At 60.8% G+C, this 56611-nt stretch carries 56 protein-coding genes (1 of these 56 cut by a window edge); 36 read left to right on the forward strand and 20 right to left on the reverse strand.

Translation table 11 applies throughout. From position 1 onward, the window contains the following. The 8 genes from I3J13_RS23260 to I3J13_RS23295 all read right to left on the reverse strand — a co-directional run. On the reverse strand, positions 1-992 hold a 992-nt coding region (locus tag I3J13_RS23260; RefSeq protein WP_196380396.1), incomplete at its 3' end, for a Gfo/Idh/MocA family protein. 9 nt (positions 993-1001) lie between these two features. After that, positions 1002-1898 (reverse strand): sugar phosphate isomerase/epimerase family protein, encoded by an 897-nt coding sequence (locus tag I3J13_RS23265; protein WP_003519788.1) that lies wholly within the window; start codon positions 1896-1898, stop codon positions 1002-1004. Between the two features lie 47 nt (positions 1899-1945). Next, the gene (locus I3J13_RS23270) at positions 1946-2854 is read right to left on the reverse strand and encodes a sugar ABC transporter substrate-binding protein (protein WP_196380432.1); all 909 of its coding nucleotides are present in this window, start codon (positions 2852-2854) and stop codon (positions 1946-1948) included. 135 nt (positions 2855-2989) lie between these two features. Beyond that, complete coding sequence (locus I3J13_RS23275; RefSeq protein ID WP_080857939.1) at positions 2990-3931, reverse strand: sugar ABC transporter substrate-binding protein; 942 nt, start codon at positions 3929-3931, stop codon at positions 2990-2992. A gap of 278 nt (positions 3932-4209) precedes the next feature. Next, complete coding sequence (locus I3J13_RS23280; RefSeq protein ID WP_196380397.1) at positions 4210-5238, reverse strand: LacI family DNA-binding transcriptional regulator; 1029 nt, start codon at positions 5236-5238, stop codon at positions 4210-4212. A 400-nt stretch (positions 5239-5638) separates the two neighbouring features. Beyond that, the gene (pcaF, locus tag I3J13_RS23285) at positions 5639-6844 is read right to left on the reverse strand and encodes a 3-oxoadipyl-CoA thiolase (RefSeq protein WP_196380398.1); all 1206 of its coding nucleotides are present in this window, start codon (positions 6842-6844) and stop codon (positions 5639-5641) included. 10 nt (positions 6845-6854) lie between these two features. Next, positions 6855-7550 carry a CoA transferase subunit B gene (locus I3J13_RS23290; protein ID WP_196380399.1) on the reverse strand — a complete coding sequence of 232 codons (696 nt, stop codon included), beginning with the start codon at positions 7548-7550 and terminating at the stop codon, positions 6855-6857. Beyond that, positions 7547-8254: a 3-oxoacid CoA-transferase subunit A gene (locus I3J13_RS23295; RefSeq protein WP_196380400.1), complete on the reverse strand. Its 708-nt coding sequence runs from the start codon at positions 8252-8254 to the stop codon at positions 7547-7549. The genes I3J13_RS23290 and I3J13_RS23295 overlap by 4 nt, the downstream gene beginning before the upstream one ends. Positions 8255-8390: 136 nt before the next feature. On the opposite strand from I3J13_RS23295, the gene I3J13_RS23300 reads away from it, so the two are divergent. Beyond that, a complete protein-coding gene (locus I3J13_RS23300) occupies positions 8391-9152 on the forward strand; it encodes an IclR family transcriptional regulator (RefSeq protein ID WP_196380401.1) in 762 nt (253 codons plus the stop codon). Here the strand turns inward: I3J13_RS23300 and I3J13_RS23305 are convergent. Beyond that, entirely contained in the window at positions 9122-10045 is a 924-nt protein-coding gene (locus I3J13_RS23305; RefSeq protein ID WP_196380402.1) for a helix-turn-helix domain-containing protein, read from the reverse strand. The genes I3J13_RS23300 and I3J13_RS23305 overlap by 31 nt on opposite strands. Before the next feature lie 117 nt (positions 10046-10162). Between I3J13_RS23305 and pobA the strand changes: the two genes are divergently transcribed. Beyond that, entirely contained in the window at positions 10163-11335 is a 1173-nt protein-coding gene (gene pobA, locus I3J13_RS23310; protein ID WP_196380403.1) for a 4-hydroxybenzoate 3-monooxygenase, read from the forward strand. On the opposite strand, the gene pcaQ is transcribed toward pobA, so the two are convergent. Then, positions 11329-12273 carry a pca operon transcription factor PcaQ gene (pcaQ, locus tag I3J13_RS23315; RefSeq protein WP_196380404.1) on the reverse strand — a complete coding sequence of 315 codons (945 nt, stop codon included), beginning with the start codon at positions 12271-12273 and terminating at the stop codon, positions 11329-11331. The genes pobA and pcaQ overlap by 7 nt on opposite strands. 94 nt (positions 12274-12367) lie before the next feature. On the opposite strand from pcaQ, the gene pcaD reads away from it, so the two are divergent. The 12 genes from pcaD to aroQ all read left to right on the forward strand — a co-directional run bounded on the left by pcaD (position 12368) and on the right by aroQ (position 21736). Further along, on the forward strand, positions 12368-13165 hold the full coding sequence (pcaD, locus tag I3J13_RS23320) for a 3-oxoadipate enol-lactonase (RefSeq protein ID WP_196380405.1): 798 nt from the start codon (positions 12368-12370) through the stop codon (positions 13163-13165). A 3-nt stretch (positions 13166-13168) separates the two neighbouring features. Beyond that, complete coding sequence (pcaC, locus tag I3J13_RS23325; RefSeq protein WP_020811506.1) at positions 13169-13618, forward strand: 4-carboxymuconolactone decarboxylase; 450 nt, start codon at positions 13169-13171, stop codon at positions 13616-13618. Beyond that, entirely contained in the window at positions 13615-14355 is a 741-nt protein-coding gene (gene pcaH, locus I3J13_RS23330) for a protocatechuate 3,4-dioxygenase subunit beta (RefSeq protein WP_003505508.1), read from the forward strand. The genes pcaC and pcaH overlap by 4 nt, the downstream gene beginning before the upstream one ends. Positions 14356-14357: 2 nt before the next feature. Next, positions 14358-14978 carry a protocatechuate 3,4-dioxygenase subunit alpha gene (pcaG, locus tag I3J13_RS23335; RefSeq protein ID WP_196380406.1) on the forward strand — a complete coding sequence of 207 codons (621 nt, stop codon included), beginning with the start codon at positions 14358-14360 and terminating at the stop codon, positions 14976-14978. A 68-nt stretch (positions 14979-15046) separates the two neighbouring features. Further along, positions 15047-16108, forward strand: a complete 1062-nt coding sequence (locus tag I3J13_RS23340; protein ID WP_196380407.1) for a 3-carboxy-cis,cis-muconate cycloisomerase — start codon at positions 15047-15049, stop codon at positions 16106-16108. Between the two features lie 370 nt (positions 16109-16478). Further along, positions 16479-17147 (forward strand): amino acid ABC transporter permease, encoded by a 669-nt coding sequence (locus I3J13_RS23345; protein ID WP_020811502.1) that lies wholly within the window; start codon positions 16479-16481, stop codon positions 17145-17147. A gap of 10 nt (positions 17148-17157) precedes the next feature. Further along, on the forward strand, positions 17158-17808 hold the full coding sequence (locus I3J13_RS23350; RefSeq protein ID WP_035262651.1) for an amino acid ABC transporter permease: 651 nt from the start codon (positions 17158-17160) through the stop codon (positions 17806-17808). A gap of 41 nt (positions 17809-17849) precedes the next feature. Continuing rightward, positions 17850-18689, forward strand: a complete 840-nt coding sequence (locus I3J13_RS23355; protein WP_020810443.1) for a transporter substrate-binding domain-containing protein — start codon at positions 17850-17852, stop codon at positions 18687-18689. A 36-nt stretch (positions 18690-18725) separates the two neighbouring features. Further along, a complete protein-coding gene (locus I3J13_RS23360) occupies positions 18726-19565 on the forward strand; it encodes a transporter substrate-binding domain-containing protein (protein ID WP_196380408.1) in 840 nt (279 codons plus the stop codon). Positions 19566-19595: 30 nt separating this feature from the next. Next, a complete protein-coding gene (locus I3J13_RS23365; protein WP_003505500.1) occupies positions 19596-20354 on the forward strand; it encodes an amino acid ABC transporter ATP-binding protein in 759 nt (252 codons plus the stop codon). A 72-nt stretch (positions 20355-20426) separates the two neighbouring features. Next, complete coding sequence (locus I3J13_RS23370) at positions 20427-21296, forward strand: shikimate dehydrogenase (protein WP_196380409.1); 870 nt, start codon at positions 20427-20429, stop codon at positions 21294-21296. Beyond that, complete coding sequence (gene aroQ / locus I3J13_RS23375; RefSeq protein WP_196380410.1) at positions 21293-21736, forward strand: type II 3-dehydroquinate dehydratase; 444 nt, start codon at positions 21293-21295, stop codon at positions 21734-21736. Before I3J13_RS23370 ends, aroQ begins: the two co-directional genes overlap by 4 nt. On the opposite strand, the gene I3J13_RS23380 is transcribed toward aroQ, so the two are convergent. Further along, on the reverse strand, positions 21711-22403 hold the full coding sequence (locus I3J13_RS23380) for a TetR/AcrR family transcriptional regulator (RefSeq protein WP_020810447.1): 693 nt from the start codon (positions 22401-22403) through the stop codon (positions 21711-21713). The two genes, aroQ and I3J13_RS23380, sit on opposite strands and share 26 nt — an antisense overlap. A 119-nt stretch (positions 22404-22522) precedes the next feature. Here I3J13_RS23380 and I3J13_RS23385 point away from each other — a divergent pair, with 119 nt between their 5' ends. Continuing rightward, positions 22523-24424 (forward strand): bifunctional sugar phosphate isomerase/epimerase/4-hydroxyphenylpyruvate dioxygenase family protein, encoded by a 1902-nt coding sequence (locus I3J13_RS23385; RefSeq protein ID WP_196380433.1) that lies wholly within the window; start codon positions 22523-22525, stop codon positions 24422-24424. 77 nt (positions 24425-24501) lie between these two features. Here the strand turns inward: I3J13_RS23385 and I3J13_RS23390 are convergent, their stop codons facing one another. Then, the gene (locus I3J13_RS23390; protein WP_168208228.1) at positions 24502-24810 is read right to left on the reverse strand and encodes a putative quinol monooxygenase; all 309 of its coding nucleotides are present in this window, start codon (positions 24808-24810) and stop codon (positions 24502-24504) included. A 313-nt stretch (positions 24811-25123) separates the two neighbouring features. On the opposite strand from I3J13_RS23390, the gene I3J13_RS23395 reads away from it, so the two are divergent. The 6 genes from I3J13_RS23395 to I3J13_RS23420 all read left to right on the forward strand — a co-directional run bounded on the left by I3J13_RS23395 (position 25124) and on the right by I3J13_RS23420 (position 32281). Then, a complete protein-coding gene (locus tag I3J13_RS23395) occupies positions 25124-25294 on the forward strand; it encodes a hypothetical protein (protein ID WP_196380411.1) in 171 nt (56 codons plus the stop codon). Continuing rightward, positions 25291-27111, forward strand: coding sequence for an ABC transporter ATP-binding protein (locus I3J13_RS23400; protein ID WP_196380412.1), 1821 nt, complete (start codon positions 25291-25293; stop codon positions 27109-27111). Before I3J13_RS23395 ends, I3J13_RS23400 begins: the two co-directional genes overlap by 4 nt. A 41-nt stretch (positions 27112-27152) precedes the next feature. Further along, on the forward strand, positions 27153-28688 hold the full coding sequence (locus I3J13_RS23405; RefSeq protein WP_196380413.1) for an ABC transporter substrate-binding protein: 1536 nt from the start codon (positions 27153-27155) through the stop codon (positions 28686-28688). A 76-nt stretch (positions 28689-28764) separates the two neighbouring features. After that, entirely contained in the window at positions 28765-29688 is a 924-nt protein-coding gene (locus I3J13_RS23410) for an ABC transporter permease (RefSeq protein WP_003519820.1), read from the forward strand. A gap of 6 nt (positions 29689-29694) precedes the next feature. Continuing rightward, a complete protein-coding gene (locus I3J13_RS23415; RefSeq protein WP_196380414.1) occupies positions 29695-30543 on the forward strand; it encodes an ABC transporter permease in 849 nt (282 codons plus the stop codon). 4 nt (positions 30544-30547) lie between these two features. Continuing rightward, on the forward strand, positions 30548-32281 hold the full coding sequence (locus tag I3J13_RS23420; protein ID WP_196380415.1) for a M14 family metallopeptidase: 1734 nt from the start codon (positions 30548-30550) through the stop codon (positions 32279-32281). A gap of 26 nt (positions 32282-32307) precedes the next feature. Here I3J13_RS23420 and I3J13_RS23425 read toward each other — a convergent pair whose 3' ends face one another. Next, positions 32308-32679 (reverse strand): hypothetical protein, encoded by a 372-nt coding sequence (locus I3J13_RS23425; protein ID WP_035263262.1) that lies wholly within the window; start codon positions 32677-32679, stop codon positions 32308-32310. A 377-nt stretch (positions 32680-33056) separates the two neighbouring features. Between I3J13_RS23425 and I3J13_RS23430 the strand changes: the two genes are divergently transcribed. From I3J13_RS23430 to I3J13_RS23450, 5 genes are all read left to right on the forward strand, one after another. Next, positions 33057-34229, forward strand: coding sequence for an ABC transporter substrate-binding protein (locus tag I3J13_RS23430; RefSeq protein WP_080853545.1), 1173 nt, complete (start codon positions 33057-33059; stop codon positions 34227-34229). A gap of 87 nt (positions 34230-34316) precedes the next feature. Then, positions 34317-35180, forward strand: coding sequence for a branched-chain amino acid ABC transporter permease (locus I3J13_RS23435; protein ID WP_077984042.1), 864 nt, complete (start codon positions 34317-34319; stop codon positions 35178-35180). A gap of 1 nt (position 35181) precedes the next feature. Further along, positions 35182-36189: a branched-chain amino acid ABC transporter permease gene (locus I3J13_RS23440; RefSeq protein WP_196380416.1), complete on the forward strand. Its 1008-nt coding sequence runs from the start codon at positions 35182-35184 to the stop codon at positions 36187-36189. Further along, positions 36186-36950, forward strand: a complete 765-nt coding sequence (locus tag I3J13_RS23445; RefSeq protein WP_020809643.1) for an ABC transporter ATP-binding protein — start codon at positions 36186-36188, stop codon at positions 36948-36950. The genes I3J13_RS23440 and I3J13_RS23445 overlap by 4 nt, the downstream gene beginning before the upstream one ends. Continuing rightward, positions 36931-37647, forward strand: coding sequence for an ABC transporter ATP-binding protein (locus I3J13_RS23450; RefSeq protein ID WP_020809642.1), 717 nt, complete (start codon positions 36931-36933; stop codon positions 37645-37647). Before I3J13_RS23445 ends, I3J13_RS23450 begins: the two co-directional genes overlap by 20 nt. A gap of 173 nt (positions 37648-37820) precedes the next feature. Here I3J13_RS23450 and I3J13_RS23455 read toward each other — a convergent pair whose 3' ends face one another. Next, positions 37821-38111 carry a GIY-YIG nuclease family protein gene (locus tag I3J13_RS23455; RefSeq protein ID WP_035226125.1) on the reverse strand — a complete coding sequence of 97 codons (291 nt, stop codon included), beginning with the start codon at positions 38109-38111 and terminating at the stop codon, positions 37821-37823. A 304-nt stretch (positions 38112-38415) separates the two neighbouring features. On the opposite strand from I3J13_RS23455, the gene I3J13_RS23460 reads away from it, so the two are divergent. From I3J13_RS23460 to I3J13_RS23485, 6 genes are all read left to right on the forward strand, one after another. Next, positions 38416-39231, forward strand: a complete 816-nt coding sequence (locus I3J13_RS23460) for a MurR/RpiR family transcriptional regulator (RefSeq protein WP_003519830.1) — start codon at positions 38416-38418, stop codon at positions 39229-39231. A 208-nt stretch (positions 39232-39439) separates the two neighbouring features. Next, positions 39440-41356, forward strand: a complete 1917-nt coding sequence (locus I3J13_RS23465) for a bifunctional 5-dehydro-2-deoxygluconokinase/5-dehydro-2-deoxyphosphogluconate aldolase (RefSeq protein ID WP_196380417.1) — start codon at positions 39440-39442, stop codon at positions 41354-41356. Next, the gene (gene iolD, locus I3J13_RS23470) at positions 41353-43179 is read left to right on the forward strand and encodes a 3D-(3,5/4)-trihydroxycyclohexane-1,2-dione acylhydrolase (decyclizing) (protein ID WP_196380418.1); all 1827 of its coding nucleotides are present in this window, start codon (positions 41353-41355) and stop codon (positions 43177-43179) included. Before I3J13_RS23465 ends, iolD begins: the two co-directional genes overlap by 4 nt. A gap of 1 nt (position 43180) precedes the next feature. Then, on the forward strand, positions 43181-44089 hold the full coding sequence (gene iolE / locus I3J13_RS23475) for a myo-inosose-2 dehydratase (RefSeq protein ID WP_065116994.1): 909 nt from the start codon (positions 43181-43183) through the stop codon (positions 44087-44089). 190 nt (positions 44090-44279) lie between these two features. Continuing rightward, a complete protein-coding gene (iolB, locus tag I3J13_RS23480) occupies positions 44280-45092 on the forward strand; it encodes a 5-deoxy-glucuronate isomerase (RefSeq protein ID WP_196380419.1) in 813 nt (270 codons plus the stop codon). A gap of 215 nt (positions 45093-45307) precedes the next feature. Next, on the forward strand, positions 45308-46435 hold the full coding sequence (locus I3J13_RS23485; protein ID WP_196380420.1) for a Gfo/Idh/MocA family protein: 1128 nt from the start codon (positions 45308-45310) through the stop codon (positions 46433-46435). 162 nt (positions 46436-46597) lie between these two features. Here I3J13_RS23485 and I3J13_RS23490 read toward each other — a convergent pair whose 3' ends face one another. The 3 genes from I3J13_RS23490 to I3J13_RS23500 form a co-directional block, all read right to left on the reverse strand. Beyond that, positions 46598-47560 (reverse strand): 2-hydroxyacid dehydrogenase, encoded by a 963-nt coding sequence (locus tag I3J13_RS23490; protein ID WP_196380421.1) that lies wholly within the window; start codon positions 47558-47560, stop codon positions 46598-46600. Between the two features lie 501 nt (positions 47561-48061). Continuing rightward, a complete protein-coding gene (locus I3J13_RS23495) occupies positions 48062-49084 on the reverse strand; it encodes a LacI family DNA-binding transcriptional regulator (RefSeq protein WP_003505469.1) in 1023 nt (340 codons plus the stop codon). A 134-nt stretch (positions 49085-49218) separates the two neighbouring features. Further along, the gene (locus I3J13_RS23500; RefSeq protein ID WP_035263256.1) at positions 49219-49728 is read right to left on the reverse strand and encodes a MarR family winged helix-turn-helix transcriptional regulator; all 510 of its coding nucleotides are present in this window, start codon (positions 49726-49728) and stop codon (positions 49219-49221) included. Between the two features lie 79 nt (positions 49729-49807). Here I3J13_RS23500 and I3J13_RS23505 point away from each other — a divergent pair, with 79 nt between their 5' ends. From I3J13_RS23505 to I3J13_RS23515, 3 genes are all read left to right on the forward strand, one after another. Beyond that, the gene (locus tag I3J13_RS23505; RefSeq protein WP_196380422.1) at positions 49808-50608 is read left to right on the forward strand and encodes a creatininase family protein; all 801 of its coding nucleotides are present in this window, start codon (positions 49808-49810) and stop codon (positions 50606-50608) included. A gap of 113 nt (positions 50609-50721) precedes the next feature. Next, the gene (locus tag I3J13_RS23510) at positions 50722-51819 is read left to right on the forward strand and encodes a CobW family GTP-binding protein (RefSeq protein ID WP_196380423.1); all 1098 of its coding nucleotides are present in this window, start codon (positions 50722-50724) and stop codon (positions 51817-51819) included. 280 nt (positions 51820-52099) lie between these two features. Next, positions 52100-53092 carry a WD40 repeat domain-containing protein gene (locus I3J13_RS23515; RefSeq protein WP_196380424.1) on the forward strand — a complete coding sequence of 331 codons (993 nt, stop codon included), beginning with the start codon at positions 52100-52102 and terminating at the stop codon, positions 53090-53092. A gap of 107 nt (positions 53093-53199) precedes the next feature. On the opposite strand, the gene I3J13_RS23520 is transcribed toward I3J13_RS23515, so the two are convergent. The 3 genes from I3J13_RS23520 to I3J13_RS23530 all read right to left on the reverse strand — a co-directional run bounded on the left by I3J13_RS23520 (position 53200) and on the right by I3J13_RS23530 (position 56174). Next, positions 53200-54381: an MFS transporter gene (locus I3J13_RS23520; protein ID WP_196380425.1), complete on the reverse strand. Its 1182-nt coding sequence runs from the start codon at positions 54379-54381 to the stop codon at positions 53200-53202. 327 nt (positions 54382-54708) lie between these two features. Beyond that, on the reverse strand, positions 54709-55356 hold the full coding sequence (locus I3J13_RS23525; protein ID WP_196380426.1) for an outer membrane protein: 648 nt from the start codon (positions 55354-55356) through the stop codon (positions 54709-54711). A gap of 530 nt (positions 55357-55886) precedes the next feature. Then, positions 55887-56174 carry a hypothetical protein gene (locus tag I3J13_RS23530; protein WP_004433441.1) on the reverse strand — a complete coding sequence of 96 codons (288 nt, stop codon included), beginning with the start codon at positions 56172-56174 and terminating at the stop codon, positions 55887-55889. Positions 56175-56444: 270 nt separating this feature from the next. Between I3J13_RS23530 and I3J13_RS23535 the strand changes: the two genes are divergently transcribed. After that, positions 56445-56611, forward strand: the 5' portion of a protein-coding gene (locus I3J13_RS23535; protein WP_196380427.1) for a hypothetical protein. Its footprint extends 1012 nt past the window's final position; only the first 167 of its 1179 coding nucleotides appear in the window; the start codon lies at positions 56445-56447; its stop codon lies off the right edge, out of view.

Raw genomic sequence — 56611 nt, forward strand, 5'->3', positions numbered from 1 at the left:
CGGGTGGGAAGCTTGATTTCAACGGCTGCCCCGTCCGTTTCCTGCGCGGCCACGCAGGCGTCGGAGGTGATGGCGGCCACGTAGCCGTCCCAGGCGTTGGGTCCCGATGCCGTGCCCTTCGCCGCCGCATGGATGAAGTCCTGCAATTCCACATCGTAGCTGGCGATGAAGCGGTCTTTCCAGTCGGTGAGGATATCGTTCTGCAGCTTGGCGCCGAGGCGGGTCTGCACCGACATCGGCTCCGGCAGGCTGGCAATGCCGTCCTCGCCCACCACCTGGCACTGGATATCATAGCCATAATGGCAATTGACGAAGATTTCGACGTCGATGATCGTGCCCTTCGCCGTCTCCAGAATGACGATCTGCGGGTCCTTCAGCCGCGCATGGCTTCTGGCCGCCGAACGGGGAAAGAGAACCCGCGCCGAAACATAGTCATCGTCGAGCAGCCAGCGCAGCACGTCGATCTCATGGATCATCGTGTCATGGATCGCCATCGGGGTGACATATTGCTCCGGAACCGCCGGGTTGCGGTGGGCGGCGTGCACCATGATCGGCGCGCCGATCCTGCTGTCGACGGCCTGTTTCAGCGCCACGTAACCGGCGTCATATCGGCGCATGAAGCCCACCTGAACCAGCCGCCTGCCATGCGCCACCTCGGCATCGACGATGCGTCTTGCGCCTTCCGCCGTTGTCGCCAGCGGTTTTTCGCAAAAGCATGGCTTGCCGGCTTCGATTGCTGCCAGCACATATTGCTCATGCGTGGCACCCCATGAGGTGACGAGCACGGCATCCACATCCGGCGATGCGATCAGCTCTTCGCCGGTGGCGAAAACGACGGCATCAGGGGCGATGTCGTTTTTGACCGCCTCTGCGGAGGCGCGATTGACATCGCTCAGCGCAACGATCTTCGCGCCGCCCAGAACCTTGTTGATACGGCGGGCGTGATCACGCCCGATTGCGCCGGTGCCGACGACACCAATTCTGACAGTCATTTGAAAACCTCATTTCCAGTATTTGGCGACGTATCGCCGGGTTTCGCTGAGCATGAACCGCGCGCTTTCATCGACGCGGTCTTCCCAGGCAAACACGCAGTTCGACAGCACGCCGTCGAATTTCATGTCGGCGAGCGTCGCAAAGAAGGTCTCCCAGTCGATCTCGCCCTGGCCGAAATCGGTGTGCTGGTGCACCCTGACCTTCGAGCCGGGGGGATTGACGATGTAACGCAGCTGCGACGACTTGTTGTGGTCATAGGTATCGGCAAGGCGCACATGCACCAGATGGCCCTCGGTCGCACGCAGGTTAGCCACCATGTCCGGCCCGTAAAAGAACGTGTGCGGCGCGATGAAGGAGGCCTTTACCGCCTTGGAATTGATGGTCTTGATGATGTCGATGGCCGGCGCGATCTCCTCGATCCAGTCTTCGGGATGGGCCTCCAGCGACAGCACCAGCCCTTCCCGCTCGAGGATCGGCACCAGAATATCCATGGCGCGGAAGAACTGCGCTTCGCAGGTTTCCGGGCGATGCAGGCCGGAACGGTCGTTGAGGCTGCGATCCGGCGAGCCGCCGCGGCCGAATTCCGAAACGAACATCGGGCATTCCATCTCGACGGCAATCTCGATGGCGCGTTTCCAGTTGTCGATCGCCACTTCCCATTCGTCCGGATAGGGGCTTGCCCAGCGATACATGGGTTGCAGCGTCGCAAGGCCGACACCATGGTCCTTCAGCGCCTTTTTGAATTCGGCGACGCGTTCGGGATAGACCTTCGGCCGGGTCCACCAGGAGAGGAAATCCGGACGGGGTGAAAGTTCGACGTAATCATAGCCGAGTTCGGCAACCTTGCGGCAGGTCTCGGCCAGCGAAAGGTGTCGGAACATGTGGGGGTCGAGCGTATGTTTCATGGCTGTTTCCAGTGGAGTGATAGACGGACCGGGGCCGAAGCCGCCGCTTATTTGGCGTAGGCGGACATGTTTTCCGGTGTGACGAGTTCAAAGGGCACCCAAAGCGTCTTCTCAGTGCTTTGCCCGGCAGCGGCCTTCACCGCCGTCTGAACCGAGACCTCGCCCTGCTTCGTCGCATTCTGGTAGACGATAATGTCGAGATCGCCGGCCTGCATGGCGGCAAGGCCGTCCGGCGTGGCGTCGATGCCGGCGATGACGATATCCTTCATGGAAACGCCCGCCGCCTTCAGCGCCTGCGCGGCGCCAATCGCCATTTCATCATTGTTGGCGATAACGGCATCGAACTGGATGCCCGCCGTCAGCCAGGATGAAACGAGGTCCTGCGCCTGCGTCCGGCTCCAGTTCGCCGTCTGCTTTTCGAGGATTTCGATCTTGCAGTCCGGCCGGGCAAACACCGTTTCCACATCCTTGGTGCGCACCAGCGCCGCATGGTTTTCCAAAGGTCCCATCAAGACCACGGCCTTGCCCTTGCCGCCCATCAGCTTGCAGGCGGCTTCCGCCTCCATGGTGCCGGAATCGAGTTCGTTGGAACCGACGAAGGCCGTGCCGTCAGGCAGGCCGGTTTCCAGCTCGGCGGGCGGATGATTGACATAAACGAGCGGGATTTTTGCGGCGGATGCGGCCTTGGTGATCGCCGAGGTGGCATCGCCATCCACGGCATTGACGATGATCGCATCGACACCGTTGGCGATAAAATTCTGCACCTGATTGAGCTGTTTCGAAGGATCGAGCTGGGCGTCCTCCACCAGAAGCTCGATGTTCTTCTCACGCCCGGCCTCAGCCCTGATACCGTTCAGCAAAATCGTCAGGAACGGATTGTCGAACGATGTCATGGAGACCGCAACACGGGTCTCGGCAAGGGCAGGCGTTGCGAAAATGCAGAGCGCAGTCGCCATCAACAGGTTTTTCAAAGTCTTTCCTCCCGCGGAAAACCTCCGCTGGTTCAATCGCACTGATATCGCTGAAGCCGGATATCCTCCCCCCGCCTCCAGCGTCTTCGGTCTGTTACATCTTGTCGGGCCCAAACGGTCTCAGTTCTTGGCCTGATAGTCCTTGAGGTTTGCCGGTGTGACCAGTTCGAAGGGTACGAAAACCTTCTTGTCCACCGCATCCCCCTTTGCCAGTTTCAGCGCCGTATCAACCGCGCCCTTGCCCTGACCGGCGGCATTCTGGAAAACGCTCACATCCAGCTCGCCCGCCGCCATGGCGGCAAGCGCGTCCTGCGTGGCATCGATGCCGGCGATGATGACGTCATCCATCGACCGGCCGGCCGCCTTCAGCGACTGTATCGCGCCGATGGCCATTTCGTCATTGTTGGAAATCACCGCATCGAACTGCACTCCGGCCGAGAGCCAGTTGGTCATCAGGTCCGAGCCTTGAGTGCGCGACCAGTTGGCGGATTGCTCCTCGACAAGCTTGATGAAGCTGCAATCGGGCGTCGCCACCACGTCCTTGATATCCTGCGTGCGCATGCGGGCCGCCTGGTTGGAAAGCTCGCCCATCATCACCACCGCCTTCGCTTCCGCCTTGCCGGCCGCCTTCAGCAGGCGGCAGACTTCCTGCGTCTGCAGGGTGCCGGACTGCTTTTCATCGGAGGCAACGAAGGCCTGTTTTTCCGGCAGGCTGTCGAGGTTTACCGGCTGGCGGTTGACATAAACGAGCGGAATGCCGGCGGCAGCGGCAGCCTGCGAAAGCGCCACGGTCGCATCCGTATCCACCGGGTTGACAATGATGGCGTCGACGCCGGCGGCGACGAAGTTCTGCACCTGGCTCAACTGCTTGCCGACATCGTTCTGCGCATCCTCGATCTGCAGCGAAACGCCGCTCATGCCCTTTGAATAGTCGATCATGCCGTTGCGCAGCACGGTCAGGAAATTATCGTCGAACAGGGCCATCGAAACGCCGATGGTTTCCGCCGAGGCGGTCGTCGCCAGCATGGTGGCGAGCGCTGCAATCGCGAAATGTCTTTTCATGTCGTTTTCCTCCAAAACCCTTGAAAAGAACCGGCTGCACGGTTCAGCGCCCATCGCGCCGCCACCGTTTTCCGGCAAAAAATACCCGTCGCCGCGAAGACAAGTCCGCAGCCTGAAGCAATCCGAAACGTCGTTATTATCGTGGATCGGCCTCCTGCCCGCTCCACACGCAGGCAAGATTTCCCAGTCCCGGCCCGGCGTCAACGGGTCAGCGGCAACCGAAACCATCAAGGCTGATAGAAAGAGACGCGGAATTTATGATAGAATCTATCAAACCATCAAAGGCTTTCAGGAACCCACAGATGGGCGGGCACGAACCGCTGTCCCGGCGTTTCCGCCATGCCATGTTCAATGCTGTGAACCATGGTGGCGATGAGGTCCGCGCATAATTCACGGAGCGGCGTCTGGAATATGCCGCTGATACGCTTTTCCAGCAGCGCCTGACGGGATTCGGGCGTCAGTTCATTCACAAGACAGACGATGGCCTCCTGCCGGTTTTCCTGCTGCAGGGCCTCGATGACGCCTTCCATGCCGCCGCCGATGCAATAGATGCCGATCAGATCCTTGTGCTTGGCGATGGTGTCCATCACCAGCTCATAGGTCAGCCGCCGCGTTTCCAGCGTGATCAGCGCATCCATCACCTCGAATTCCGGCGCATATTCCCGCATATAGCTGCGAAAGCCGGTTTCGCGCAGCGAATGACCGTGAAAACGGTGACCGCCGAGCAGCAAAAGCACCTTGCCCCTGCTGCGCGCCAGCCGCGAGATCATCCAGGCCGCAGTGCGCCCGACTTTCATGTTGTTGGCGCCGAGATAAGCTTCCCGCACCCCCTGCGCGAAATCCGAAAGCAGCGAAAATGTGGGGATGCCCTTCGCCTTCAGGGCCTCGACGGCGGCGGTGACATCGTGATGGTCCGGCCCGGTGGCCGCCACGGCCTGCACGCGGCCCTTCATGCCCGTCAGAAGGGCCGCAAGCTCGCTCGGCTCGCCCGACTGGGCAAATTCGATGCGCAGATTGAGATGACGATCCCGGACGTTGCGCGCCGCAAGCTCCAGCTCGTCGGCAAAGGTCTGGTAGAAGGCGTGCCGCTCCTTGCGCAGGATGATGCCGAGACTATAGGACGGCAGATCGGCCAGCATGCGCTGGCGAATGATGTTGGTGGCGTGAAAACCGATCTTCTCCGCCGCCTCGAACACCCGCCGCGCGGTTTCCTCCCGCACCGGCAGGCGACCGTTCAGCACCCGGTCGACGGTGGCGACGCTGACACCGGCGGCTGTCGCAACATCTGTGATGGTCGGACGTTTCATGCTGGCACCCCGTAGACGGAAAGATTCCTGTCATATCTCGCAAAACATGTCACGGATCATGATGGAATCCAACGCATGCCGGAGGATTTCGTCAGGGAGGGCCATGGAGGTGAATGTCAGGCAGGTGCCGAATTTGCGAGATCGGCATTTTAAAATGCCGTTGTCTCCCTCATCTCTGTGCTTGTCACAGAGATCCAGCCAGCCCAAGTCCTTGGGCTGAAAAGACTCCCTGCGCCGCGCAGACGCGCGCCAGCTGGATTCCTGTGACAAGCACAGGAATGAAGGAGGTACCAAGGCGAGAGAATCGCCAACCGAGTGCCGGACGAGCAGAAGTCACTCAAGAAGAAATCGAGGCAGCGGCATTCGCACCGTTTTGACGAGGCCGAATGCCGCCAGACAATCAGACCCTTTCCAGCGCCACGGCAATACCCTGCCCGACGCCGATGCACATGGTGGCGAGCGCAAGACGTTTGCCGGTCAGCGAAAGTTCGAGCGCCGCCGTGCCGGCAATGCGCGCACCGGACATGCCGAGCGGATGGCCGAGCGCGATGGCGCCGCCATTGGCATTCACCCGCACATCGTCATCCGCAATGCCGAGCTGCCTCAGCGTCGCAAGGCCCTGGCTGGCGAACGCCTCGTTCAGCTCGATCACGTCCAGCTGCTCCTGCTTCAGCCCGAGCCGGGCCAGCAGCTTTGCGGAGGCCGGGGCCGGGCCGATACCCATGACGCGCGGCGGCACGCCGGCGGCGGCACCGCCGAGAATGCGGGCAATCGGCGTCAGCCCGTATTTTTTCGCGGCTTCCGCCGATGCGACGATGAGTGCGGCCGCGCCGTCATTGACGCCGGACGCATTGCCCGCCGTCACCGTCGCGCCCTCGCGCCTGTTGACAGGCTTCAGCTTCGCCAGCGCTTCAAGGCTGGTCGCGCGCGGATGCTCATCCTTCGAGACCACCAGCGGATCGCCCTTGCGCTGCGGGATGGTCACGGACACGATTTCCCTGTCGAGGCGACCATTGGCCTGCGCGTCAGCCGCCTTCTGCTGGCTGCGAACGGCGAAGGCGTCCTGATCCTCACGGGAGACCTGATAGTCAATGGCGACGTTATCGCCGGTCTCCGGCATGGAATCGACGCCATATTGCGCCTTCATCAGCGGGTTGACGAAACGCCAGCCGATGGTGGTGTCGTAGATTTCGGCATTGCGCGAAAAGGCGCTCTCCGCTTTCGGCAGAACGAAAGGCGCGCGGCTCATGCTTTCCACGCCGCCGGCGATCATCAATTCCGCCTCGCCCGATTTCACGGCGCGGGCGGCTGCGATGAGGGCATCCATGCCCGAACCGCACAGCCGGTTGATCGTCGTTCCGGTTACCGAGACCGGCAGGCCGGCCAGCAGCAGCGACATGCGCGCCACGTTGCGGTTATCCTCACCCGCCTGATTGGCGCAACCGAAGATCACATCCTCGACCGCTTCCCAGTCGACGGACGGGTTGCGCTCGACAAGCGCCTTCAGCGGCACCGCCCCGAGATCGTCGGCCCGCACCGAAGAAAGCGCGCCGCCGAAGCGGCCGATGGGCGTGCGGATATAGTCGCAGATGAATGCATCGGTCATCGGTTTTTCCTCAAAGTTCCGGGGCGAGGAGATCGGCGACCTCACCATCGACCGCCAAAGGCGCTCCGGTCATGGCCTGCAATTCATCGAAGGTCATCGCCGGCAGTTTTTCACGCAGCACGAAACGGCCATCCACCACGTCGATGACAGCATGGCTGGTATAAATGCGGGTGATGCAGCCAACGCCGGTCAGCGGAAAGGCGCATTTTTCAACGAGCTTCGGTTCGCCGTTCTTGGTCACATGTTCGGTGATGACGAAGACCTGCTTGGCGCCATGCACCAGATCCATGGCGCCGCCGACGGCCGGCACGCCCTTGGAGCCGACACGCCAATTGGCAAGATCGCCATTCTGCGCCACCTGATAGGCCCCGAGGATCGCCACATCCAGATGCCCGCCGCGCACCATGGCGAAGCTGTCGGCATGGTGGAAGAAGGCTGCACCCGGCTTCAGCGTCACAGCCTTCTTGCCGGCATTGATGAGGTTCCAGTCCTCTTCGCCTTCCGGCGGCGCTTCGCCGAAATTCAGGATACCGTTTTCGGTGTGGAAGATCGCCTGACGGCCGGGCGGCTGGTAACGCGCCACCATTTCCGGAAAGCCGATGCCGAGATTGACATAAGCGCCGTCCTCGATGTCCTGCGCCGCGCGCCATGCGATCTGGGCGTTGGAAAGCTTGATGTCTTCGCGGGTGTCGATGGTCGTGGTCATGCGTAGGCTACTCCCGCGCGAATGAGGACTTCTTCCTGTTGCGGATCGGGGATTTCCACGACACCGTTCACGAAAATGCCTGGCGTGACGACATGCTCCGGATCGATCTCCCCGGCGGCGACGATCTTCGAGACCTGCGCGATGGTGGTCTTTGCGGCCATGCACATCAGCGGGTTAAAATTGCGGCCCGCCTTGTTGTAGGTGAGGTTGCCATAGGTATCGCCAAGCTCCGCCTTGACGATGGCGAAATCCGCCTTCAGCCAGCGTTCCTGCACGTAAGAGCGGCCGTCGAATTCGGCAATCACCTTGCCTTCGGCCAGTTCCGTGCCGAAGCCGGTGGGGGTGTAGAAGGCCGGAATGCCGGCACCGCCGGCGCGGATGCGCTCGGCAAGCGTGCCCTGCGGCACCAGTTCCAGCTCGATTTCGCCGGCCAGATACCGGTCGGTGAAAGCGCGCGGATCGGAAGAGCGCGGGAAAGAGCAGATCATCTTCCTGACCATACCGGCATCGATCATCGCGGCGATGCCGATGCGGCCGTTGCCGGCATTGTTGTTGATGACCGTCAGGTTCTTCGGGCCCTTGTCGATCAGCGCATGGATCAGCTCGATGGGCGCGCCGGAGCCGCCGAAACCGCCGATCATGATCGTCGCACCGTCACCGATGCCGGAAAGCGCATCTCCAGCGCTCTTGATTGTCTTGTCCATTAAAACCTCCATCCAGCCGGACGGATGGAACCCGCAAGGCTGCCTGACCGTGAGGTAAATCCGAAACTGCCTCGACGGCAAGGATTTTGTGCGCTATATGATTTTTGTTCGTATATCGCACAAATGGAGCTACGACATGGCTGTCAGCGAAAGAGACATGATGGGCGGTCTCGCCAAGGGATTGCGGGTCATTGAGGCCTTCAGCGCCGAACGGCCGCGCCTGTCGATTTCCGATGCCGCCGAGATTGCCGGGCTGGACCGCGCCACGACGCGGCGCTGCCTGCTGACGCTTTCGGAACTCGGTTATGCCGCTTATGACGGCAAGTTCTTTACCGTGACACCGAAGGTGCTGCGGCTTGGCACCGGCTGTCTGGCCACCATGCCGCTGCCGCGCATCGTGCAGCCGCTGCTCGACCGCCTTTCCGAAGAGATCGGCCAGAGCACCTCCGTTTCCATTCTGGATGAGACCGAGATCGTTTATGTCGCCCGCGCCGCCCAGCAGCGAGTGATGTCGATTGCGCTGATGCCGGGTTCGCGCCTGCCCGCTTATTGCACCTCCATGGGCCGGGTTCTTCTTTCGGCGCAGACGGCCGAGCGGCAGCGCGACATTCTCGAAGCCTCCCGGCTGGTGGCGCGCACGGAAAAGACGATCACCAGGATGGACGCCCTGCTCGCCGAAATCGAGGCCACCGGCAATCGCGGTTATGCGCTGATCGATCAGGAGGTAGAGATCGGCCTTCGCTCCATCGCGGTGCCGCTGAAAACCATGCGCGGCCAGACGGTGGCCGCCCTCAATGTCGGGCTCGCCGCCTCGGTCGCCTCGATGGAGGACCTCGTGGAGCGATACCTGCCCGCGCTTCTTGCCGTTCAGCGGGAACTGGCAAGAATGCTGGTCTGAAGCGGCACCTGCCGCGCCCCGGAATCCCCCATTTTCCGCTGCTCCGCCAGCCGCCAGGCGCGCGGGGTCATGCCGGTCTCGCGCTTGAAGAACCGGTTGAAATAAGCCGGATCGGCAAAGCCCAGCCCCTCCGCAATCATCTGCACGCTGGAAACGGTAAAGATCAGCTCCTGCTGAGCGATCTCGATCTGACGCTTAGCGATCAGCCGCTGCAGGCTGAGACCGGAAACGGAGCGAACCAGACGGTTGAGGTGCGTCTCGGAAAGACCGAGTTTTTTCGCGTAAAACTCCGCCTTTTGCGGCTCGCGAATATGGCGTGCAATCAGCGACAGCAAAAGCTCGAAACGCTGCTCCGCCAGACCTTCGCCGGTTCCTTCCAGCAGCGGCCGCGCCGCCCGCGCCAGAAGCGCCGTCACGATGGCCAGTTGACCTTCGATGATGGCATCCCGGCCTGTCTCACGTGTTTCATATTCAGCCGAAATCTGTTCGAACCCACTGCGCAGGCGTTCGCCATCGGCAAAATCCCGTAGCGGCAACAGGATAGGCCGCTGGAAATTCCGCAGCAACAGCGCCTGCACCGATGCCGGCAGGGCGCCCGGCAGCACGGTAACGATCACCCCGCCAATATCGCGCGAAAACCGGAAGCCGTGTTCGAAACCCGGCGGCACGACAATGGCGACCGGCGGTCGGATCGCCTCGATGCGGCCATCCAGCAGCGCATCGCCCTCGCCGCCCCAAATGTACAAGATTTGCTGAAAGGCAGCGTGACGGTGCAGGCCGATTTCAAAGCGGTGAAGGCTGCTTCTGGAAAAAAGCGTCTCGCAATGAAAGCGGAAATCAGTGCCTTGCACCGCTTCTTCGCCATACAAACCCTCACTTGCAGCAAGCCGCATGTTCCTTCGCTCCTCCGCACAATGGTCGGATTGTGCAATTTGCCGATCAGAAAGTCCATTGAGCTTGCCGCGTCCCTTGGTCAATTTCTTGATAGGAGACAAGTTCGGGAGGAAACAATGCGCACCCAGGTCGTCATCATCGGCTCCGGCCCCTCGGGGCTTCTGCTTGGCCAGCTTCTGGCCAGAGAAGGCGTCGAGACCGTCATTCTCGACCGGGTCAGCAAGGATTACATTCTCGGCCGTGTCCGCGCCGGCGTGCTGGAAGAAGGCACGGTGCAGCTCATGGAAAAGGTCGGCGCGGATAAACGCCTGCGCCGGGAAGGCCTGCCGCATGACGGATTTTCGCTGACCTTCGACGGCCGCGACCACCGTATCGATCTCTTCGACCTGACCGGCGGCAGCCACGTGATGGTCTATGGCCAGACCGAAGTGACCCATGACCTGATGGATGTCCGCGAAGCGGCAAACCTTGTTACCATCTACGATGCCGGCAATGTCGAACCGCATGATTTCGATGGCGCCAGCCCCTATGTCACCTATCAGAAAGACGGCGTAACCCACCGGATCGATTGCGATTTCATCGCCGGCTGCGACGGCTTCCACGGGGTGAGCCGCAAATCGGTGCCTCAGGGCGCGATCAAGGAATTTGAGAAGGTTTATCCTTTCGGCTGGCTCGGCATTCTGGCCGATGTGCCGCCCGTCAACCATGAACTCATCTATGCCAACCACCCGCGCGGTTTTGCGCTCTGTTCCATGCGCTCGCACACCCGCAGCCGTTATTACATTCAATGTTCGCTGGAGGACCGGCCGGAGGACTGGAGCGACGAGCGCTTCTGGGACGAAATCCGCCGTCGCCTGCCGGAAAACCATGCGGATGTGATGGTAACCGGCCCGTCCTTCGAAAAATCCATCGCGCCGCTCCGGTCCTTCGTCTGCGAACCGATGCGGTTCGGAAGGCTGTTTCTGGCCGGAGACGCCGCCCACATCGTGCCGCCGACGGGCGCGAAGGGTCTCAACCTTGCCGCCAGCGATGTGCATTATCTGAGCGAGGCGCTGATCGAATTTTATCGCGAGAAGTCCGAGGCCGGCATCGACGGCTATTCGCAGAAGGCGCTTTCCCGCGTCTGGAAGGCCGTGCGTTTCTCGTGGTGGATGACGACGATGATGCACCGCTTTCCCGATACGGGAGATTTCGGCCAGCGCATTCAGGAAGCGGAACTGGATTACCTCGTACAATCGCGCGCCGCTTCCACCGCGCTTGCGGAGAATTATGTGGGGCTTACTTACTGAGAGGCAGCCTCCGGCCTGCCATCCAGCAACTCGCCTGCCGCCTCGCGAATAGCCTGCATCAGCAGCGACAGCGGCAGCGAGGGCTGCGTATCGGCCCTCACCGTCAGCCCCACCGGGCCGCTGGTATCGCCAGTTTCGACCGGCAGGATCGCCAGGATGCCATCCGCCACATCGGCCGCCACCACGCCTTCCGAGATGATCCAGATCGCATCGCTGGTGCGCAGGAAGGCGCGGCCGAAGGCGTCGGACACGGTTTCGATGCGGATCGGCAGGGCCGGCACGCCGTTGGCGATCAGGAACTGCTCGACGACAGGACCGATGACCGATTGGCGTGTCGGCATCAGCACCGGATATTCATGCAGGTGATCGAACACCGAAAGGCCGGGTGACAACAGCGGGTGCCCGGCGCGTACCACGAAGCGCACCTTTTCCGAATAAAGATGCTCGAAGGAAAAACCCGCCATTTTCTGCGGTGCAGCCAGACGGCCGACAACAAGATCGAGATCGCCGACGCGCAACTGCTCCAGCAGCACGGCGTTTTCGCCCGTAACGATCTTCACCGGGCTGCCGGTTTTCTCGGCCAGAAAACCGGCCATCGCCTTCGGCATGATTCGCACCGAAACCGTGGGCAGCGCGCCGACCCGCACCGGCGGACCGGCGCGCGCCGCCTCCTGCGATACCGAATCGACCGCCTGCCTGAGCGCCGTCATCGTCGCGCCCGCATGGCGCAGAAACACCTCGCCATAACGGCTGATGCGGATGCCGCGCCCCTCCCGGTCGAACAGCGAGACGCCGAGAATATCTTCCAGTTCACGGATCGTCTTCGTCACCGCCGGCTGGCTGACATGCAGGATTTCCGCAGCGCGGATGACGCTTTTCTGCCGCGCCACCTCCACGAAAGTCTGCAGGTGGCGGAACTTGATACGCTGATCGACCATCGCTCATATAATCCACAGGTTATGATTTCCATCGATAATGTCATTTTACTTAACCGGAACCCGCTTGCAATATCCCCGGCAGGAGGAGCACATCATGCATTTTCTGCGCTGCGGCGAGACCGTGATCCATTACCGCGTCAGGGGATTGGACACAGGCAAGCCGGTCATCGCCTTCATCAATTCGCTCGGCACCGATTTCCGCATCTGGGATGCGGTGATCGAAGCGCTCGGCGATGATTATGCCTATGTGCTGCACGACAAGCGCGGCCACGGGCTCTCGGATGTCGGGCACACTCCCTATTCCATCGACGATCACGCCGGCGATCTGATCGCGCTGCTCGATCATCTTGGCGTGAAGAGCGCGATCATCTGGGGCCTGTCGGTGGGCGGCCTGATCGCGCAGGGGCTTTATGCCCGCCGTCCCGATCTGGTGCGCGCGCTCCTGCTCAGCAACACCGCCCACAGAATCGGCACGGCCGAGATGTGGAACGCCCGCATCGACAAGATCGCCGCGGACGGCCTCGTCTCGCTGGTCGATCCCGTCATGGAGCGCTGGTTCACACCCGCCTTTCGCCAGCCAGACAATGCCGCCTATGCCGGCGCGCGCAACATGCTCTCGCAACAGCCGGAAGCCGGCTATAGCGGCACCTGCGCCGCCATCCGCGATGCGGATTTTACCGAAGAGGCCGGGCGCATCGCCGTGCCGACGCTTTGCGTGGCGGGCGATCAGGATGGCTCCACCCCACCGGAACTGGTGCGGTCGCTGGCGGATCTCATTCCCGCAAGCCGTCTCGTCACCATCGCCGGCTGCGGCCACATTCCCTGCCTTGAACAGCCGCTCGCCTACGCGCAGGCAGCCTCCATTTTTCTCAAGACCTTGCCGGAGCATTGACCGATGGCGGACCATATCGACAAGAACGCAAGATTCGAACAGGGCATGAAGACCCGCCGCTCCGTGCTCGGCGACGCCCATGTCGACCGGGCGCAGACCATGACGTCCGGTTTCGACCAGCCTTTCCAGCAGCTCATCACCGAAGCCGCCTGGGGCACGGTGTGGTCGGGCAACCACTGGACGAAGCGCGAGCGCTCGATGGTCACCATCGCCCTGCTCGCCGCACTCGGGCAGGACGAAGAGCTGGCCATGCATGTGCGCGCCACCGCCAATACCGGCGCCACCGAGGCGGATATTCGCGAGGCGCTGCTGCATGTGGCGATCTATGCCGGCGTGCCCGCCGCCAACCACGCTTTCAAGATCGCCAAGCTTGCCCTGGCCAGCATGAAAGCCGATAGTTCCCCTGATAACTCTGGCACTTATAATTCTGGCGATGAGGAGGAGACGAAATGAGCAACCAGCCGCCGGAAACCGGACCGTTCTTCGCACGCAACCGCGACATCCATCCGCTCGCCTATGCGCCCGGCTACAAGACCTCGATCCTGCGCTCGCCGCAGCGCGCGCTGATTTCGCTGGAAGGCACAAAAAGCGAGATCACCGGCCCGGTCTTCGGCCATGGAATGCTGAACCCGCTGGATAACGACCTCATCCTCAACTATGCCCGCCCCGGCGAAATGCCGGTCGGGCCGCGCATTCTGGTGCACGGCCGGGTGCTGGACGAGCGCGGTCGCGGCGTGGATGGCGCGCTGGTGGAATTCTGGCAGGCCAATGCCGGCGGCCGTTACCGCCACAAGAAGGAAAGCTACCTCGCCGCCATCGATCCGAATTTCGGCGGCGTCGGCCGCACGATCACGGATGAGAACGGCTATTACTGGTTCAAGACCATCCAGCCCGGCGCTTATCCGTGGCCGAACGGCGTCAATGACTGGCGGCCGGCCCATATCCATTTCTCGGTCTTCGGCCACGGGTTCGCCCAGCGGCTCATCACCCAGATGTATTTCGAAGGCGATCCGCTGATCTGGAAATGTCCGATCGTCAAGACCATTCCGGACGAGGATGCGATCAGAAGACTGATCGCGCCGCTGGACATGAATGCGACGCTGCCGATGGACATGCTGGCCTACAAGTTCGATATCGTTCTGCGCGGCCGCCGCTCGACCCTTTTCGAAAACCGCATGGAGGGCAACTGACCATGGTTCAGCCGCTCAACTATCTCAAGGAAACCGCCTCGCAGACGGCGGGCCCCTACGTGCATATCGGCTGCACGCCGAATTTCGTCGGCATCGAGGGCGTGTTCGAGAAGGATCTCGGCTCCGGTCCGCTTTATAACGACAAGGCCCGGGGCGAACGCATCAGCGTGCGCGGCACGGTTTATGACGGGGCCGGAATGGCGCTGAAGGACGCGCTGATCGAAATCTGGCAGGCCGATACCGACGGTTATTACAACAGCCCCAGCGAAACGCGGGGCAAGGCAGATCCGAATTTTATCGGCTGGGGCCGCTCGCCCGGCGACATGGATACGGGCGAATTCGTCTTCGAAACCATAAAGCCGGGCAAAGTGCCGTTCCGCGACGGCCGGCCGATGGCGCCGCATATCACCTTCTGGATCGTCGCACGCGGCATCAATATCGGCCTGCAGACCCGCATGTATTTCCCGGAAGAACAGGAGGCCAATGCCGCCGACCCGGTTCTTGCCCGCATCGAACAGAAAAGCCGCACCGCCACGCTTGTCGCCAAAAAAGAGGAAGGCAACGTCTATCGTTTCGATATCCGCCTTCAGGGCGAAGGCGAAACCGTGTTTTTCGATATCTGACGCATATCGCGCAAAAGTGTGCAGCGGTTTTGCGACGACGATATGCGCAAAAAAAAGCGAGACGGAAGATGAGCCTTTCCCCCTTCGAGCATCCGTTTTTGTCAGGCCTCTTCGGCGACAGCGAGATCGTCGAGCTGTTTTCGGCAAGAGCGGATATCGACGCCATGGTCCGTTTCGAGACAGGGCTGGCGCAGGCGGAAGCGCAGGCCGGCATCATCCCCGAGGAGGCGACAGAAGCAATCGTTTCGCGGCTTTCGGACTTTGCCGCCGATATGACCGCGCTTCGCCATGGCGTCGCGAAGGACGGCGTCGTGGTTCCGGAACTCATCCGGCAGATGCGCGCGGCGGTCGCCGCTCAGGCGGCGGACAGGGTGCATTTCGGTGCCACCAGCCAGGATGTCATCGATACCAGCCTGATGTTGCGGCTGAAGGCTGCGGCGGAAATCATCTCCGCCCGGCTCGGCCGCCTGATCGATACGCTGGGAGACCTTGCCTCCCGCGACGGCCACAACCCGCTGACGGGCTATACCCGCATGCAGGCCGCCATCGGCATCACCGTCGCCGACCGGGCGGCGAGCTGGACTGCGCCGCTGGAACGCCACCTGCTGCGGCTCGAAAGTTTTACGCAGAGCGGCTTCGCCCTGCAATTCGGTGGGGCTGCCGGAACGCTGGAAAAGCTTGGCGACGATGCCGCAGCGGTGCGTGCCGATCTCGCAAAACGGCTCGGCCTTGCCGACAGGCCGCAATGGCAGAGCCAGCGCGACGGCATCGCCGAATTCGCCAATCTGCTCTCGCTCATCACCGGCGCGCTCGGCAAGTTCGGGCAGGATATTGCGCTGATGGCCGAGCTCGGTGCGGAAATCCGCCTCTCCGGCGGCGGCGGCTCCTCGGCCATGCCGCACAAACAGAACCCGGTCAATGCCGAAGCGCTGGTGACGCTCGCACGCTTCAATGCCGTGCAGATATCCGCCCTGCACCAGTCGCTCGTGCACGAACAGGAAAGGTCCGGCGCGGGCTGGATGCTGGAATGGCTGTCGCTGCCGCAAATGGTGACGGCAACGGGCGCCTCGCTGCTGATCGCCGAGCGATTGGCCGAGCAGATAGACAGGCTGGGCACAGGCGAAAACTAGCCGCAAGGTCGGTCGATTTCGTGCGCAGACAGGGTTTTCGGGCACTGCCGAACGGCGAGCCGGAGGCAACATGACGACGCGTGGAAAGCGCTTGCGATTTTCCGCATTAGTCATTGATAAAAAAGACTTTATTCAGAAATCCAGAAAATGAAAAAACAGCATGAAAGCTGCTTTTTAACCGGACATGCCGCTTGACACAAAAATGAACTAACTGGTACAAACATTAAGATTAACAGCCTGCCGCCGACAGGGGTTTTGAAGCCTGCGGCGACAGTGAACGACAAATGGAGGGCTTTGGCGCCGCAAGGTTTCCAAAGCGATGCGGACAAGGCGAAACGCCTGTCCGGACCCGAACGGGTTGGGAGGAAGAATGTCTTACAGTCTCGATTTTTCGGCGGTCATAGAGCGCCTGCCCGAGCTGCTTTTAGCCTGTCTGGCGACGATCGGCCTTGCGATTGCCGGCATGTCGCTCGCCACCGTCATCGGCGTTCTGGGCGTCGTCGCCCGCCGCTCGCGGTTCAAGCTGCTGCGCGGCCTCGTCATCGGTTTTGTGGAAACAATCCGCAACACGCCGTTTCTGGTGCAGATATTCTTCATCTTCTTCGCCCTGCCGCAGATCGGCATCAAGCTCAACCCGACGGTAACGGCCATCATTGCATTGGCTCTGAACGGCGGCGCCTATGCGATTGAAATCATTCGCGGCGGGGTCGATTCCATTCCCAAGGGCCAGGTGGAGGCGGGACTTGCGCTCGGCCTTCACCGCGCGCAGATCTTCCGGCACATCATCCTGAAGCCGGCGCTGCGGGCGGTCTATCCCTCGCTCACCAGCCAGTTCATCATGCTGACGCTGACCACCTCCGTCTGCACCTCGATCGCCGCTTACGAGCTGACCTCGGTGGCGCAGAAGATCGAGGCGGATACATTCCGGTCCTTCGAGGTCTATTTCTCGATCACGCTGCTTTATCTGGTCATTTCCTCGCTGATGATGGGCATTTTCTCGCTCATCTCCCGCGCATCCTTCAGCTATCCGGTCAAGTGAGGAAAAGACAATGGCGTCCATCGGTCCCAACGAACTCTTCTTCCTGCTGCAAGGCCTGAAATGGACGCTTGCGCTGACCATCATCGGCTTTATCGGCGGCGGCGTCTTCGGCCTTTGCGTGGCGCTTGCCCGCGTCGCGGATAGCCCGGCGATCCAGCGCGCCAGCACCGGTTACATCGCCGTCTTTCAGGGCACGCCGCTCCTGATGCAGCTTTTCGTGGTCTATTACGGCGTGGCGCTTGCGGGCCTCAATGTCGATGCCTGGATTGCGGTCGCCATCGCTTTTACGCTGCATGCCAGCGCCTTCCTCGGCGAAATCTGGCGCGGCGGCATCCAGGCGGTGCCGAAGGGCCAGACGGAAGCCGCCAATGCGCTCGGCCTGCATTACATCTCGCGCATGAAGGACGTGGTTCTGCCGCAGGCCTTCAAGATTTCGCTGCCGGCCACCATCGGTTTCCTCGTGCAGCTCATCAAGGGCACCTCGCTTGCGGCCATTGTCGGCTTCGTCGAGCTGTCGCGCGCCGGCCAGATCGTCTCCAACCAGACGTTCCGCCCGCTCACCGTCTTCGCCCTCGTCGGCGTCATTTATTTCCTGATCTGCTGGCCGCTTTCCCTGTGGGGCGCCAGCGTTGAAAAGCGGCTGCAGACCGCAACCCGCTAAGTCCATGAAGATCTCATCAGCTTTGTAAGGAGGAGCAAAAGATGAAAACCACCAGCATGAAATTCTCTCGCCGCGCCCTGCTCGCGCTTGCCGCGGCAACGGTTGCCCTGCCCTTCGTCGCACCGGTCGATGCTTTCGCCGGCACGGTGGAAGAGGCCAAGGCCAAGGGCAAGGTCGTCATCGGCATTCAGGGCGACAACTCGCCGTGGGGCTTCGTCAATTCCAGCGGTGTGCAGGATGGCCTCGATGCCGATATCGGCAAGGCCTTTGCCGATTATCTCGGCGTCAAGGTTGAGTTCGTACCGCTCGCCGTGGCCAACCGCATTCCCGCTTTGCTGACCGGCAAGGTCGACCTCTTGTTCGCAACCATGGGCATGACGGCCGAACGCGCCAAGACCATTCAATATTCCAAGCCCTATGCCGGCAACGTGCTTTCCGTCTACGGCCCCAAGGACAAGAAGATCGGCGGGTATGACGATCTGACCGGCATCGCCGTCGGCGTTCCGAAGTCCAGCGCCATGGATACGGCAATCACCGCCGGCGCCGGTTCCAAGGCCAATATCCTGCGCTTCGACGATGACGCCGCCAATATTCAGGCGCTGATCTCAGGCCAGGTCGAGGTCGTCGGCGGCAACCAGTTCTACGGCGACCGCCTGAACAAGGCTGCCGAAGGCAAATATGAGCCGAAATTCGACCTGACGACGCTCTACAACGGCGCCGGCACCCGCCCCGGTGAAAAGGACTGGAACGAGACCGTCAACGCCTTCCTCGACAAGATCAAGTCCGACGGCCAGCTCGCCAAGATCTACGACAAGTGGATGAAGCGCGAAGTCCCGGCCTTCCCGGACAGCCTGCCCGACATCCCGTTCACCGTGAAGTAACGGCGGGTTCCGTCTGGATTTTGGGAGGAGGAAACAATGAGAATCTTGAAAACCCTGACGGGTTGGCGAGCAACCCTTGCGGCGGGACTGGCGGCAGCTTTGCTGCCGGTTCTGACGCCGGTGGCGGCAGATGCGAGAACGCTTGACGACGCAAAAGCCAGCGGCAAGGTCGTGATCGGTATCCAGGGCGATAATGCGCCCTGGGGTTTCATCAATTCCACCGGCGTTCAGGAGGGTTATGACGCCGATCTCGCAAGGGGATTTGCGGATTATCTGGGGCTGAAGGTGGAATTCGTGCCGCTTGCCGTCGCCAACCGCATCCCTTCGCTTCGCACCGGCAAGGTCGATGCCCTGTTCGCATCGATGGGAATGACGCCGGAGCGGGCGAAGAACGTGCAATATGCGCAGCCCTACGCGCATAATGTCATGTCGGTCTATGCCACAAAGGACAAGAAGATCGCCGGTTTCGACGATCTGACCGGAATGACCGTCGGCGCACCGAAATCCAGCCCGATGGATACAGCCTTGACCGCAGGGGCTGGCACCAAGGCGAATATCCTTCGCTTCGATGACGACGCCGCCACCATTCAGGCGATCCTGTCGGGCCAGATCGAGGCGATCGGCGGTAACCAGTTCTATGGCGACCGTCTCGCGGCTGCCGGCGGCAAGGATTACGAGGTGAAGTTCGACCTCGTGACCCTTTACAACAGCGCTGCCACACGCCCCGGCGAAAAGGACTGGAACGAAGCGCTGAACGCCTATCTGGACAAGATCAAGGCCAATGGCGACCTCGAAAAAGTCTACGCCAAATGGATGAAGCGCCCGGTACCGCAGTTCCCGGCTTCGCTTCCCGACATTCCCTACACCGTCAACTAACACTGCTGCCAAAGCATGAAGGAAAGTTCCATGCCGCAATCCGCCGCTCAGGCTCCGCTGATCGCCCTTGAAGGGGTGGGAAAGTGGTATGGAGCCTTCCACGCGCTTAAAAACGTCAACATGACGGTTCGCAAGGGCGAAAAAATCGTTCTTTGCGGGCCGTCCGGTTCGGGCAAATCCACGCTCATCCGTTGTATCAACCATCTGGAGGAAATCCAGGAGGGCAAGATCACGGTCGAAGGAACGACGCTGTCGGATTCCAGCCGCGCCATCGATGCGGTTCGCCGCGAAGTGGGCATGGTGTTCCAGAGCTTCAATCTCTTCCCGCACAAGACCATCATGGAAAACTGCACGCTTGCGCCCATGCGGGTGAAAGGCCTGTCGAAAGCCGATGCGGAGGCGACGGCGCGCAAATATCTGGAGCGCGTGCGCATTCTCAACCAGGCAGACAAGTACCCGGCCCAGCTTTCCGGCGGCCAGCAGCAGCGCGCGGCCATCGCCCGGGCGCTGTGCATGGAGCCGAAGGCCATGCTGTTCGATGAGCCGACCTCGGCGCTCGACCCGGAAATGGTGAAGGAAGTGCTCGACACCATGATCGGCCTTGCCCGCGACGGCATGACGATGATCTGCGTGACCCATGAAATGGGCTTTGCACGGCAGGTGGCCGACCGGGTGATCTTCATGTCGGAAGGCGAGATCATCGAGGAAGGCCCGCCGGAGGAATTCTTTCGCGATCCCAAGCACCAGCGCACGCGCACGTTCCTCGGCGAAATTCTCGCCCACCACTGAGGTTCGCGCGCTCTTAAGACGGGCGGGGATAATCCCGCCTCTCCCACACCGTCCGATGAGCGACACGTGATCATGACAGAGAAAACATCCTTCAAGGTCGGCCTGATTGGCGCCGATATACAGCTTTCCAAATCGCCCGCGCTGCACATGCGCGAAGGGGCGGCTCATGGCCTCGATTATTCCTACGAGCTGGTGGATGTCACCGCCCGCAAGCTGCCGCCGAGCGCCCTTCCCGACCTGCTGGACGAGCTGGAAGCGCGCGGTTTTTCCGGCACCAACATCACCCATCCCTTCAAGCAGGCCGTTATTCCGCATCTGCACGAACTGTCGGACGATGCCCGCATGCTGGGCGCGGTCAATACCGTGGTCTTCCGGGACGGACGCCGCATCGGCCACAACACCGACTGGTACGGCTTTTACGAAAGCTTCGTGCGCGGCCTGCCGGATGCACGGCGTGACCGGGCGCTTCTGGTCGGCGCGGGTGGCGCTGGCGTTGCGGTGGCCCATGCCGCATTGAAGCTCGATATCGCCCGTCTCGACATTTTCGACCGGGACTTCCCAAGGGCGGAGCAACTGGCCCGGGAACTCAATGCCCGCTTCGGCGAGGGCCGCGCGCTTGCCGTCAAAGACCCCGCCGCCTCCCTGCCCTTTGCCGATGGCCTGATCCACGCCACGCCGATGGGCATGCCGGCCCATCCCGGCATGCCGGTTCCGGCCGATCTCATCGAACGGCGGCACTGGGTGGCCGATATCGTCTATATGCCGCTTGTCACCGAGCTATTGGCGACGGCGGCGAAAAAGGGCTGTCGCACCCTGCCCGGCGGCGGCATGACGGTGTTTCAGGCCGTCGGCGCATTCCGCCTCTTCTGCGGCCGCGAGCCGGATGCCGGGCGCATGACGGCGCATTTCACCGAGCTTTGTATGGCGGAGGGCGTCGCATGAGCCTTTTCACTGTTCTGAACGGTCCCAACCTCAACCTGCTCGGCCAGCGCCAGCCGGAAATCTATGGTTATGAAACGCTCGCCGATATCGAGGCCAATTGCCGTGGGATCGCCGAAACCGCGGGCCACGATCTGTTTTTTGCCCAGAGCAACCGGGAATATGAGCTGATCGACTGGATTCACGAAGCCCGCGGCAAGTCCGCGGGCATTGTAATCAATCCCGGCGCCTTTACCCACACCTCGGTCGCGATCCTCGATGCGCTCAATGCCTTCGAGGGGCCGGTGATCGAGGTGCATATTTCCAACATCCACAAACGCGAGGTTTTCCGGCACCACTCCTATATCTCGACCCGCGCCGAAGGCGTGATCGCCGGCCTCGGCATCGATGGCTATGAGGTGGCGCTGCGCCACCTCATCAATCGCCTTTCCCGATCCTCGTAATATGCTCGGGCATCAATACATAGCGCAGCAACATCTCCGCCACATGCGCAGACAGCGCTTCTTGGCCGGCCTCGCTAAAAAGCGTGTCGCCAAAATTGAACGAAAATGTCTCCGTGTTCGAGACGTTATAAAAAGACAAAGCACTGATCTGCCAATGCAGTTCAAGAGCGTCCAGTCCGGGCCGAAACACGCCGGCATCCTGCCCGCGCTTCAATATTCGGCGCATGATTTCAATGGCCGGTCGGTTGACGTTGCGGATCGCTTCGGAAACCCTGATGTGCCTGCCGTGGTGAATGTTTTCCGTCATCACCATCCGCACGAAAGCGGGGTTGCGGCGGTGGTGCTCGAAGGTAAACCGACAGAGCTTTTCAAGTGCGGCGACCGGCTCGAGATCATCCAGCTCAAGACTGCCTTCGCCGCCGCGCACCTGCGCATAGGCTTCCTCCAGCACGCGTTTATAAAGGCCTTCCTTGTCGCCGAAATAATAATAGATCATGCGCTTGGACGTGCGCGTACGCGCCGCAATCTCATCGATGCGGGCGCCCGACAGGCCATTCTGCGAAAATTCCTCCATCGCGACGGAAAGAATATCCCGGCGCACCCCTTCCGGATCGCGCTTCGCCTGCCGGGTATCGCGGGTGCCTTTGGAGGTCGTGCTTTTGCTCATGCTTCATTCCCTGGACGGGGCTGGCTTCTGGCTGCGTCCCCTTTATTAACCAATCAGTACATAAGGCTGAAAAGGAAGGCAATATGGCGAGCTATGACACAATAAGACACGGCATGCCAATGCGCACATCCATTGCAACCGTATCGATCAGCGGCGAATTCCCCGAAAAGCTGGCGGCCATCGCCAAAGCGGGCTTTTCCGGCGTTGAGATTTTCGAAAACGATTTCCTGACCTACGACGCCTCCCCGCGCGAGGTGAAAGCGCTGGCAGCCGATCACGGGCTGGATATCACCCTTTTCCAGCCGTTCCGCGATTTCGAGGGCATGCCGGAGCCGCACCGGAGCCGCGCTTTTGAAAGGGCCGAGCGCAAATTCGACATCATGGGCGAACTCGGCACCGACCTGATGCTGATCTGCTCGAATGTCTCACCGGTCTCGCTCGGCGGCATCGACCGCGCCGCCGCCGATTTCCATCAGCTTGGCGAGCTTGCGGCAAAACATGGCGTGCGCGTCGGTTACGAGGCGCTGGCCTGGGGTCGCCATATCAGCGATCACCGCGATGCCTGGGAGGTGGTGCGCCGCGCCGATCACGCCAATGTCGGCATCATCCTCGATAGTTTCCACACGCTGTCGAGAAAGATCGATCCCAATTCGATCCGCTCCATTCCTGGCGACAAGATTTTCATCGTGCAGCTTGCCGATGCGCCGCTGATCGACATGGACCTGCTTTACTGGAGCCGCCACTTCCGCAACATGCCGGGCGAAGGCGATCTGCCGGTGGTGGATTTCATGCGCGCCGTCGCCGCCACCGGCTATAGCGGCCCGCTATCGCTCGAAATCTTCAACGACCAGTTCCGCGGCGGCTCGGCCCGGCTGCTGGCCGAGGACGGCCACCGCTCGCTCATCAACCTGATGGATCAGGTGCGGCGTCTCGAACCCGATATCCGCATCGATGTGCCCGCCATGCCGGAACGGGTGGAGACGGAAGGCGTGGAATTCGTCGAATTCACCACCGCACCGGAAGAAAAACCCAATCTGGAAGCCCTTCTCGCCACGCTCGGCTTTGAAAACACCGCCCGGCACCGCAACCGCGATGTCGATCTTTATACGCAGGGCGATATTCGCATCGTCATCAATACCAGCGATGGCGGCGATAGTTTCGCAGGAGCCTCCTATTCCATCCACGGCACCAATGCCTATGCCTTCGGGCTGAAGGTGGATGATGCCGCAGCAGCGCTGGCACGGGCCGAAGCGCTCGGCGCGCCCACCTTCGCCGAGCCGCGCAAGTCAGGCGAAATCGCCGTTCCCGCCATTCAGGGCGTGGGCAACGGCGTCATCTATTTCCTCGACGGTTCACCGGAGCTTTCCTCCATCTGGGACAATGAATTCGTGCCGACGGAAGGCCGAACGCCGGAAGGCGATGCCGGCCTCAGGCGGATCGATCATCTTGCGCAAACAACGCATTACGATGAAATGCTGACCTGGCTTTTATTCTACACCTCTCTGTTTGCGACGCGGCGCACGCCGATGGTCGATGTGGTCGATCCGGGCGGGCTGGTGCGCAGCCAGGCGATTGAAAGCGTGCCCTCACCGCATTTCCGCCTGACAATGAACGGTGCGGACAATCGCAAGACTTTCGCCGGCAAATTTCTGGCCGAGGGCTTCGGCACCAGCATCCAGCACATCGCGTTTGCCACCGACGATATCTTCGCCACCGCAAAAGCCCTGCAGGCGCGCGGTTTCCACGCCCTGCCGATCTCGCGCAATTATTACGACGATCTGGAAGCCCGTTTCGGGCTGGAGCCGGAGTTTTCCGATGCGCTCAGGGCCGCGAGCATTCTTTATGACCGCGACGACAATGGCGAATATTTCCAGATCTACAGCCGCACCTTCGGCGAGGGTTTCTTCTTCGAAATCATCGAAAGGCGCGGAGCCTATGGCGGTTATGGCGCGATGAACGCCCCCTTCCGCATCGCCGCGCAAAGACGGCTTGCGCCGCCGGTCGGCATGCCGAAGGAATAACTCCCGGCACCGAAATACGATCGGGGAAATCCAATCGGGCCGCAGCCGGCAGGAATGCCGCTGCGGCCTGTTCTCATTCACGCCAATGTCGTTATCTCATAGTCGCGTGGTATGGCGGAGGTCGCCGTGAACCACTCGGACGCCCGTGTCCGCTGCTGATGGAAATCGAAGGCGGCACGGTCGGCGAAAAGCTCCTCCACCTGCCAGATCAGGGGATCGTCTGTCTCGGACACCTCGAAGGAAAGACAGCCGGGTTCCGCTCTGGTCAGACGCAGATGTTCGGGAAGGTGGCGCCGCACCAGCTCGACATCATCTTTGGACAAGCACCGTAAAAAGCCCCTCAGCCTGACTGCGCCTGCCTTGTTGTTCATGCCCGGCATTCCCATTCCTCATCGTTCTTCTCAAAGGTTTTTAGCGACAATAACCGTGGAATACACGCATCATTGCGAAGCATTCTTCAGGAATGCGCGCTCAAAATCGGTGCAGCTGCGTATTTGTAGAGCAGTACACAAAAATTGTTCAACACTCTGGACATGATTGTTCGGTTTTGTTAGCTTTTTCGCAAAACAAGGGTGGGGAATTAGAGTTACATGCGCATCGTCGAATCTGCGGCCGACGCAAATCATCCGGCCGGTACCGATGAGGTTGCCTGCGGCGCTTCGGTGACATCGAATGTGCCGTGTCCGCGGGCGACGGCCAATGCGCATTTTGCCGATAAAGCGGCCTGAAGACATGCAGTTCTTCGCGACATTCCCGTCCTTGTCCATGGCATCGCCCAGCACGCGCCTGCCCGAGACATTTTCCCCTTCCTCATTTTCACATGGCCGCGTCAGCTTTGCCGCGCAGGCCACGCCGGAGAAGCTGACATGACTGCCGCACCCGCAAACGCCCTCCTCTCGGTCGAAGGCCTGAGCGTCGAGTTCGGCAACAGCCGCGTCGTGGACGATATCTCCTTCAGCGTCGAGCCCGGCCGCACGGTCGCGGTCGTCGGCGAGTCCGGATCGGGGAAATCGGTCACCTCGCTTTCCACCATGCGCCTTGCCGACATGATGGGCGCGACCTACCCCACCGGCAAAATCCTGTTTGAAGGCAAGGACTTGCTGAAGGCGTCGCAGAAAGAGATGCGCGCGATCCGCGGCAAGGAGATCGCCATGATCTTCCAGGAGCCGATGACTTCGCTCAACCCCGTCTTCACCATCGGCGACCAGATCTGCGAAGTGCTTGTGCTGCATGAAAAGATGGGCAAGCAGGCAGCGATGGCGCAAGCGCAGACGCTGCTCGAAATGGTGCGCCTGCCCGATGCGGCCGAACTTCTGAAACGGTATCCGCATCAGCTTTCCGGCGGCATGCGCCAGCGCGTGATGATCGCCATGGCGCTCGCCTGCCGGCCGAAGCTTTTGATCGCCGACGAACCGACGACGGCGCTGGATGTGACCATTCAGGCGCAGATCCTCAACATCATGCGCGACCTGCAGAAGAAGCTCGGCATGGGCATGGTCTTCATCACCCATGATATGGGCGTGGTGGCGGAAATGGCCGATGACGTGATCGTCATGTGGAAGGGCAAGAAGGTGGAGGAAGGTCCGGTCAAGGATATCTTCGCCAATCCGCAGCACCCTTACACGCGCGCCCTGCTTTCCGCCGTTCCGCGCCTCGGCAGCATGGAAGGCGAAGAGTTTCCCAAGCGCCTGCCGCTCACCGTGTTGCAGGACGGCAAGCCGGTCGTTGTCGGCGAGGAGCGCGTGCAAAACACCGCGAAATACGACGCCAAGCCGCTTCTGTCGGTCAAGGACCTGTTCGTGCGTTTCGATATCCGCAAGAACCTGTTCGGCAAGGCGACGCACCGTTGCAGCGCCGTGCAGAAGGTGAGTTTCGATATTCACGCCGGCGAAACGCTGGCGCTGGTGGGCGAATCCGGTTCCGGCAAATCCACCATCGGCCGCACCATCCAGCAGCTGCAGACGGCCATCTCGGGCGAAATTGCCTTCAATGGTCGCAGCTATTCTAAGATGTCGGCGGCGGAGCGCTTCCGCATGCGCCAGGAAGTGCAATATATATTTCAGGATCCCTTCGCCTCGCTCGATCCGCGCAAGACGGTCGGTTTTTCGATTGCCGAGCCGATCAACACCCATGGTTTGATCAACGATCAGAAGGCCGTAAAGCGGCGCGTGGATGAATTGCTGGAGCGTGTGGGCCTCAGCTCCGAACATGCCGCGCGGTATCCGCACGAGTTCTCCGGCGGCCAGCGCCAGCGCGTCTGCATTGCCCGTGCGCTGGCTTCCGATCCGAAGCTCATCATCGCCGATGAGGCGCTGTCGGCACTCGACGTCTCCATTCAGGCGCAGATCATCAATCTGTTCATGGATTTGCAGGCCGAGCGCGGGCTCGCTTATCTCTTCATCAGCCATGACATGGCGGTGGTGGAAAAGATGAGCCACCGCGTCGCCGTGCTTTATCTCGGCCAGATCATGGAAATGGGCAGCCGCCGGCAGGTCTTCGAAACGCCGACGCATGATTATACCCGCCGCCTGCTTTCGGCCGTGCCGGTCGCCGATCCGACCATCGAGCGCCGCATCGCCATGATCGAGGGCGAAATCCCCAATCCCGTGCGCCGTGTCGGCGATGAGCCGGCCATTCTCGCCCATGAGGAAATCAATCCGGGCCACTTCATCGCGAAGAGCGCCTGAATAACAACCAGACCCACAACCATCTGAAGAGGAACAGGTAGATGACAATGATCAAGAAGGGGATGACGACAACGTTCGTCGCACTTGCCATGGCCGCCACGGCCTTTACCGCCGCACCGGCTCTTGCCGCCGGCAAGATGACCATTTCCAGCCCGCAGGATCCGGGCAGCTGGGATCCGATCGACACCTTCCTCGTGCAATGGGCTGCCGTCGCCACCAACATTTTCGATGGCCTCACCTATCGCGGCCCGGACCTGAAGGTCGTGCCCGGCCTTGCCGAATCCTGGGAAGAGCTGGATGAGGGCAAGCGCATCCGCTTCAAGCTGCGCCAGAACGTCAAGTTCCATAATGGCGAGCCCTTCAACGCCGCCGCCGTCAAGTTCACCTTCGAGCGCCTTCTCGGCGAACAGGGTGCCAAGGGCCCGCAGCGCTCCAACTATGTCGCCATCGAAAGTGTCGATGTCATCGATGACTACACCGTCGACATGAAGCTGAAGGCGCCGGATCCGGTGCTGCTGACCAAGCTTGCCGGTTATGGCGGCATGATCGTTCCGCCGAAGTACATTCAGGAAAAGGGCGAGGATAATTTCAACCTCAACCCCGTCGGCACCGGCGCGTTCAAATTCGTTTCCTACGCACCGAAGACCAATATCAAGCTCGAAGCCAACCCGGATTACTGGGGCGGTGCGCCAAAGCTTTCCGAGCTTGAATATCGCTTCATCGCCGAGCCGGCGACCGCCGTTGCCGAATTGCAGGCCGGCCGCGTCGATCTCGTCATTCCGCCGACCATCCCGATCGGCATGATCCCGGTCATCCAAGGCGATTCCAAGCTTGAGATCGTCAGTGTGCCCGGCCCGACCGTCGATGCGCTGCGTTTCAACACGCGTGACGGCATCACCGCCGATCCGAAGGTGCGCAAGGCGATCATCATGGCCGTCGACCGCGGCACCATCGTCAAGTCGATCCTTGCTGGCCAGGCATCCGAAATCGCAAGCTTCCAGAGCGCGCTGTCCTTCGGTTACGATCCGGAGCTGAAGCCGCTGCCTTACGATCCGGAAGGTGCCAAGAAGCTGCTCGCGGAAGCCGGCGTCAAGGCAGGTGCGGCGCTACAGATCGACATCCGCGGCAATGACGCGACGATGAACGAGGTGGCGCAGGTCATTTCCAGCTACCTCTCCATGGTCGGCATCACCGCCACCATCAAGCCCTATGAAACCAACGTGCTGCTGAACGACATCATCCCGCAGGGCAAGACCGGCGCGATGTTCCAGCAGAAATGGGGCGGCTGGACCTTCGATTACGACAACACGGCCTATTCCATGTATCACTCGGGTGAAAAGTGGAACCCTTACGACAAGGACGAGAAGCTGGACAAGCTGCTGGAATCCCAGCGCCCGCTGACCGACCGTGCCGCGCGCGAAAAGATCCTCAAGGAAATCGGCAGCTATACCGCCGAACGCGCGCTGGAAATTCCGCTTTACAACACCAATGCCATTTACGGCATCAACAAGCGGGTCAAGGGTTTCATCGCACCGCCGGATAACCGCCTGAAGCTGACCGACGTCACCGTCGAATAATCAGGCTGTTTTCTGATCAACACACCTTGCCCGCCGCAATGCGGGCAAGGTCGGGTCTCTCTTCAAGGTAAAAAACGTGGCCGGTTTCCTCATCAAGCGATTGCTGCAGGCGATTTTTGTCGTCATCGCCATCACCCTTCTCGTTTCCTTCGCCATTCGCCTCACCGGCGATCCGGCTGTCACCATGTTCCAGGGCGGCGGCAGCATGACGGAAGACGATCTGGCGCGCATTCGCGCGGCGCTCGGCACCGACCGGCCGTTCTTCGTGCAATATTTCAGCTTCCTGAAGGGCCTCGTGACGCTCGATTTCGGCCGCAGCTTCACCGGCAGCACGCCGGTCTCGCGCCTCATCGCCGATGCCCTGCCCGCCACGCTGCTGCTCGCCTTCATCTCCATGGCGGTGTCGATTGCGCTCTCCATCCCGCTCGGCATCAAGGCGGCGACCTCGCGCGGCAAGACGGCCGATCAGGTGATCCGCATCTTTTCGCTCGTCGGCCTGTCCTTTCCGAATTTCTGGCTGGCCACCATGCTGGTGCTGTTGTTCTCCATCACGCTCGGCTGGCTGCCGCCAAGCGGCATGGGCGGTTTTGCCAGCTACATCATGCCCGCCGTGACGATGGGCGTCATCCTCACCGCCACCAATGTCCGCCTCGTGCGCACCGCCATGCTCGATACGCTGCGCTCGCAATATGTCATGGTGGCGCGCGCCAAGGGTCTCAGCGAAAACAAGGTTCTCTACAAACACGCGCTGCGCAATTGCGCCATTCCGCTCATTACCTATTTCGGCCTGCAATTCGGTGGGCTGCTCGGTGGTATCGTCGTCATTGAGCGCGTCTTCAACTGGCCGGGCCTCGGCACGCTGGCTTTCGATGCGGTCGGCGCGCGCGATTATCCCGTGCTTCAGGCCGTCATCACCGTGCTGTCGCTGATGATCGTCGGCATCAACCTTCTGGTCGATATCGCCTATGGGCTTGTCGATCCGCGCATCCGCACGGAGTAAGTGACGATGGCTGCCAAAACCTCGCGTCTCGCGCGCTTCACCAATCTCGAATTCATCCTCGGCGCGTTCCTCACGACAGTCATCTGCCTTGCCGTCGTCTTTTCCGACGTGCTGTTTCCGGGCGGCGCGGACAAGATCGACCTGATGGCGCGCCTTGCCAAACCCTTCGCCAATGCCGCCCATCCGCTCGGCACCGATCCGCTGGGGCGTGACGTGCTCGCCCGCGTCGTTGCCGGCGGCAAGATTTCGCTGCTGGTCGGCTTCACCTCGGTCATCGGTGCCGTGGTCTTCGGCGTCGCTGTCGGCCTTGTGGCCGGTTATTATCGCGGCTTCTGGGATATGCTGGTCATGCGCTTTGCCGATATCCAGCTCGCCATGCCCTTCATTCTGCTCGCCATCACCTTCATCGCCATTGTCGGCGGCAGCCTCACCAACACCATCATCCTCCTGATCGTCTCGCAATGGGTGCAATATGCCCGCCTCGTGCGCGGCTCGGTGCTGACGCTGCGGGAGCGGGAATTCATCCTTTCCGCCCGCGCCATCGGCGTTAAGGACTGGCGCATCATTCTCCAGCACCTGCTGCCGAATCTTATCGGCCCGGTCATCGTGCTGATGACTCTCAATGTCGCCAACAATATCCTGCTGGAAAGCAGCCTTACCTTCCTCGGTCTCGGCGTCGATCCGACCATTCCGAGCTGGGGCGGCATGCTGGCGGATGGACGGACCTATCTGCAGACGGCATGGTGGGTCAGCGTCTTCCCGGGTCTTGCCATCCTTCTGACCGTGCTTGGCCTCAACCTTCTCGGCGACTGGCTGCGCGATAGCCTCGACCCCACCGGCAGAACCTCGAGGTAATCAGATGAGCCAGATTTTCGACCAGACTTTCGAACGCACGCTGGATGCGCTTCTCGCCAATGCCGAACCCGGCCAGTCCTTCGAGGCATGGAGCTTCGATGATGCCAAAAGCCGCCGCGAAGCCGAAAACCGGCTGAAGAAAAAAGGCGTCAGCGCCCGCATCCGCAGCGCCTACAAGCCGCTTCTCTTCACCTTTATGGAAGAGATCAATCTGGATGGCGTCGACACCATCGAGGTGCGTTACCCCGTACACGCAAACGCCCCCGTCAACCGGTTCCGGCTGGAAGCCTATCCGCTGGCGGCTCTGGTGGGCGATGCGACGATCGACTTCGTCGCCCGAAAAGACGACGCCTTCCACTATGATGTTACCCTGAGCCGCAACGGCAAGAAGGAAACCCTGAAGATTCTGGCGCCAAACCGGGTGCACATGGATATCGTCGGCGAAACCAATGTTTCGCCGACGGGCTGGTTCCGGCTTGCCGGCGACGCTTTGGGCGAGCGGCTGGAGACGGATTACGAACGGCTTTTCGAAGCGGCGATCCATGCCGTCGCCAACCACGGCTGGGGCGATGAAGAGCCCTATTTCGAGGAACTGAACATCCGCGTCGCGCATCCGGCCGAAGATCTGCCGCTCTCCCTCGGCGATGAGGTCGTCAGCCTGCGCGAAGCCCTGCATGAGGATTTCTATTTCTCGCTTTTGGAGTTCTTCCAGAAGAAATCCGGCCGGCCGCTGGGCGACCGGGGCCTGAAGCCCGGCCAGATCGTGCCGGAAATCGTGAAAAGCGAAGGTGAAGTCTCCGTCCGCATCGAGGCCCGCACGCTCACCACAGCCTTTCTCGATGGCCGTGAACAGCAGATCGATACGGCCAGCGAACCGGTTGCGGCAGGCCAGCTCGCGAAACTGCTTGAAGAGATCGGCGGCGAAGCCTTCGAGGCCCGCTCCCGTTCCGGCCGCATTCTTGCCGCCCGTTATGTCGCCGGCAGCGATGCCGCGGTGATGATCAGCGGCGGCCAGCATCCCAACGAGACGACAGGCATCGTCGGCGCCATCCGCGCCGCGCGCAAACTCGCAGAGCGCAAGGGCGCACATTTCACCATTTCGCCGCTGGAAAATCCGGATGGTTACGCCCTGCACCAGCGGCTGAGAGCCGACAATCCGCGCCACATGCATCACGCGGCGCGTTACACGGCGCTCGGCGACGATCTCGAATATCGCACGCGGGAAAATTCGGGCGTCCATCTCAACGAGAAGGCAATCCGTTTCAGGGCGCAGGAAATGAGCGGCGCCAGCCTGCATGTGAACCTGCACGGTTATCCATCCCATGAATGGACCCGGCCGCTTTCCGGTTATGTCCCGCGCAATTTCGCCATGTGGACGCTACCGAAGGGTTTCTTCCTCATCATCCGCCACCATGCGGACTGGGAAAAGCAGGCCGAAGCCCTGCTCGACCGGGTGACCCGCCATCTCGGCGCCATTCCCGGCCTGCTCGATTACAACAACCGACAGATCGCTCTTTATGAAATCCACGCCGGCGAAACCGGTTTCCGCATCATCAACGGCTTCCCGTGCCTGTCCTCCGTCGACGACCGCCACACCGTGCCGATGACGCTGATCACCGAATATCCTGATGAGACGATCTACGGCACCGACTTCATCACCGGCCACACCGCGCAGATGGAAACGGTTCTCTCCGCCTATGATGCCTGGCAGGAGATTCTCGTCGGGGAAGTGGCCTGATATTGCGGCCGCCCTCGATGGGCGGCCTATTTTCCCGCCGTACCGGCGAGTTTTTGGTCCCGCTGCTTCTGCAACAACCTCTTGCCCTTGCTCAGAATATGCAGATTAGCGGCATCAAGCTTGTTGTACCCGGCTTGGATAATATCAAGATCGGCAACGTGACCGATTGCTGCCAGTTCATGCATCACGTCGCCAATAGCGACATCGACACTCGGCTTTTGCAGGTTGACGACATCCTCCACCGCAGCGTGCATGCCTTGCGCATCTCCGCCCATGACGTGATACAGCGCCAGCGCCTTGCGAAGAAATGCTTCGCGGCGCTCGATCTTATTGTTGAGTATACTTTCGCCAACGCGATCTCGCATCAACTCAACAACTCTATTTTGATATTCGCCCATCAGACACCAAATAAAGTTCACAATATGCTTCGCGAGGCTACAAACAATCCCCTTAGAACTGGTTAAGGCACGAGGCTTGCGCGGGTATGACCGTCATTTTCGAAACATGTCACAAAAGCTGGTTTTCATGACGAAGCATTTCGATACCGGGTGCCGCGAAAACACCGGTCGTGATGGCTGCGGCGGCGCTATACATTGAGAATCACGGGATGATCACTATTGTGCGATCTCGCATGAGACAAACCCGGTGAGACGGGTATTGATAACCGTCAGGTTATTTATCACCCCCCTTATTTCATTTTACTTTGGCCACCGCACTCATCAATCTGGCAGTCTGGATCGGTGGATGGGAGCCACGGATCAATTGGGAGGAAATCATGAAATTACGGATCACCGCCGCCATCGCGGCCATCTGCTTCAGTACTGCCGCTTATGCCGAGACCATCAAGGTGGGCGTGGTCGGTCCGTTCTCCGGCCCCTTCGCGCTGCAGGGCAAGAACTTCAAGGCCGGCATCGATGCCTGGTTCGCCCTTCACGGCAACAAGGTCGGCGACGATACGGTCGAGGTCGTCTATCGCGATGTGCCGCAGGCCGATCCGGCGCAGTCCAAGGCGCTGGCGCAGGAACTGGTGGTGAAGGAAGGTGTGCAATATCTCGCCGGCTTCTATTTCACCCCCGACGCCATGGCCGTCACGCCTTTGCTGAAGCAGGGCAACGTGCCGATGGTCATCATGAATGCCGCCACCTCGGCCATCGTGACCAAGAGCCCCTATGTGGTGCGCACCTCGTTCACCACCTGGCAGACCTCCACCCCCATCGCCAAGGTGGCCTTTGATGGCGGCGTGAAGAAGGTCATCTCGCTGGTCAGCGATTATGGTCCGGGCGTCGATGCCGAGAACGCCTTCAAGGCGGCCTTCACCGCCGCCGGCGGTGAGGTTGTCGAAACCATCCGCATGCCGCTTTCCACCAATGATTTCAGCCCGATCATGCAGCGCGTGAAGGATTCCGGCGCGCAAGGCGTCTTCGCCTTCCTGCCGTCGGGCCCGACCACGCTCGGCTTCGTCAAGGCCTTCAACGATAACGGCCTGAAATCCGCAGGCGTCAAGCTCTTCGCACCGGGCGATCTGACGCAGGAATCCGACCTGCCGGCGCTTGGCGAAGCCGCACTCGGCATGCAGACGACCTTCCACTACGCCGTCTCGCATGATTCCCCTGAGAACAAGACCTTCGTGGAAGCCGCCGCCAAGGCGATCGGCAATCCGAAGGAGCTCTCCTTCCCTTCCGTCGGCGCCTTTGACGGCATGTATGTCATCAGCAAGATGATTGAGGCCACCGGCGGCAAACAGGATGCGGAAAAGGCGGTGGACGCGGTGAAGGGTCTTTCCTGGACAAGCCCGCGCGGCCCTGTCAGCATCGATCCGGAAAGCCGCCACATCACGCAGAACATCTATCTGCGCGAAGTGGCCAAGGGCGATGACGGCAATTATTACAACAAGGAAGTCCAGACCTTCGAAAAGCAGGGCGATCCGGGCCTCGCCGCCGCGAAATAACGGCGGTTTGTAGAGATGTTCCGGGCCGCCCGTCGCGGCCCGTCTCCGGCCCGGATGGGCATTGCAGCACCGGGAGGAATTTTCAGCATGCAGACGGTCTTCAGCATCCTTGTCGATGCGCTTGCCTATGGCATGGTCCTGTTCATCATCTCCATCGGCCTTTCGGTGACGATGGGGCTGATGCGGGTGGTCAATCTGGCGCATGGCGCCTTCGCCATGATCGGCGGTTATCTCGCCTCCTATGCCGCCCATGGCCTCGGTCTCGGTTATGCCGTGGCGATCCTCGTCGCCATCGTCGGCACCATCGTCATCGCCATTCCGCTTGAGCGCTTCCTCTATCGCCGCATCTATGGCGCGCCGGAGCTGACACAGGTGCTGATGACCATCGGCATCACGTTTTGCATCATCGGCATCGCCAATTTCGTCTTCGGGCCGACGCTGAAGACCATTCCGCTGCCGCAGCAACTGGCCGGCCCCACCGATCTCGGCTTCCGCACCATCGCCACGCATCGCATCTTCGCCATTGCCTGCGGTCTTGCCGTGGCCGGCGCGCTGTGGTTCACCTTCGAAAAGACCGCCTTCGGCATCAAGCTGCGCGCTGCTGTCGATAATGCCGCCATGGCGGCCGCACTCGGCGTGCGCACCGAGATCATCTATGCCGTCAGCTTCGCCATCGCCGTCGGCCTTGCCGCCATGGGCGGCGTCATCGGCGCGGAATTGCTGCCGGTCGAACCCTATTATGCGCTGCGTTATATGGTGACCTTCCTCGTGGTGGTCTCGGTCGGCGGCGCGGGCTCCATTCCGGGCGCGCTGATCGCCTGCCTGCTGCTCGGCGCCATCGATACGACCGGGCGGTATCTCGCGCCGGAATATGGCGAATTCTTCTTTTACCTGGCGGTCATCGTGATCATCACGCTGTTCCCGCGCGGCCTTCTCGGAAGGGCGAAATGAGATGGCGGTGCTCATGAACGACGTGACTGAAACGGCAGAGATCCCGAAGGCGCGCTCGCCGCTGCGCACGCTTGCGGGACCGCTCCTCATCATTATCGCCGCCATTGCCGGTTATTACCTGTTTCCGGATAATCTGGCGCTTCTGACCCGCATCATCGCCATTGCTCTCTTGGTGCTGTCGATCGATCTCGTCACCGGTTATTGCGGCGTCGCCACGCTTGGCCATGCCGCGCTCTTCGGTGCGGGCGCCTATGCCGCCGGCATTGCCGCCGCCCATTTCGAGATAACCGATCCGCTTTTGATGACCGTGATCGGCGCGGCTGCGGGCGGCGTCGCCGGGCTGGTCTCCGGTACGGTTCTCTTGCGCGCCCACGGCTTGCCGCAGCTCGTTCTTTCCATCGCCGTCATCCACCTGTTCCATGAGGCGGCCAACAAGGCATCGGGCTGGACGGACGGCAGCGACGGTCTTGCCGGCGTTTCCCCGGACGCGCTGTTCGGCACCTTCGAATTCGACCTTTTCGGCCGCACCGCCTATATTTACGGCGTCTGTCTGCTGCTCGTCGTCTTCCTCGCTCTCAGGGTCGTGGTCAACTCGCCCTTTGGCATGTTGTGTCGCGGCGTCAAGCAGGACAGCATCCGCATTCAGGCCATGGGCGGCGCCGTCAACGGCACGATTTTGAAGATGTTTGTCATATCGGGCATCGTCGCCGGCATTGGCGGTGCGCTTAACGCCATTTCCACCCAGGTCGTCGGCCTCGATAGCCTCAGCTTCACGCTTTCGGCCGAAGCGCTGGTCATGCTGGTGCTCGGCGGCGCGGGTTCGCTTTACGGCGCGCTGATCGGCACCGTCACCTTCATGTGGTTCGAAGATGTCGTTTCCGCCGCCAATCCGTTCCACTGGCTCACCATTGTCGGCCTGCTGCTGATTGCCGTCGTGCTTTTTGCGCCGCGCGGGCTTTATGGCGCGGGTGAGCAGATCATCGCGCGCATCCGTGGAGGTCGCAAATGAGCGCCATTTTCGAAGTCTCCGGCCTCAAGAAGAATTTCGGGGGCCTCGTCGTCACCAACAATGTCTCGCTGTCGCTTTCGCCGGGGGACCGCACGGTGCTGATCGGCCCCAATGGCGCCGGCAAGACCACCTTCGTCAATCTCGTCACCGGCAATATCAAGCCCTCGGCCGGCACGGTGCGCATTGCCGGCGAAGACGTGACCGGCCTCAGCGCCAGCCAGCGGGTGAAGCGCGGCCTCGTGCGGTCCTTCCAGGTCACAAGGCTGTTTCAGGACATGACGCCGGAGGAACACGTGGCGCTCGCCATTCTCCAGCGCGAAGGCAAGACGGGCCGGATTTTCGGCCGTTACCGCGCCATGCCTGCGGTGATGAGCGAAGCCCGCGATATTCTCGGCACGCTTGGCCTTCTCGCACTTGCCGAAACAAAGGTACGCGAAATTGCCTATGGCCAGCAGCGGCTGATCGAGATCGCGCTTGCCATGGCGCTTCGCCCGAAAATCCTGCTGCTGGACGAACCGGCCGCCGGCGTGCCTTCCACGGAAACCGCGCGCATCGAACAGGCGCTCGACCGGCTGCCGGCCGATCTCGCGATCCTGATGATCGAGCACGACATGGATCTGGTCTTCCGTTTTGCCAAACGTGTGGTGGTGCTCGCCGCAGGCGCGGTCATCTTCGACGGTTCGCCTGAAGACGTCACCAGCAATGCGGAAGTCCGCCAAGCTTATCTGGGAAGTTACGCCGATGCCCGCAGCGCCGCTTGAAATCGTCAACCTCACCGCCGGTTATGGCCCGACAAGGGTCATCGAGGGCCTGTCGCTTTCCGTGCCGTCGGGCTCGCGTTTTGCGGTTCTTGGCCGCAACGGCGTCGGCAAAACCAGCCTCTTCGCCACGCTGGCCGGCCAGACGAAACGCTTCGCCGGCGATATCCGCATCGGCGGGCAGGACATCGCCGCCCTGCCGAGTGCCGCCCGCGCCAAAGCCGGCCTCGGCTACGTGCCGCAGACGCGGGATGTGTTTCCCACCCTCACCGTCGAGGAAAATCTCTTCGTCGGTCTCAAGACCCGGCCGAAATCGGCCATCGAGGAAGCCTACACGCTGTTTCCGCGCCTGAAGGAGCGCCGCCGCAATCTCGGCTCACAACTTTCCGGCGGCGAACAGCAGATGCTCTCCACCGCCCGCACCATTCTCGGCCAGCCGCGCGTGCTGCTTCTCGACGAACCGCTGGAAGGCCTCGCTCCCGTCATCTGCGAGGAGCTGATGGCCGCCTTCTCCAAACTGGCGCAATCGGGCGAAATGACCATTCTCCTCGTCGAACAGCGCATCCAGATGGCCATCGACTTCGCCGACCACGCCATCATCATGGAACGCGGCCGCATCGTCTGGGAAGGGCCGTCGAGCGACCTTGCGGAGAACCCGGATATTATCGACACGCATCTTGGGGTTGGCGGGCTGCACTGAGCCCCCACCACCACCCTCATTCCTGTGCTTGTCACAGGAATCCAGCCAGCCCAAGTCCTTGGGCTGGAAGGACTCTCTCGCCGCGCAGACGCGCGTCGGCTGGATCCCTGTGACAAGCACAGGGATGAGGTGAGTGTGTGGTGACCGTCAGTGGCTTGGTCATAAGGCGTGGGTCACAGGCCATGCAGATGAGCAGATATATCACCCCAATCCGGATTGGTGCTTTCAATCAGATTGAGCTTCCATTGCCGCGGCCATTTCTTGATCGTTTTTTCGCGCGTAATAGCGCTCGTCAACAGGTCGTATTCCTCGAACCACACGAGCATCTTCACGCCATATCGCGAAGTAAAGCCGGGTGTTAGTTCATTCTGATGTTCGAAAATCCTGTTCGGCAAATCCTTCGTCACACCAGTATAGAGCGTGCCGTTTCGTTTGGATGCTAAAATATAAACGTAACCCTTCATGTATAATAAGATGCATTCTATCTGAGTATTCCGCAAGGGAGGACACTACACTCCCCCTCATTCCTGTGCCTGTCACAGGAATCCAGTCAGCCCAAGTCCTTGGGCTGGAAGGAGTTGTTTCGCCGCGCAGACGCGCGTCGGCTGGATCCCTGTGACAGGCACAGGGATGAGGGGAGTGTGCCTGACCATCCCTTTCCATACTCAACCCACCCACCTCATTTACCTCTTCCTAAAAAACCCAATGGAATAAAAATTCCACTGCAGTTAAAGTGCACACGATTTCAGTCTGCACAAAGGAACGACAATGACGGCAATCGAGGCGCCAGAATCCGTAAAGGCTTTTGAGGAGCGGTTGCTCCAGGTCGCGGAGGGTTTGCCGAAACGATTGCGGCAATGCGCCGATTATGTCGCCTCCAATCAGGATCGCATCGCCGTTTCCACCGTCGCCGAAATGGCGGAAGGGGCTGGCGTGCAGCCCTCGGCCTTCATGCGTTTTTGCCAGATCATGGGCTTTTCCGGCTTTTCGGAAATGCAGCGGCTGTTCCGTGATTCCTATGTCGGCGGCTGGCCGGATTATGCCACGCGACTCGACCATCTGCGGGAGAAGGGCGATGAAAGCGCATCCGGCCTGCTTGCCGAATTCGTGGAGGCCGGCCGTTCCTCGCTGGAAATGCTGCTGAAATCGGTCGATACCCGCCAGCTTGACGAGGCGGTTTCGGCGCTGGCGAAAGCGCGCACCGTGCATATCATCGGTCTGCGGCGCTCTTTCCCCATTGCCAGCTATCTCGCTTACGCCTTCGAGAAGATGAAGGTGCCGGCGGTTCTGCACAGTGCGGTCGGCGGGCTCGGCAATATCAGCGCCATTTCCCGTGACGACGCGCTGATCGCGATCACCTTTTCTCCCTATTCCGCGGAAACGCTGGAGCTGGCGGAAAACGCCCGCGCCAACGGTATTCCGGTCGTGGCGCTTTCCGATTCCGCCGTCAATCCGCTGCGCAAATCCGGCGCGACGCTGCTGACCGTCACCGAGATCGATTTCGGCGCGTTCCGCTCGCTTTCCGCCACGCTCTGTCTGGCCATTACGCTGGCCGTGGCTGTGGGAACGCGCAAAACAGCCTGAATATTTTTATTGAAAACGGAAAAAATAGAATTTATGATCCAAATCCATGAAACGGGCATTCCATAATCGTCCGTCTCGTGACGAACGAAAATGAGCGGAGGAGGCTCATCGGAGCGGGATGGCGAAAGATGCGGGCGATCGTCGCCTGAATGCTGCTCCAGACATGTGAGGCAGACCGTACCGAGGTGCGGTGCTAAGGAGGAACCTTTTGAAAAAACTTGATCTCATCACGATCGGGCGCTCGTCTGTCGATCTGTACGGTTCGCAGGTCGGCGGCCGTCTGGAGGACATGGCCTCCTTTGCCAAATATATCGGCGGCTCTCCCACCAATATCGCAGCCGGCGCTGCACGCCTCGGGCTCAACAGCGCCGTCATCACCCGTGTCGGCGATGAGCATATGGGCCGCTTTATCCGCGAACAGCTGGTGCGCGAAGGCGTCGATGTGCGCGGTGTGAAGACGGACCCGGAGCGGCTGACCGCGCTGGTGCTGCTCGGCATTCGCGACCAGAACCAGTTCCCGCTGATCTTCTATCGCGAAAACTGCGCCGACATGGCGCTCAGCGAAGACGATATCGATCCCGCCTTCATTGCCGAGGCAGGCTGCGTCTGCGCCACCGGCACGCATCTGTCGCATCCGAAGACGGAAGCGGCCGTGCTGAAGGCGCTGAAACTCGCCCGCGAAAATGGCGCAAAGACCGCGCTCGATATCGATTACCGCCCCAATCTCTGGGGTGTGGCCGGCCACGGCGATGGCGAGAGCCGTTTCGTCGAATCGCAGAAGGTCACCGCCAAGCTGCAATCCACCCTGCACCTCTTCGACCTGATCGTCGGCACGGAAGAGGAATTCCACATTGCCGGCGGCTCCACCGATACGCTGACCGCGCTGAACGCCGTGCGCAAGGTCTCGAATGCGACGCTGGTATGCAAGCGCGGCCCGATGGGTGCTTCGGTTTTCGCCGGCGACATTCCTGCCAGCCTCGACGATGGCGAGACGGGCGAGGGTTTCCCGATCGAGGTCTTCAATGTTCTAGGGGCCGGCGATGGCTTCATGGCCGGGCTGTTTCGCGGCTGGCTGCGCGGCGAAGACTGGCCGACGACGCTGAAATATGCCAATGCCTGCGGCGCCTTCGCCGTCTCCCGCCATGGCTGCACGCCCGCCTATCCAAGCTGGGAGGAGCTGCAATATTTCTTCAAGGCCGGCATTCGCAACAAGGCGCTGCGCAAGGACGAGGCGCTGGAGCAGGTGCACTGGTCGACCAACCGCAAGGGCGACTGGGACACGATGCGCGTCTTCGCCTTCGACCACCGCATGCAGCTGGAAGCCATCGCCGACGAGCTTGGCGTCAAGCACGAGCAGATCGGCGCTTTCAAGAAACTCTGCCTTCAGGCCGCACAGCAGGTTGCCGGCGACAAGCCGGGTTACGGCATTCTCTGCGACGGTCGTCTCGGCCGTGACGCCCTGTTTGCCGCCAGCGGCTCGGGCCTCTGGATCGGCCGCCCGGTGGAATGGCCGGGTTCGCGCCCGCTGACGCTGGAACCCGATCTCGGCAAGGATTTCGGCGGTCTCTCCGAATGGCCGCTTGAAAATGTCGTCAAGGTTCTGTGTTTTTATCATCCCGACGATGCGGATGAGATGCGCGCCACGCAGGAAGAGACGGTCATGCGTCTGTTCCAGGCGACACGCCGCAACCGGCTGGAAATGCTGCTGGAGGTCATTCCCTCCAAGGTCGGCCCGACCGACGATTTGACCGCCGCCCGCATCATCGAGCGCTTTTACGAGATCGGGGTCTATCCCGACTGGTGGAAGCTGGAGCCGATGAAGACCCGCGCGGCCTGGAAGAATGCCTGCGACGCGGTGCATCGCAACGATCCTTACGTGCGAGGCATCGTCGTTCTCGGTCTCGACGCACCGCAAAGCGAGTTGGAAGAGAGCTTCCGCCTTGCCGCCGGTTTCGATCTGGTCAAAGGTTTCGCCGTTGGCCGCACGATTTTCGCGGATGCCGCCCGCAGCTGGCTCGGTGGCAAGATGACCGATGAGGAAGCGGTCAGGGATATGGCGCAGCGCTATACCAGCCTGTGCCGCATTTGGGATGAGGCGCGCGCCAAAAAGGGAGAGGCAGCGTGAAGACAATCAGATTGACGGCTGCGCAGGCCATGGTTCGTTACCTGGCAGCGCAGATGAATGAACATGGCGAAACCTATATCGCCGGCATGTGGGCCATTTTCGGCCATGGCAATGTCGCCGGCATCGGCGAAGCGCTTTATGGTATCCGCGACGAACTGCCGACCTATCGCGGCCAGAACGAGCAATCCATGGCCCATGCGGCCATCGCCTATGCCAAGCAACTGCGCCGCCGCCGCGCCATGGCGGTCACCTCCTCCATCGGCCCCGGTGCCGCCAATATGGTAACGGCGGCCGCCCTTGCCCATGTCAACCGCCTGCCGGTGCTGTTGATCCCCGGCGACGTCTTCGCCAATCGCGGCCCCGATCCGGTCTTGCAGCAGCTCGAAGATTTCGGCGATGGCACGATGACGGTGAATGACTGCTTCCGCCCCGTCAGCCGTTATTTCGACCGCATCATGCGGCCGGAACAATTGCTCACCGCACTTCCCCGCGCCATGCGCACCATGACGGACCCGGCCGATTGCGGCCCCGTCACGCTCGCCTTCTGCCAGGACGTGCAGGCGGAAGCCTATGATTACCCCGAGAGCTTCTTCGAAAAGCGCGTCTGGCGCCAGCGCCGTCCCGAGCCGGATGTGGTGGAATTCGAAGAGGCCGTCGCTGCGCTCAAGGCGGCGAAGAGCCCGATTATCGTTGCCGGCGGCGGCGTGCATTTTGCCGGCGCAACCGAAACCCTGAAGCGCTTTGCCGAAACCCATTCCATTCCCGTCGTCGAAACGCAGGCCGGTAAATCGGCCCTCGCCTGGGATCATGATCTGAATTTCGGTCCCGTCGGCGTTACCGGTGCGGAAAGCGCCAATATCATCAGCGAAAAGGCCGATCTGGTCTTCGGTGTCGGCACCCGTTTTCAGGATTTCACCACCGGCTCCTGGGCCCTGTTCAAGAACCCGAACCGCAAAATCCTGGCGCTTAACGTTCAGCCCTATGACAGCGCCAAGCACGATGCGATCAGCCTGACGGCTGATGCGAAGATCGGACTAGAGAAACTCTCCGCAGCGCTTGGCAGCCACCGTTTTGTGGCGCCGGATGCCGGTCTCAAGGCTGCATGGTTTAAAAAGGCCGATGCCGATACGGCAGCGCCGGGCGAGGACAACGCCAACAGCCTGCCCACCGACATGCAGGTCATCGGCGCGGTGCAGCGCCAGTCGCGTGACAATACCGTCGTCATGTGCGCCGCAGGCACCATGCCGGGCGAGCTTCACCAGCTGTGGAAATCCAAGCTGCCGCTCTCCTATCACATGGAATACGGCTTCTCCTGCATGGGTTATGAAGTGGCCGGCGGCCTCGGCATCAAGATGGCGGAACCGGACCGGGACGTGATCGTCATGGTCGGCGACGGCTCCTACATGATGATGAATTCCGAGCTTGCGACATCGGTTGCCATGGGCGTGAAGATCACGCTCGTCATCACCGACAATCGCGGTTACGGCTGCATCAACCGGCTGCAGATGGAAACCGGCGGCGCGGAGTTCAACAATCTCTACGCCCATACCAACGTCAACCCGATCGCCATCGATTTCGTGGCCCATGCCGGCTCGATGGGGGCGGATGCGCGCAAGGTTTCCACCATAACCGAACTGGAAGAGGCGCTGGCCGCCGCCCGCGCATCCAGCCGCACCACCGTCATCGTCATCGATACCGACCCCTATCCGACGCCGCAGGCCGGCGGTCACTGGTGGGATGTCGCGGTGCCTGAAGTTTCCGACCGCGCTGAAATCGGCCCGGCCCGCGTCCGTTATGAAAACCATGTCAAGGAAAGACAGTAAGATGATCCGTTACGGAACCAACCCGATTGCCTGGTCCAACGACGACGACCGCACGCTGGGCGCGCATATCAGCCTCGAACAATGCCTCGATGAAACCGCCAAGATCGGTTTCGACGGCATCGAGAAGGGCCACAAGTTCCCGACCGAGCCGGAGGGCCTGAAGGGCGTGCTTTCGCCGCGCGGCCTCTCCTTCGTCTCCGGCTGGCATTCGCTGAACCTTCTGACCGACGACATCGAATCCGAAAAGAAGGCGATGCAGCCGGCGCTCGATCTCCTGAAGGCCATGGGCTCGAAGGTCATCATCGTCTGCGAGACCTCCAACGCCATCCATGGCGATGACAACAAGGCGCTGGTCGACCGTCCGCGCCTTGCGGCCGAGGACTGGGCGAAATTCGGCGCGGGCGTCGAGGCGCTGGCCGCCTTTGCCGCCGAACAGGGTATCACCCTCGTTTATCACCACCACATGGGAACGGTGGTCGAGAGCGAAGAGGAAATCGATCTCCTGATGAAGCATACCGGCCCGAAGACGCATCTGCTGCTCGATACCGGCCATTGCCTGTTCGGCGGCGGTGATCCCGTGCGCGTCGCGCAAAAATACATGGGTCGCGTCGGCCATATCCATGCCAAGAACGTGCGCCCTGCCATTGCCGATCAGGTTCGGGGTGAGCGGCTCTCCTTCCTCGAAGGCGTGCGCCGCGGCGTGTTCACCGTTCCCGGCGACAGCGAAGGCGGCGTGAACTTCCCGCCGGTGCTGAAGGTCGCGGCCGAGCATGGTTACAGCGGCTGGCTGGTGATCGAGGCCGAACAGGACCCTGACGTCCGCAACCCGTTCGAATATCAGAGCCTCGGGCTGAAATCGCTGAAGGCTTTTGCGCGCGAAGCAGGGCTGGACAAGGCTCAGGCTGCTTGAGCTGAACCGACAGCGGGCGGCACACCCCGCCCGTCATACCGGCCTTGAGCCGGTATCCAGCCAGCCCAAGTCCTTGGGCTGAAAAGAGTTGTCCCCGCCGCGCGGACGCGCGTCGGCTGGACCCCGGCTCAAAGCCGGGGTGACGAGACGGCAAGAACCGACGAACGACTGACCAAAAAGGAACACCACCATGACCTCACTTCTGCGCAAGCCGGTCGCGACCAGCGGCAAGGTGCACGATATCACGCCCCAAAGCGCGGATTGGGGTTATGTCGGTTTCGGCCTTTACCGCCTGAAGCCGGGCGAGAAGGCGGCGGAAAACACCGGCGATACGGAAGTCATCCTCGTACTGGTCGAAGGCAAGGCGACGATTTCCGCAGGCGGTAAGGACTTCGGTGAACTCGGCGACCGCATGAATGTGTTCGAGCGCAAGCCGCCGCATTGCGTCTACGTGCCCGCAGGTTCCGAATGGTCGCTGACCGCCACGACCGACTGCACCGTCGGCGTCTGCACCGCACCCGGCGAAAAAGGCAGCCGCGAGGCGCAGCAGATCGGTCCCAATGGCGTGCAGCTGACCGAGCGTGGCAAGGGCGCCAATACGCGTTACATCTTCCCCATCGCCATGGAAGAGCGCGATGTGGCCGACAGCCTGCTGGTAACGGAAGTCTTCACGCCATCCGGCAACTGGTCGTCCTATCCGCCGCACCGGCATGATGAGGATAATTACCCCGATATGACCTATCTGGAGGAGACCTATTATCATCGCCTCAACCCGGCGCAGGGTTTCGGCTTCCAGCGCGTCTTCACCGAAGACGGTTCGCTGGACGAAACCATGGCGGTGTCGGACGGCGATGTCGTGCTGGTGCCCAAGGGCCACCACCCCTGCGGCGCGCCCTATGGTTATGAGATGTATTATCTGAACGTGATGGCCGGGCCGATGCGCAAATGGCGCTTCAAGAACCACCCGGATCACGACTGGATTTTTAAGCGGGATAATCCGTAATTCACTCACCTATCCTCATTCCTGTGCTTGTCACAGGAATCCAGCTGGCGCGCGTCTGCGCGACGGGGAGAGCCTTCCCAGCCCAAGGACTTGGGCTGGCTGGATCCCTGTGACAAGCACAGGGATGAGGGAGGAGAACCTTTGTTTCGCCTGCCACATTTCAATAAACGCTCAATACATTGATTTCATTCTAAAACTCTCGGGAGGAGAATACTATGGCCGCTCTTGGCGTGGGCCTTATCGGCACCGGTTACATGGGCAAATGCCACGCGCTGGCGTGGAACAATGTCACCAGCGTTTTCGGCGATGTGGACCGCCCCCGCCTCGTGACGCTCGCGGAAGTCAATCCCGAGCTTGCCGCGAAGAAAGCCTCCGAGTTCGGTTTTCCCCGCTCGACCGGCAACTGGCGCGACCTGCTTTCCGACCCCGAGATCGACGTCATCTCGGTCACCACACCAAATGCCTTCCACCCGGAAATGGCGATTGCCGCCCTTGAGGCCGGCAAGCATGTCTGGTGTGAAAAGCCGATGGCGCCCGCCTTTACTGACGCGGTGAAGATGCGCGATGCCGCCCGCCGTTCCGGCAAGGCCGCGGCGATGGGCTACAACTACATCCAGAACCCTGTCATCCGCCATATCCGCCGCCTGATCGACGAAGGCGCCATCGGCAGGGTCTATCATGTCCGCGCCGAAATGGACGAGGACTTCATGGCCGACGCCACCCAGCCCTTCTACTGGAAGAGCGAAGCCTCCTCCGGTTACGGCGCGCTGGATGATTTTGCCGTGCACCCGCTGTCGCTGCTCTTCGCCCTTTTCGGTCATGCCGAAAGCGCCATCACCGACATGGTGAAGCCTTACGAAACCCGCCCGCTTGCCGGCGGTGGCGACCGCGCCGTCGAGACGCATGATCTTGCCAGCGTGCTTTTGAAGCTCGAAGGCGGCATTTCCGCCGTGCTCATCGCCAACCGCTCCGCCTGGGGCCGCAAGGGCCGCATCGCCATCCAGATCTACGGCTCCACCGGCTCGATCCTGTTCGATCAGGAGCGGATGAACGAGTTCCAGCTTTACACCACGGATGGACGCCCGGAGGAGCAGGGTTTCAGAACAATCCTCACCGCGCCGCACCACAAGCCCTATGACCGCTTCATCCCCGCCCCCGGCCACGGCCTCGGCTTCAACGATCTGAAGGTTATCGAATGCCGGGAACTGATCGTGGCTATCGAGGGGAAAAAGGCCCATATCATCGATTTCGAGGAAGGGCTGAAGATCGAGCGCAGCATTCACGCCATGGCCCGGTCGTTTGCCGAAGGGCGCTGGGTGGGAAGCGCGGAGATTGCGGAATAGAACGCCCACAAAGGGCGAAAACGTCTCCTCCGTCATGCCGGACTTGATCCGGCATCTAGCCACGGCGCGTCTGCGCCGTGAGAGGACTCTTCCGCGATCAAGGACTTGATCGCGCTGGACCCCGGATCTAGTCCGGGGTGACGGGCGTGTGGCGGTAAATGATTACCCCTTGACCGGCGTTTCCGGCACCGGCGTCAGCACCTTGCCGTCCCTGAACCAGCCGAGAATATTGTCAGCCACCAGATCGGCCATGGCGTTGCGCGTCGGGATCGAGGCGGAGGCGACATGCGGCAGCAGGGAGACATTCGGCAGCGACAGGAAGGCTTCCGGCACCTTCGGCTCAGCATAGAACACATCGAGACCGGCAGCCCCCACAGCACCGCTCTTAAGCGCCTGCAAAAGCGCATCCTCATCGACGCTGGAACCGCGCCCGACATTGATGAACACGCCCTGAGCCCCAAGCGCCGTCAGAATTTCAGTATTGATCGCCTTATGTGTTTCCGGCGTGCCGGGCACGATGCAGATCAATATATCGACCGCTTCCGCCATCTCCTTCAACGAGCCGTAATAGGTGTAAGGGAGGCCATCCCGCTTGCTGCGGGTATGGTATCCGATTTCCACCTTGAAAGGCTCCAGCCGCTTGGCGATTTCCTGCCCGATGCGGCCCATGCCGAAGAGACCAACCTTGCGGCCGCGCAGCGAAAACGGCGACAGCGCGAACGGACCTTCGCCAACCCATTTGCCATCGCGCAACCAGGTCTCGGCCTGATAGAGCCGGCGCACGGTGTTGATCAAAAGCGCAATCGTCGTATCGGCCACCTCGTCGTTCAGCACATCAGGCGTATTCGTCACCACGATGTTGCGTGTGGCGGCATGTCTGGCGTCGACGCCGTCATAACCCACACCGAAATTGGCGATGATCTCGAGCTTCGGCAGCGCATCGATCCATTTGGCGTTGACGACGCCGGAAACGGCAATGGCATTGACGCGCTCGGCCGCACCATCAGGCAGAACCGGCTCGGCGCCGGCAGGCACGGCCACGATCTCGACCTTGCCTTCGAGGCGTTCGAGAACGCGCGGGTTTATCTTGCCGGGAACGAGAACGACGGCCTTTTTGTCAGACATGAGCGGATATTCCTCCTGATAACATTCCGATAGCCGGAGCAGGTTTCAGGCGAACCTTTCGCCATCCCACTCCTCTGGGCGGCGATCCTTTCAAACAAAGACGGCCGTGAAAAGGGCAATAAGGGGATGCTATGGGGGCAGACGGAAGTTTCATGCCGATTTTTTTGCGACACATGCACGTCCGTCATGCCGACCTGATCCGCCGGTATTCGGTATAAATCTCTAGAGAGGTTGCGCCTGAACGGAGGTCAAGCGCGAAGGATATGGTTTCTCGCGACGTCATCCTTGGGCTTGTCCCAAGGATCTAATCACGTCGACAAAATCAAGACGTTGCAGATCCTCGGGACAAGCCCGAGGATGACGTCGGCGCAGGTGGCGGGACCATCTTCCTAAAAAAGAGTCCTTTCCCGCCGCGCGGACGCACCTCGGCTGGCTTTCGGGTCAAAGCGTGAATGACGGGGAGGTGCGACGCCAAGACCGCTCCTGCGCATCAGGTCAGGCTCACACCCGCGGCCGCACCGGCCCTGTCGATTGCCGGATGCGCATTTCCGGCTTGATGAGGTGAATGCCGTCAGGCTCGTGGCTGCCCGCCAGCCGGTCCAGCAGCGCGCGGGCCGCTAAGCGCCCCACCTCGGCCTGACCGTTGGAAACGGTGGTCAGCGCCGGCGTGGCAATCGCCGCCTCTTCCAGATCGTCGTAGCCGGTGACCGAAATATCGACGCCCGGCACCAGACCGGCGCGGGAAATGCCGTTCATGAGACCGATCGCAACGAGATCGTTCCAGCAGACGGCGGCAGTCGGCTTCTGCGGCAGCGAGAGGAAATGCACTGCCGCCTCGAAACCGCCCTGCTTGGAGCGCGGGCCCGGAATGCGCAGGTTCGGATCGACCTCGATGCCGGCCTTGCGCAGCGCATTGACATAACCCTGATAACGGTCGCGTCCAGTCGAGGTCTGGTCGGTGCCGCCAACCATGGCGATGGTGCGGTGGCCGAGGCTGATCAGGTGGTTGGTGGCAAGCGAAATGCCATAGCTGTCGTCGCCGCGATAGGTCGGCATGTCGACGCCATCCATGGAGCGCGCCACCAGAATGGCGGGCATACCGTTTTCCTCGGCCAGCGTCATGTCCTCGATCGGCGTGCCGATGGCCGGCGACATGATGATGCCGTCCGAGCCGAGCTGCAGCAGCGTTTCGATGAAGGTGCGCTGTTTTTCCACCGAATCGTAGTGGTTGGAAAGAATGAAGGTCTGGCGGCTGCGGTCCAGCTCGCTTTCGATGGCTTTCAGAATTTCCCCGTAAAACGGGTTCATCACATCGTGGAATACCACGCCGACAATGCCGGAACGCGAGGTGCGCAGGCTGGCGGCGCGGCGGTTATAGATATAACCCAGCGCCCGCGCCTGTTCCTTGATCTTGTCCCGCGTATCGGCAGCGACCAGCGGGCTGTCGCGCAATGCAAGGGAAATGGTGGCGGTCGAAAGACCGAGGCTTTCGGCAATCGTGGACAGTTTGACCTTTTGGGCCACGGCATTCCTCCCCAAACGCGTGTCAATGACGGATGGCTCCGTTTAAATTGCAATTAAACAATTTAAACAAAATCCGCAACCCGTTTAAGGAATACCCACAAAACAGATGGTTCTTTTAAAAATTTCAGCAAAAATTATTGGAGATTGGCGTCTATCGCCTTCAAGAGTTTAACGATGTTGCGCACATCCTTGGCGGAAAGCCCCTCGACGGCTCTTGCGCCGCAATTGGCGATGGAAACATTGATGTGTTCGACGCTTTTCAAACCCGCTTCCGTCAGCTTCACCAGCGTCACGCGGCCATCCTCGTCGTCGCCGCTGCGTTCCACGAAGCCCTGGGCTTCCATGCGGCCGATGGTGCGCGTCATGGTCGGCGCCTTGACGCCGAGTTTCTGGGCGATCTGCCCCGGCGTCAGGCTGCCTTCCTGCGCCAGCGCCAGAATAACGCCGTCTTGGCCCGCATAAAGCCCGCTTTCGGCAAGGCTGTGGCTCAGCGCCGTGCGCATGGAACGGGCCGCCTGGGTGATGGATTGCGCCAGTTCCTCGGGGTTGAAATTCTCATCCCGTTTTTTGGCGTCCTTTACCTTCTTGCCGCCCTTTTCCTTCTTGGCGCTTTTGTCCTTATGCCCGGTTTTGTCCTTGCTCATATGCGAGTGCCTTTTACCCTGTGGCGGAACCGATATATGTTGCTGGAAATCCTTAACGAATGCACGCGCGGACTGCCATATGCCAAACTCATACACGCATTATCACGACGAAAACGTAACAGACCCGCATCTTCGCGCAACAGGTGCAATTTCCGTGCTGCCTCTCGGCGCGCATGAACAGCATGGGCCGCACCTGCCGTTCGAGACCGATACGCTGATCGCCGAAGGCATCGCCGCCCGTCTCGCCGCCGCCCTGCCTGCCCACCTGCCCGTCTCCTTCCTGCCGGTGGAACCGGTCGGCTATTCCATCGAGCACATGACTGTGCCGGGCACAAAGACCTTGCGTTACGATGAAGCCATCGAGCGCTGGCTCGGCATCGCCGAGGCGGAATATAAAAATGGCGCGCGCAAATTCGTGATGCTGAACGCCCACGGCGGCAATTCACCGCTGATGACCATCGTCGCCACCGAGGCCCGCGCCCGTTTCGGCATGCTGGCGGTCGCCACAAGCTGGACCCGTTTCGGCGTGCCGGCGGATATCGTGAAGCCCGAGGACAAGGCGATCGACATCCATGGCGGCGATATCGAAACATCGGTCATGCTGGCGCTTCATCCTGAACGGGTGGCGATGCAGAAGGCCGCAAACTTTCCCTCCCGCCAGAGCGATTTCGCCAGCCGCTTCAAACATCTGCGCGCCTATGGTCCACACGCCTTCGGCTGGCTGATGAGCGATCTGAACCCCGATGGCGTTGCCGGAAACGCCGCCGCTGCCACCGCGCAAAAGGGCGAAAGGCTGATTTCCCACGCCGTAAAAGGCCTTGTCGAACTGCTTGAAGATATCCACGCTTTTGACATAACGTTATTTCATAACAAAATTTGAGTGCCATGGCCGAATTCGGCCAAAATCTCTTTGAACTGCCAGGACGTCGCGCCTATATGGACGACGACACATCTTCCTGAGGCCAACAGGCCTCTCTCCACGCGGGGTTTTCCATGACCGAAACAGCTATAGCCAAGCCCATTCCAGTCACCGTCCTGACGGGATATCTCGGCGCCGGCAAAACGACGCTTCTCAACCGCATTCTCTCCGAGAACCACGGCAAGAAATACGCTGTCATCGTCAATGAATTCGGCGAGATCGGCATCGACAACGATCTGATCGTCGAGTCCGATGAAGAAATCTATGAGATGAACAATGGCTGCGTGTGCTGCACGGTGCGCGGCGACCTGATCCGCGTCGTGGAAGGCCTGATGCGCCGCCCCGGCCGTTTCGACGGCATCATCGTCGAGACGACAGGCCTTGCCGATCCCGTTCCCGTCGCCCAGACCTTCTTCATGGATGACGACGTGCGCGCCAAGACCGAGCTTGACGCCGTCGTTGCCCTCGTTGACGCCAAGCACCTGCCGCTGCGCCTGAAGGACAGCCGCGAGGCCGAAGACCAGATCGCCTTTGCCGATGTCGTCGTCGTCAACAAGACCGATCTCGTTTCGCCGGAGGAAGTCGCCCGCATCGAGGATATCGTGCGCGCCATCAATCCTTCCGCCCGCATCTACAAGACCACCCGGTCCGGCGTCGATCTCGCCCGGGTTCTCGATCAGGGCGCCTTCAATCTGGAGCGCGCGCTCGAAAACGATCCGCATTTCCTCGAGCACGGCCATGACGACCACGTCTGCGGCCCCGATTGCGACCATCACCACCACGATCACGGGCACCATCACCACGATCACGACCATGGGCATGACCATGGCCACGATCATCACCACCATGGCGCGGTTTCGCCGATCCATGACGTGACGGTGCAGTCGGTCTCGCTGCGTGGCGGCGAGATGAACCCCGAACGGTTCTTCCCATGGATCCAGAAGGTCACACAGACCGACGGCCCGAACATTCTGCGCCTCAAGGGCATCATCGCCTTCAAGGGCGATGCGGAACGTTACGTGGTGCAGGGCGTGCACATGATCATCGAGGGCGACCACCAGCGCCCATGGAAGGAAGACGAAAAACGCGAAAGCCGCCTCGTCTTCATCGGCCGCGAACTGGACCGCGAAAAGCTGGAAAAGAGCTTCAACGCCTGCCTCGCCACGGCCTGATCGCTCTCCCTCTTTCACCCCGGCCCTGAGCCGGGGTGTCACCGTTTCCTTCCCTCATCTCTGTGCTTGTCACAGAGATCCAGCCAGCCCAAGTCCTTGGGCTGAAGGAACTTTTCTCGCCGCGCAGACGCGCGTCGGCTGGATTCCTGTGACAAGCACAGGAATGAGGTTGAAGGGATGTAAAGCGGTTCCGCTTTTGCCGGAAATGCTCTAGAACCATGCCAGCGAGCGGGAGCAACGCCCCCGCCAATCCGACACAGATACGAAAGACCGATGCCCCATGCCGACTGTTGCCCCGCTTGATATCGAAGGCCACGTGGTCTCGACCCATTTTCTCGGCGACATTCCCCTGTTTGCCACCGCCGCCGGCACCATTCACCGGCTGGATGGCGGCGAGAAGGTGACTGAGGCGCATGACGGACTTCTGACCTGCGTGCGCGACCCCTATAGCGCCACCCTGCTTTCCGGCGGCGAGGACGGGCGCGTGCTGCGCATCGGCCATGACGGCAGCATCGGCGAAATCGCCAATGTGCCGCGCAAATGGGTGGGCGTCGTTGCCGGCGGGCCGCAGAAGGCTGTCGCTTATGGCGTCGGCAAGTCCAGTTTCGTCCGGCTGTCGGACGGCACGGTCAAGGAATTCAAAGAAGAGCGCACGGTGGAGGCCATCGCCTTCGCGCCCAAGGGCCTGCGCATTGCCGTTGCCCGTTATAACGGTGTGACGCTGCACTGGGTGGCAACATCAGGCGATCCCGTCGATCTGGAATGGAAGGGTGCGCATACCGGCGTCACCTTCTCGCCCGATGGCAAGTTCCTCGTCACCACCATGCAGGAAAATGCCCTGCACGGCTGGAAGATGGAAGCCACCAAGGGCGGCATGGAAGCCCGCCACATGCGCATGACGGGTTATCCCGCCAAGGTCAAATCCGTCTCCTGGTCGGCAAAGGGCAAATGGCTCGCCTCTTCCGGCGCGCCGGCCGCCATCGTCTGGCCGTTTGCCGGCAAGGACGGCCCGATGGGCAAGGCCCCGGAAGAACTCGGCAGCCGCGCCAACATCATGGTCACCAATGTCACCTTCCACCCCGTGGAAGATGTGCTCGCCATCGGCTTCATCGATGGCATGATCCTCGGCGTGCGCCTTGCCGACGGCAAGGAGGCCCTGCTGCGCCGCCCCGGCAAGGGCGCCATCACCGGCATGGACTGGAGCGCCACCGGCAAGCTGCTTGCCTTTGCTTCGGAAGCGGGGGATTGCGGGATTATCGATATTTCGGCTTGAGGGATGGTCGCGGGCGTAACAGGCCGCTCCACACTCCCCTCGTTCCTGTGATGAGGGGGTCGAGCTGCAAGGGCAGATGAAACTCTCCGCACTTCCGCCGGAACGTCCTACTCCCCCACCTGCCGTCGCGTCAGAAACAGGAGCAGCAAGGCCGCGCCCGCGCCAACCGAAGCGAGCCGGATCGAGACGCCGAAACTCGCATATTGCGATACGAACCCCATCAGCGGCACCGCAAAAAGCGCGGCGAGGAAGATGGAGTTCATGTAGAGCGCCGTCGCCCGGGCCGTGCGGCCGCGTGCAAAGCCCTGCACGAAGGTAAGGCAAGTGCCGGCGCAAAGGCCGTAATAGGCGCCTTCCAGCGCCGCACCCGCGATCATGGCCGGCAATGTGGTGACCGAAGCGATGACGTTGAAAGCGACGATGGCCATTACCGCCGAAACGCCCAGAAGCAGGCGGGCGCTGAAGCGGCGCATCATCCGCGGCGCAAGCAGGATGAACAGAACCTCCATGGCGCATTTGACGCTGAGCGACAGGCCCGGCACGTAATCCGGCAGGCCGACCTCCCGCACCAGAAACACCGGCAGGGCCGAGGCGCAGAGAGCGTGGGCAAAAGACATGCAGAAGCTGGCGGCCGCCGCCAGAATCAGCGGCAGGTTGCGCCGTGTATCGTCGTCACCCGCCGGTCGCCGCTCCATCGGGCTGGTCTGGTCGCGCGGTACGACCGCAAGGGCAAGCCCGCCCCAGATGACCGCCATCAGCATGGCATTCACGAACACGGCCTTCGCGCCGGCGAGATCGAAGATCAGATAGGCGGCGGCGGGAAGCAGCATCCATGCCACCGACACCATCGTCCGCAGGAAGGCATTATAGGCGGCCGTATCCAGCGCCTTCACCCGGCCATGATACCGGCCGTAACTGAAAATGAGCGTGCTGGCGGCATTGGAAAGCCCCATGCCGGTCGCCGTTATCGCCACCAGCAACGCCAGATGCCCGAAACTCGCCGCAGCCGCCGCGACAAAAGCGCCGCACACGGAAAGCATCAACAACGGCCTCACCCGCACCCCGGCATCGACACGCTCGCCATAAACACGGCTGGCGACAATCGAAGCCAGCGCCGCCGTCACGCTGTAAAAACCGACGGTCGCCGGCGGATGGCCGAGCACCTGGATGATGTAAAAACCGATAAACGGCACAACAGCCGCATTGGTGCTGCCGGCAATAAAAACCAGCAGAGCGATCAAATAGGCCTGACGATCGAAAGCGCCCGGCAAAGTGCTTTTCTGTAGCATGGGAATCGACTGAAGGCTGGGAGGCGAGACGGGATGACGGCGACCACCATCACACCAAAACGGCCTGCTGTTCAAGCCTGCCTGAAAAGCCGGATGCGGTTTCATTGCCGGTTAAGGGTGAAGCCGCTTCTTTTATGCCGGGCCTGGCTGCCGCCCTGGGGCTGGACGTAAGCTCTCAACCGTAAGCCCGTATCACTCAATTAGAAGCACCTGCCCGGCGATGTTCTTGCCGCCGGGCAGGTTATGGATTGATATATGTCGGACTGTGGCCCCCGATACGGCCGCCGTAAAGATGGGCGACCCTCTCCGGAAACGAAAATCCGCAAATCAGAACTTTACGCCAAGACCGACGCTGACGACATGTTCGCTGAGCTTTCCATCGGCGGAAATGCCCCGGACAGTGTAGGTTTCCTTGCCGAAATCGTTGTAACGATATTCGAGACGGCCGAATACGTTGTCGGTAAAGGCGTAATCGATGCCGGCACCAATCGTCCAGCCATTCAGCATCTTGCTGGTATTGCCGAAGGGCGTCTTGATCTCGCTGTCCGTCGCGGTGTAACCACCGGCGGTGTAGATCAGGGCGCGGTCGACGGCATAGCCGGCACGCAGGCGCGCGGAGCCGTTCAGGCCCGAGGAAACCTTGCTGAGGTTAATCGTCTTTTTGCCCCAGGCATAACCGAGATCACCCTCGACACCGAGAATGACGGACGGCGCGACTTCGGCATTGTAACCGGCAAAGCCCGCAAAGCGAGCGCCATCGAAACTATGCTTGTCGGTCTCACCGTCTTCAGTCGTTTTCAACCGGTTCCAGCCATAGCCGCCCGAAACACCGGCGTAAAAACCGTCCCAGGAGAAAGCAGGCGCGGCATCGTTGACGACTGGTGCTGCCGGAACGTCGCTGACGGCATCGGCAGCAATGGCTGCGCCGGAAAGAACGCCGAGCGCGGCGAGCGCGAGAAATGATTGTTTCAACATGAAATAGCTCCTTCAAAACTTCCTTACCCGCCGAAATGCGAGCCGCGAACATACCCGCCACCGAAATCACAATCACAATCACAAATGGCGAGTCGGGGGCACGTGTTAATTGAAACATCCAAAAGTTAAAAGCAAGTAACAACAACAGCAAAATTGAGAGTATTTTAAAACATAAATCACATTTATACTTTATAATCCTATTTATTACATAGATAAAAATTAGAATACACAAATATAAATACGCCGGCGCACGCCCCTTTCCGAAGCGGTCACGGATCGGCGGAAATAAGGCACTGATGGATCATCCAGAATAAAAAAAGAGGGCCGCGAGGCCCTCTTCCAGTCATGCGATGCGCCGTTTGTTCTTGCCGGAAACGCCATGCGTCAAACACACGCAACTCGAGGATCATTGCCGGCTTATGCGCTGCGCGCATCGTCTGCGTCGAAAATCCCTGATGATTTTCGAGCTGTTGCGTTGGAGCGGGATGGAGAAAAGCCCGATGGTTTCGCCATCCCGTTCCACGTTTCAGTTAGTGCCGGCGCTTTTTGCCGCCGTCATTCTTGTTGTCGATGACATCGACGGACGTCTTGTTGCCGTTCAGCACACCGTTCAGGATGCCGGTCTTGTTGCCGTTCAGAATCCCGTTATTGGACAGGATGCCGCTGACACCGAGATCGATGCTGGGCGAGACGACGACAAGGGCGCCGCCCTTGTTGCTGTTGCCGGACAGGATGCCTCCCAGAAGACCGCCCGCATTGGCCTGACCAACGGAAGCGACAGTAAGAATAGCGGCTACACAAGCGAACTTTGCAATCATTTCTCTCTCCTCTTTTGTTTGATCACGCCATCTGGCGTAACTGAACTGTATATTTAGAGGATTCTAATTCAAGCAAAGGCTAATATTACAATAAACGATTAACACTAATACTTGCGATTTTAATAAAATTTTACATATCGCATCTTCGCGTTTCCGCCCCTTGTTCAAACAATGTCGGCCAGCACCTGCCCCGCAACAGTAAAGCGGCGCGGGAAACTTTATTAACCATCCAAATATAAGATATTGCTTAATTAGAGACCGGAGATGCGAATGCGGGTGGGGGGATATATCGCGCTTGTTCTCGGGCTTGCCTGCGCCTGCGGCGCGCGGGCGGGGGAAAAGGCCGATGAGCACAATGTCACCTATAAATCCGGCGTTGCTTATGACAGCAATTATTTCGCCGACACCAACCGGCTGAGCGCGATTTCGCTGCGCGC

Origin of the sequence: Agrobacterium leguminum (genome assembly GCF_015704895.1) — a bacterium.
GTDB lineage: Bacteria > Pseudomonadota > Alphaproteobacteria > Rhizobiales > Rhizobiaceae > Agrobacterium > Agrobacterium leguminum.

Excerpts from the sequence above, each read along its gene's own strand:
- I3J13_RS23265 (WP_003519788.1), bottom strand. The coding sequence starts at position 1,898 with ATGAAACATACGCTCGACCCCCACATGTTCCGACACCTTTCGCTGGCC.
- I3J13_RS23270 (WP_196380432.1), bottom strand. The coding sequence starts at position 2,854 with ATGGCGACTGCGCTCTGCATTTTCGCAACGCCTGCCCTTGCCGAGACC.
- I3J13_RS23275 (WP_080857939.1), bottom strand. The coding sequence starts at position 3,931 with ATGAAAAGACATTTCGCGATTGCAGCGCTCGCCACCATGCTGGCGACG.
- I3J13_RS23280 (WP_196380397.1), bottom strand. The coding sequence starts at position 5,238 with ATGAAACGTCCGACCATCACAGATGTTGCGACAGCCGCCGGTGTCAGC.
- pcaF (WP_196380398.1), bottom strand. The coding sequence starts at position 6,844 with ATGACCGATGCATTCATCTGCGACTATATCCGCACGCCCATCGGCCGC.
- I3J13_RS23290 (WP_196380399.1), bottom strand. The coding sequence starts at position 7,550 with ATGACCACGACCATCGACACCCGCGAAGACATCAAGCTTTCCAACGCC.
- I3J13_RS23295 (WP_196380400.1), bottom strand. The coding sequence starts at position 8,254 with ATGGACAAGACAATCAAGAGCGCTGGAGATGCGCTTTCCGGCATCGGT.
- I3J13_RS23300 (WP_196380401.1), top strand. The coding sequence starts at position 8,391 with ATGGCTGTCAGCGAAAGAGACATGATGGGCGGTCTCGCCAAGGGATTG.
- I3J13_RS23305 (WP_196380402.1), bottom strand. The coding sequence starts at position 10,045 with ATGCGGCTTGCTGCAAGTGAGGGTTTGTATGGCGAAGAAGCGGTGCAA.
- pobA (WP_196380403.1), top strand. The coding sequence starts at position 10,163 with ATGCGCACCCAGGTCGTCATCATCGGCTCCGGCCCCTCGGGGCTTCTG.
- pcaQ (WP_196380404.1), bottom strand. The coding sequence starts at position 12,273 with ATGGTCGATCAGCGTATCAAGTTCCGCCACCTGCAGACTTTCGTGGAG.
- pcaD (WP_196380405.1), top strand. The coding sequence starts at position 12,368 with ATGCATTTTCTGCGCTGCGGCGAGACCGTGATCCATTACCGCGTCAGG.
- pcaC (WP_020811506.1), top strand. The coding sequence starts at position 13,169 with ATGGCGGACCATATCGACAAGAACGCAAGATTCGAACAGGGCATGAAG.
- pcaH (WP_003505508.1), top strand. The coding sequence starts at position 13,615 with ATGAGCAACCAGCCGCCGGAAACCGGACCGTTCTTCGCACGCAACCGC.
- pcaG (WP_196380406.1), top strand. The coding sequence starts at position 14,358 with ATGGTTCAGCCGCTCAACTATCTCAAGGAAACCGCCTCGCAGACGGCG.
- I3J13_RS23340 (WP_196380407.1), top strand. The coding sequence starts at position 15,047 with ATGAGCCTTTCCCCCTTCGAGCATCCGTTTTTGTCAGGCCTCTTCGGC.
- I3J13_RS23345 (WP_020811502.1), top strand. The coding sequence starts at position 16,479 with ATGTCTTACAGTCTCGATTTTTCGGCGGTCATAGAGCGCCTGCCCGAG.
- I3J13_RS23350 (WP_035262651.1), top strand. The coding sequence starts at position 17,158 with ATGGCGTCCATCGGTCCCAACGAACTCTTCTTCCTGCTGCAAGGCCTG.
- I3J13_RS23355 (WP_020810443.1), top strand. The coding sequence starts at position 17,850 with ATGAAAACCACCAGCATGAAATTCTCTCGCCGCGCCCTGCTCGCGCTT.
- I3J13_RS23360 (WP_196380408.1), top strand. The coding sequence starts at position 18,726 with ATGAGAATCTTGAAAACCCTGACGGGTTGGCGAGCAACCCTTGCGGCG.
- I3J13_RS23365 (WP_003505500.1), top strand. The coding sequence starts at position 19,596 with ATGCCGCAATCCGCCGCTCAGGCTCCGCTGATCGCCCTTGAAGGGGTG.
- I3J13_RS23370 (WP_196380409.1), top strand. The coding sequence starts at position 20,427 with ATGACAGAGAAAACATCCTTCAAGGTCGGCCTGATTGGCGCCGATATA.
- aroQ (WP_196380410.1), top strand. The coding sequence starts at position 21,293 with ATGAGCCTTTTCACTGTTCTGAACGGTCCCAACCTCAACCTGCTCGGC.
- I3J13_RS23380 (WP_020810447.1), bottom strand. The coding sequence starts at position 22,403 with ATGAGCAAAAGCACGACCTCCAAAGGCACCCGCGATACCCGGCAGGCG.
- I3J13_RS23385 (WP_196380433.1), top strand. The coding sequence starts at position 22,523 with ATGCGCACATCCATTGCAACCGTATCGATCAGCGGCGAATTCCCCGAA.
- I3J13_RS23390 (WP_168208228.1), bottom strand. The coding sequence starts at position 24,810 with ATGGGAATGCCGGGCATGAACAACAAGGCAGGCGCAGTCAGGCTGAGG.
- I3J13_RS23395 (WP_196380411.1), top strand. The coding sequence starts at position 25,124 with ATGCGCATTTTGCCGATAAAGCGGCCTGAAGACATGCAGTTCTTCGCG.
- I3J13_RS23400 (WP_196380412.1), top strand. The coding sequence starts at position 25,291 with ATGACTGCCGCACCCGCAAACGCCCTCCTCTCGGTCGAAGGCCTGAGC.
- I3J13_RS23405 (WP_196380413.1), top strand. The coding sequence starts at position 27,153 with ATGACAATGATCAAGAAGGGGATGACGACAACGTTCGTCGCACTTGCC.
- I3J13_RS23415 (WP_196380414.1), top strand. The coding sequence starts at position 29,695 with ATGGCTGCCAAAACCTCGCGTCTCGCGCGCTTCACCAATCTCGAATTC.
- I3J13_RS23420 (WP_196380415.1), top strand. The coding sequence starts at position 30,548 with ATGAGCCAGATTTTCGACCAGACTTTCGAACGCACGCTGGATGCGCTT.
- I3J13_RS23425 (WP_035263262.1), bottom strand. The coding sequence starts at position 32,679 with ATGGGCGAATATCAAAATAGAGTTGTTGAGTTGATGCGAGATCGCGTT.
- I3J13_RS23430 (WP_080853545.1), top strand. The coding sequence starts at position 33,057 with ATGAAATTACGGATCACCGCCGCCATCGCGGCCATCTGCTTCAGTACT.
- I3J13_RS23435 (WP_077984042.1), top strand. The coding sequence starts at position 34,317 with ATGCAGACGGTCTTCAGCATCCTTGTCGATGCGCTTGCCTATGGCATG.
- I3J13_RS23440 (WP_196380416.1), top strand. The coding sequence starts at position 35,182 with ATGGCGGTGCTCATGAACGACGTGACTGAAACGGCAGAGATCCCGAAG.
- I3J13_RS23445 (WP_020809643.1), top strand. The coding sequence starts at position 36,186 with ATGAGCGCCATTTTCGAAGTCTCCGGCCTCAAGAAGAATTTCGGGGGC.
- I3J13_RS23450 (WP_020809642.1), top strand. The coding sequence starts at position 36,931 with ATGCCCGCAGCGCCGCTTGAAATCGTCAACCTCACCGCCGGTTATGGC.
- I3J13_RS23455 (WP_035226125.1), bottom strand. The coding sequence starts at position 38,111 with ATGAAGGGTTACGTTTATATTTTAGCATCCAAACGAAACGGCACGCTC.
- I3J13_RS23460 (WP_003519830.1), top strand. The coding sequence starts at position 38,416 with ATGACGGCAATCGAGGCGCCAGAATCCGTAAAGGCTTTTGAGGAGCGG.
- iolE (WP_065116994.1), top strand. The coding sequence starts at position 43,181 with ATGATCCGTTACGGAACCAACCCGATTGCCTGGTCCAACGACGACGAC.
- iolB (WP_196380419.1), top strand. The coding sequence starts at position 44,280 with ATGACCTCACTTCTGCGCAAGCCGGTCGCGACCAGCGGCAAGGTGCAC.
- I3J13_RS23485 (WP_196380420.1), top strand. The coding sequence starts at position 45,308 with ATGGCCGCTCTTGGCGTGGGCCTTATCGGCACCGGTTACATGGGCAAA.
- I3J13_RS23490 (WP_196380421.1), bottom strand. The coding sequence starts at position 47,560 with ATGTCTGACAAAAAGGCCGTCGTTCTCGTTCCCGGCAAGATAAACCCG.
- I3J13_RS23500 (WP_035263256.1), bottom strand. The coding sequence starts at position 49,728 with ATGAGCAAGGACAAAACCGGGCATAAGGACAAAAGCGCCAAGAAGGAA.
- I3J13_RS23505 (WP_196380422.1), top strand. The coding sequence starts at position 49,808 with ATGCCAAACTCATACACGCATTATCACGACGAAAACGTAACAGACCCG.
- I3J13_RS23510 (WP_196380423.1), top strand. The coding sequence starts at position 50,722 with ATGACCGAAACAGCTATAGCCAAGCCCATTCCAGTCACCGTCCTGACG.
- I3J13_RS23515 (WP_196380424.1), top strand. The coding sequence starts at position 52,100 with ATGCCGACTGTTGCCCCGCTTGATATCGAAGGCCACGTGGTCTCGACC.
- I3J13_RS23520 (WP_196380425.1), bottom strand. The coding sequence starts at position 54,381 with ATGCTACAGAAAAGCACTTTGCCGGGCGCTTTCGATCGTCAGGCCTAT.
- I3J13_RS23525 (WP_196380426.1), bottom strand. The coding sequence starts at position 55,356 with ATGTTGAAACAATCATTTCTCGCGCTCGCCGCGCTCGGCGTTCTTTCC.
- I3J13_RS23530 (WP_004433441.1), bottom strand. The coding sequence starts at position 56,174 with ATGATTGCAAAGTTCGCTTGTGTAGCCGCTATTCTTACTGTCGCTTCC.